Annotated in this window: 46 protein-coding genes and 2 tRNA genes (1 of these 48 only partly in view); 25 read left to right on the plus strand and 23 right to left on the minus strand. The window is 54.3% G+C overall.

Translation table 11 applies throughout. The features are described from left to right. Positions 1-151: 151 nt before the first annotated feature. Positions 152-225 (minus strand) — tRNA-Gly (locus tag Abor_RS00790). A 222-nt stretch (positions 226-447) separates the two neighbouring features. On the opposite strand from Abor_RS00790, the gene Abor_RS00795 reads away from it, so the two are divergent. The 4 genes from Abor_RS00795 (at position 448) to Abor_RS00810 (ending at position 3,290) form a co-directional block, all read left to right on the plus strand. Beyond that, positions 448-524, plus strand: a tRNA-Trp gene (locus Abor_RS00795). Between the two features lie 114 nt (positions 525-638). Further along, positions 639-833, plus strand: coding sequence for a preprotein translocase subunit SecE (gene secE, locus Abor_RS00800; RefSeq protein ID WP_048839933.1), 195 nt, complete (start codon positions 639-641; stop codon positions 831-833). 9 nt (positions 834-842) lie between these two features. After that, complete coding sequence (gene nusG / locus Abor_RS00805; RefSeq protein ID WP_048839934.1) at positions 843-1,373, plus strand: transcription termination/antitermination protein NusG; 531 nt, start codon at positions 843-845, stop codon at positions 1,371-1,373. A gap of 282 nt (positions 1,374-1,655) precedes the next feature. Further along, positions 1,656-3,290: an NAD-dependent malic enzyme gene (locus Abor_RS00810; RefSeq protein ID WP_048839989.1), complete on the plus strand. Its 1,635-nt coding sequence runs from the start codon at positions 1,656-1,658 to the stop codon at positions 3,288-3,290. A gap of 336 nt (positions 3,291-3,626) precedes the next feature. Here Abor_RS00810 and Abor_RS00815 read toward each other — a convergent pair whose 3' ends face one another. Beyond that, a complete protein-coding gene (locus Abor_RS00815; RefSeq protein WP_048839936.1) occupies positions 3,627-5,600 on the minus strand; it encodes an alpha/beta hydrolase family protein in 1,974 nt (657 codons plus the stop codon). A 331-nt stretch (positions 5,601-5,931) separates the two neighbouring features. Here Abor_RS00815 and Abor_RS00820 point away from each other — a divergent pair, with 331 nt between their 5' ends. Both Abor_RS00820 and Abor_RS00825 read left to right on the plus strand, forming a co-directional pair. Continuing rightward, the gene (locus Abor_RS00820) at positions 5,932-6,513 is read left to right on the plus strand and encodes a DedA family protein (RefSeq protein ID WP_179193360.1); all 582 of its coding nucleotides are present in this window, start codon (positions 5,932-5,934) and stop codon (positions 6,511-6,513) included. Further along, on the plus strand, positions 6,513-7,463 hold the full coding sequence (locus Abor_RS00825; protein ID WP_048839937.1) for an SDR family oxidoreductase: 951 nt from the start codon (positions 6,513-6,515) through the stop codon (positions 7,461-7,463). Before Abor_RS00820 ends, Abor_RS00825 begins: the two co-directional genes overlap by 1 nt. Positions 7,464-7,543: 80 nt before the next feature. Here Abor_RS00825 and Abor_RS00830 read toward each other — a convergent pair whose 3' ends face one another. After that, positions 7,544-9,910: a helicase-related protein gene (locus tag Abor_RS00830; RefSeq protein WP_048839938.1), complete on the minus strand. Its 2,367-nt coding sequence runs from the start codon at positions 9,908-9,910 to the stop codon at positions 7,544-7,546. A gap of 494 nt (positions 9,911-10,404) precedes the next feature. Here Abor_RS00830 and Abor_RS00835 point away from each other — a divergent pair, with 494 nt between their 5' ends. The 4 genes from Abor_RS00835 to Abor_RS00850 all read left to right on the plus strand — a co-directional run bounded on the left by Abor_RS00835 (position 10,405) and on the right by Abor_RS00850 (position 15,659). Further along, a complete protein-coding gene (locus Abor_RS00835) occupies positions 10,405-11,262 on the plus strand; it encodes a ferredoxin--NADP reductase (protein WP_086552654.1) in 858 nt (285 codons plus the stop codon). A 48-nt stretch (positions 11,263-11,310) separates the two neighbouring features. After that, positions 11,311-12,708, plus strand: coding sequence for a glutathione-disulfide reductase (gene gorA, locus Abor_RS00840; RefSeq protein WP_048839940.1), 1,398 nt, complete (start codon positions 11,311-11,313; stop codon positions 12,706-12,708). Positions 12,709-12,919: 211 nt separating this feature from the next. Then, entirely contained in the window at positions 12,920-14,290 is a 1,371-nt protein-coding gene (locus Abor_RS00845; protein ID WP_048839942.1) for a dihydroorotase, read from the plus strand. A 91-nt stretch (positions 14,291-14,381) separates the two neighbouring features. Then, positions 14,382-15,659: an Hsp70 family protein gene (locus Abor_RS00850; RefSeq protein WP_048839943.1), complete on the plus strand. Its 1,278-nt coding sequence runs from the start codon at positions 14,382-14,384 to the stop codon at positions 15,657-15,659. A 270-nt stretch (positions 15,660-15,929) separates the two neighbouring features. Here Abor_RS00850 and Abor_RS00855 read toward each other — a convergent pair whose 3' ends face one another. Genes Abor_RS00855 through Abor_RS00865 form a run of 3 tightly spaced genes read right to left on the minus strand, consistent with a single transcriptional unit; the run spans position 15,930 to position 19,543 of the window. After that, positions 15,930-16,394 (minus strand): hypothetical protein, encoded by a 465-nt coding sequence (locus Abor_RS00855; RefSeq protein ID WP_048839944.1) that lies wholly within the window; start codon positions 16,392-16,394, stop codon positions 15,930-15,932. Positions 16,395-16,409: 15 nt separating this feature from the next. Then, positions 16,410-17,546 carry a DegT/DnrJ/EryC1/StrS family aminotransferase gene (locus Abor_RS00860; protein ID WP_048839945.1) on the minus strand — a complete coding sequence of 379 codons (1,137 nt, stop codon included), beginning with the start codon at positions 17,544-17,546 and terminating at the stop codon, positions 16,410-16,412. A 50-nt stretch (positions 17,547-17,596) separates the two neighbouring features. Beyond that, complete coding sequence (locus tag Abor_RS00865; protein ID WP_048839946.1) at positions 17,597-19,543, minus strand: polysaccharide biosynthesis protein; 1,947 nt, start codon at positions 19,541-19,543, stop codon at positions 17,597-17,599. On the opposite strand from Abor_RS00865, the gene Abor_RS00870 reads away from it, so the two are divergent. After that, a complete protein-coding gene (locus tag Abor_RS00870; protein WP_048839947.1) occupies positions 19,537-20,634 on the plus strand; it encodes an MraY family glycosyltransferase in 1,098 nt (365 codons plus the stop codon). The two genes, Abor_RS00865 and Abor_RS00870, sit on opposite strands and share 7 nt — an antisense overlap. Before the next feature lie 32 nt (positions 20,635-20,666). Here the strand turns inward: Abor_RS00870 and Abor_RS00875 are convergent, their stop codons facing one another. Then, positions 20,667-21,116 (minus strand): hypothetical protein, encoded by a 450-nt coding sequence (locus Abor_RS00875; protein WP_048839948.1) that lies wholly within the window; start codon positions 21,114-21,116, stop codon positions 20,667-20,669. A gap of 35 nt (positions 21,117-21,151) precedes the next feature. Here Abor_RS00875 and Abor_RS00880 point away from each other — a divergent pair, with 35 nt between their 5' ends. After that, entirely contained in the window at positions 21,152-21,301 is a 150-nt protein-coding gene (locus Abor_RS00880) for a hypothetical protein (RefSeq protein ID WP_158319708.1), read from the plus strand. Between the two features lie 11 nt (positions 21,302-21,312). Here the strand turns inward: Abor_RS00880 and Abor_RS00885 are convergent, their stop codons facing one another. Together Abor_RS00885 and Abor_RS00890 are read right to left on the minus strand one after the other, a co-directional pair. Beyond that, the gene (locus tag Abor_RS00885) at positions 21,313-21,729 is read right to left on the minus strand and encodes a MarR family transcriptional regulator (protein ID WP_048839949.1); all 417 of its coding nucleotides are present in this window, start codon (positions 21,727-21,729) and stop codon (positions 21,313-21,315) included. Between the two features lie 162 nt (positions 21,730-21,891). Further along, on the minus strand, positions 21,892-23,322 hold the full coding sequence (locus tag Abor_RS00890) for a leucyl aminopeptidase family protein (protein ID WP_048839950.1): 1,431 nt from the start codon (positions 23,320-23,322) through the stop codon (positions 21,892-21,894). Between the two features lie 104 nt (positions 23,323-23,426). Between Abor_RS00890 and Abor_RS00895 the strand changes: the two genes are divergently transcribed. Together Abor_RS00895 and fdxA are read left to right on the plus strand one after the other, a co-directional pair. Continuing rightward, complete coding sequence (locus tag Abor_RS00895; RefSeq protein WP_048839951.1) at positions 23,427-26,021, plus strand: helicase-related protein; 2,595 nt, start codon at positions 23,427-23,429, stop codon at positions 26,019-26,021. Between the two features lie 168 nt (positions 26,022-26,189). Continuing rightward, positions 26,190-26,522, plus strand: coding sequence for a ferredoxin FdxA (gene fdxA, locus Abor_RS00900; RefSeq protein WP_048839991.1), 333 nt, complete (start codon positions 26,190-26,192; stop codon positions 26,520-26,522). Here the strand turns inward: fdxA and Abor_RS00905 are convergent. From Abor_RS00905 to Abor_RS00930, 6 genes are all read right to left on the minus strand, one after another. Continuing rightward, the gene (locus tag Abor_RS00905; RefSeq protein ID WP_158319709.1) at positions 26,519-26,662 is read right to left on the minus strand and encodes a hypothetical protein; all 144 of its coding nucleotides are present in this window, start codon (positions 26,660-26,662) and stop codon (positions 26,519-26,521) included. The two genes, fdxA and Abor_RS00905, sit on opposite strands and share 4 nt — an antisense overlap. An 84-nt stretch (positions 26,663-26,746) precedes the next feature. Continuing rightward, positions 26,747-27,079 (minus strand): cytochrome o ubiquinol oxidase subunit IV, encoded by a 333-nt coding sequence (gene cyoD / locus Abor_RS00910; protein WP_048839952.1) that lies wholly within the window; start codon positions 27,077-27,079, stop codon positions 26,747-26,749. After that, on the minus strand, positions 27,079-27,681 hold the full coding sequence (gene cyoC / locus Abor_RS00915) for a cytochrome o ubiquinol oxidase subunit III (protein WP_048839953.1): 603 nt from the start codon (positions 27,679-27,681) through the stop codon (positions 27,079-27,081). Before cyoC ends, cyoD begins: the two co-directional genes overlap by 1 nt. Next, the gene (gene cyoB, locus Abor_RS00920) at positions 27,681-29,672 is read right to left on the minus strand and encodes a cytochrome o ubiquinol oxidase subunit I (RefSeq protein ID WP_048839954.1); all 1,992 of its coding nucleotides are present in this window, start codon (positions 29,670-29,672) and stop codon (positions 27,681-27,683) included. Before cyoB ends, cyoC begins: the two co-directional genes overlap by 1 nt. 5 nt (positions 29,673-29,677) lie before the next feature. Then, positions 29,678-30,607, minus strand: coding sequence for a ubiquinol oxidase subunit II (cyoA, locus tag Abor_RS00925; protein ID WP_048839955.1), 930 nt, complete (start codon positions 30,605-30,607; stop codon positions 29,678-29,680). A 628-nt stretch (positions 30,608-31,235) separates the two neighbouring features. After that, positions 31,236-32,012 (minus strand): Bax inhibitor-1/YccA family protein, encoded by a 777-nt coding sequence (locus tag Abor_RS00930; RefSeq protein WP_048839956.1) that lies wholly within the window; start codon positions 32,010-32,012, stop codon positions 31,236-31,238. Between the two features lie 193 nt (positions 32,013-32,205). On the opposite strand from Abor_RS00930, the gene Abor_RS00935 reads away from it, so the two are divergent. The 4 genes from Abor_RS00935 to Abor_RS00950 all read left to right on the plus strand — a co-directional run bounded on the left by Abor_RS00935 (position 32,206) and on the right by Abor_RS00950 (position 37,570). Next, positions 32,206-32,760 (plus strand): 2'-5' RNA ligase family protein, encoded by a 555-nt coding sequence (locus Abor_RS00935; protein ID WP_048839957.1) that lies wholly within the window; start codon positions 32,206-32,208, stop codon positions 32,758-32,760. A gap of 225 nt (positions 32,761-32,985) precedes the next feature. Next, positions 32,986-35,214 (plus strand): PQQ-dependent dehydrogenase, methanol/ethanol family, encoded by a 2,229-nt coding sequence (locus tag Abor_RS00940; RefSeq protein ID WP_048839958.1) that lies wholly within the window; start codon positions 32,986-32,988, stop codon positions 35,212-35,214. A gap of 56 nt (positions 35,215-35,270) precedes the next feature. Further along, entirely contained in the window at positions 35,271-36,683 is a 1,413-nt protein-coding gene (locus tag Abor_RS00945; protein ID WP_048839959.1) for a c-type cytochrome, read from the plus strand. Positions 36,684-36,916: 233 nt separating this feature from the next. Beyond that, on the plus strand, positions 36,917-37,570 hold the full coding sequence (locus tag Abor_RS00950; protein ID WP_084594300.1) for a uracil-DNA glycosylase family protein: 654 nt from the start codon (positions 36,917-36,919) through the stop codon (positions 37,568-37,570). 178 nt (positions 37,571-37,748) lie between these two features. On the opposite strand, the gene Abor_RS00955 is transcribed toward Abor_RS00950, so the two are convergent. The 8 genes from Abor_RS00955 to Abor_RS00990 form a co-directional block, all read right to left on the minus strand. Next, positions 37,749-39,086: a glycerate kinase type-2 family protein gene (locus tag Abor_RS00955; protein ID WP_048839960.1), complete on the minus strand. Its 1,338-nt coding sequence runs from the start codon at positions 39,084-39,086 to the stop codon at positions 37,749-37,751. Positions 39,087-39,689: 603 nt separating this feature from the next. Continuing rightward, positions 39,690-40,547: a carboxylating nicotinate-nucleotide diphosphorylase gene (gene nadC / locus Abor_RS00960; protein WP_048839961.1), complete on the minus strand. Its 858-nt coding sequence runs from the start codon at positions 40,545-40,547 to the stop codon at positions 39,690-39,692. Positions 40,548-40,569: 22 nt separating this feature from the next. After that, complete coding sequence (gene nadA, locus Abor_RS00965) at positions 40,570-41,562, minus strand: quinolinate synthase NadA (RefSeq protein ID WP_048839962.1); 993 nt, start codon at positions 41,560-41,562, stop codon at positions 40,570-40,572. Between the two features lie 161 nt (positions 41,563-41,723). Beyond that, on the minus strand, positions 41,724-43,982 hold the full coding sequence (locus Abor_RS00970) for an FUSC family protein (RefSeq protein ID WP_052946329.1): 2,259 nt from the start codon (positions 43,980-43,982) through the stop codon (positions 41,724-41,726). Between the two features lie 139 nt (positions 43,983-44,121). Continuing rightward, positions 44,122-44,655, minus strand: coding sequence for an adenine phosphoribosyltransferase (locus tag Abor_RS00975; RefSeq protein WP_048839994.1), 534 nt, complete (start codon positions 44,653-44,655; stop codon positions 44,122-44,124). A 169-nt stretch (positions 44,656-44,824) separates the two neighbouring features. Then, positions 44,825-47,059 carry an ATP-binding protein gene (locus Abor_RS00980; RefSeq protein WP_048839963.1) on the minus strand — a complete coding sequence of 745 codons (2,235 nt, stop codon included), beginning with the start codon at positions 47,057-47,059 and terminating at the stop codon, positions 44,825-44,827. Positions 47,060-47,182: 123 nt separating this feature from the next. Next, the gene (locus Abor_RS00985; RefSeq protein WP_048839964.1) at positions 47,183-48,460 is read right to left on the minus strand and encodes a multidrug effflux MFS transporter; all 1,278 of its coding nucleotides are present in this window, start codon (positions 48,458-48,460) and stop codon (positions 47,183-47,185) included. Positions 48,461-48,593: 133 nt separating this feature from the next. Beyond that, entirely contained in the window at positions 48,594-49,388 is a 795-nt protein-coding gene (locus Abor_RS00990; RefSeq protein ID WP_126621278.1) for a TVP38/TMEM64 family protein, read from the minus strand. 28 nt (positions 49,389-49,416) lie between these two features. Here Abor_RS00990 and Abor_RS00995 point away from each other — a divergent pair, with 28 nt between their 5' ends. The 7 genes from Abor_RS00995 to rodA form a co-directional block, all read left to right on the plus strand. Then, the gene (locus Abor_RS00995; RefSeq protein WP_126621542.1) at positions 49,417-50,463 is read left to right on the plus strand and encodes a COX15/CtaA family protein; all 1,047 of its coding nucleotides are present in this window, start codon (positions 49,417-49,419) and stop codon (positions 50,461-50,463) included. Between the two features lie 322 nt (positions 50,464-50,785). Further along, positions 50,786-52,372, plus strand: coding sequence for a 2-isopropylmalate synthase (locus Abor_RS01000; RefSeq protein WP_048839966.1), 1,587 nt, complete (start codon positions 50,786-50,788; stop codon positions 52,370-52,372). Positions 52,373-52,590: 218 nt separating this feature from the next. Beyond that, a complete protein-coding gene (locus tag Abor_RS01005; RefSeq protein WP_048839967.1) occupies positions 52,591-53,637 on the plus strand; it encodes a rod shape-determining protein in 1,047 nt (348 codons plus the stop codon). Between the two features lie 170 nt (positions 53,638-53,807). Next, the gene (gene mreC, locus Abor_RS01010; RefSeq protein WP_048839968.1) at positions 53,808-54,713 is read left to right on the plus strand and encodes a rod shape-determining protein MreC; all 906 of its coding nucleotides are present in this window, start codon (positions 53,808-53,810) and stop codon (positions 54,711-54,713) included. Between the two features lie 9 nt (positions 54,714-54,722). Continuing rightward, on the plus strand, positions 54,723-55,289 hold the full coding sequence (locus Abor_RS01015) for a rod shape-determining protein MreD (RefSeq protein ID WP_232014983.1): 567 nt from the start codon (positions 54,723-54,725) through the stop codon (positions 55,287-55,289). A gap of 19 nt (positions 55,290-55,308) precedes the next feature. After that, positions 55,309-57,264: a penicillin-binding protein 2 gene (mrdA, locus tag Abor_RS01020; protein WP_048839969.1), complete on the plus strand. Its 1,956-nt coding sequence runs from the start codon at positions 55,309-55,311 to the stop codon at positions 57,262-57,264. Continuing rightward, positions 57,261-57,671, plus strand: partial view of a rod shape-determining protein RodA gene (gene rodA, locus Abor_RS01025; protein ID WP_048839970.1) — the beginning only. Its footprint extends 747 nt past the window's final position; the window shows 411 of its 1,158 coding nt (coding positions 1-411); the start codon lies at positions 57,261-57,263; its stop codon lies off the right edge, out of view. Before mrdA ends, rodA begins: the two co-directional genes overlap by 4 nt.

Consider the following 57,671-nt stretch of genomic DNA (forward strand, 5'->3'; position numbering starts at 1 on the left):
AAAACAATGCCACCCGTGCATAGTAGCCAAAGCGGATTCGGCAGCCACAGCTGAGTGACCTGCCATAGAAGTAAGACCCAGCCGAACACCACTGCACAAAGTCTGTAGGCCCATTAAGCCCACATGAAACAAACAGATTTTTTGAGGATTTTGGAGCGGACAGAGGGAATCGAACCCTCCTCGGTAGCTTGGAAGGCTACAGCATTACCACTATGCTATGCCCGCACTCCATAAGCCGCGTTTTATCTCTAAACCCGCTTTTTCTGCAAGCCCTCTTTTTTGCAGTTTTTACCCCCCATTATGTCCTTAATGCACAATAATTGTTTTCTGCCTCTTGACTTTATGCTCGCAACATATTTTCTTCCGCCTCCTGCGAGGGTCATTACACGACTAGCCAGCTAAACGGTTTTCCGATATAGGTGGTTTTCGTGACGGCAGTCGCATTGCAGGGGTGTAGCTCAATTGGCTAGAGTGTCGGTCTCCAAAACCGAAGGTTGTGGGTTCGAGACCCTCCACCCCTGCCACCTCATGCTGGCCGGAACCTGATCTGCCTTTACGCAGAAATTCCTGACAGTTTTGATAAGTTTTCACGCTGCGCCGCAGCCCGTTAGGGCCGGGCAGCACAGAGAGGATGGTTCGTGTCGGTCAGTCCCGGTAAGTTTCTGCGTGATGTACGTGCCGAGGCCGAACGGGTTACTTGGCCCACGCGTCGCGCCACCCTAATTACCACAGGTGCTGTGCTGGCTATGGCTGGCTTGGCGTCTGTTTTCTTTTTTGCCGTAGACCAGTTGATTGGTCTGGGTGTGCGTCAATTATTCGGACTGGGAGGCTGAGGAAACGACATGGCCAAACGTTGGTACGTGGTCCACGTCTATTCGGGCTTCGAAAAGAAAATTGCGCAGCACATACGCGAGCAGGCAGAACAAAAGGGCCTGTCTGACCATATTGACGAAATTTTGGTACCTTCGGAAGAAGTTATTGAAGTGCGTCGTGGGCAGAAAGTAAACGCCGAACGCAAGTTTTTCCCCGGTTATGTACTGGTGAAAATGGAAATGACGGACGAATCTTGGCATTTGGTCAAAGATACGCCCAAGGTTACGGGTTTTCTGGGTACCAGAAACCGCCCCACCCCTATTTCCGCAGCTGAAGCTGAGCGTATTATCCACCAGACAGAAGAAGGCATTCAGCACCCACGCGCTGCTGTTACCTTTGAGATTGGTGAGCAAATTCGTGTGGCTGATGGGCCGTTTACGTCCTTTAACGGCGTGATTGAAGAAATTGACGAAGAAAAAGCCCGCCTGAAAGTAAGCGTTTCTATCTTTGGGCGCTCTACACCGGTGGATCTGGAATATAATCAGGTTGAGAAACTCTGAGCATTTCCCCACTTCGGACATATGGTGCAAAAGGCGGCCTTTGGGCCGCCTTTTTTGTTACGACACCCCTAAACTACAGTGTTTATGGGGTTTGCCCCTGCGAGTTTGCACTCTCAAAAGTGGGTTATGTGCCCCCATGGCGCATAACTCGCTCTTGAAAATATCAAATTGATGTTCCTAGAAATTTGATACCTTTCGTGCGCAACCCGCTACCCTGTAGCTGTGTTGCACAGCCGGGTCTCTGACCGGTTTTTGACCTCTCACTTTAACAAAGGGATTGCCATGCCAAGCGCCTCCTCCCCCCACGCACGCGGTCTGTCGCTGCTTAATGATGCCCGACTGAATAAAGGAACGGCGTTTACAGCAGAAGAACGCCGCCAGTATGGGTTGGAAGGTTTGCTGCCCACGCATGTAGAAAGCCCAGAGCGGCAGGTAGAGCGCGTACAGCGCCACCTAGACACCAAACCCAATGACCTTGAGCGCTATATTTACCTAAGCGGCCTACGCGACCAGAACGAAACCCTGTTTTTTAGGGTTTTAATGTCTAACCCCGCCAAGTTTGTGCCCATTGTCTATGCGCCCACACTCGCAACGGTATGTAAGCAGTTTAGCCATATCTACCGCCGCCCGCGTGGCATGTATATTAGCCTAGAAATGAAGGGCCGCATTGCCGAGGTTTTGCGTAACTGGCCGGTTGAAGATGTGCGCGTTATTTGCGTTACCACTGGGGGCCGTATTTTAGGCTTGGGTGATATTGGCGTAAACGGCATGGGCATACCCATTGGCAAACTGCACCTTTACACTGCTTGCGGCGCAGTACCACCAGAGGTGTTGCTCCCTATCCAGCTTGATATTGGCACAACCAATAGCGCCCTGCGTGCAGACCCGCTCTACCTAGGCCTACGCCGCGAGCCACCAACCGAAGCCGTGCTTGATGCGTTTGTGCAGGAATTTATTGAGGCTGTACAAACTGTCTTCCCGCGCTGCGTTATCCATTTTGAAGACTGGAAAGGCACAGACGCCCTGCGTTATCTGGCACATTATAAAGACCAGATCCGGTGTTATAATGATGACATACAGGGCACGGCCGCCGTTACGTTGGCGGGGCTTATTAGCGCTCTGAAAATTAAAGGCGAATCGCTTAAAGAGCAGCGTATTTTGTTTTTAGGCGCGGGTTCTTCTGGGCTAGGCACCGCAGATATGCTGGTTTCTGCCTTTAAGCTGGAAGGGCTGAGCGAAGAAGACGCCATTGCCCGCATTATGCTGATGGACGTAAACGGCCTGCTTGAGACCTCTCGTACAGACCTTTCACCGTCTCAGCAGCATTATGCCAAAACACTTCCGGCCAGCCGTGACCTGCTCAGCATGGTTAAAACCTTTAAACCAACAGTGCTTGTGGGTGTTTCCACCGCTGGGGGGGCTTTCACGCAAGAGGTTGTGGAGGCAATGGCTGAGCTCAATGAGCGCCCCGTTATTTTTGCGCTGTCTCTGCCTGAAAAAAATAGTGAATGCACTGCCGAGCAGGCTTACCAGTGGTCTGATGGGCGAGCACTTTTTGCTGCGGGTATTCAGTTCCCTGAAGTGGAACTAAACGGCAAAACCTTCTACCCCGGTCAGGCAAATAACTTCTATATTTTCCCGGCTCTCGGGCTGGCTGTGTACGCCACTTGCCCCGACATTATTACCGATGAGATGGTGATTGAAGCCGCCAAAGCTCTAGCTGACCAAGTGAGCCCGATCTTTCAGGAGCGGGGCCGCCTTTTCCCACCGCAGAGCGATATTTTGGAAGTCTCCATCACCTCTGCCACGCGCATTGCGGAATATATTTTTGATAAAGGGGCCGCAACAGTTGAGCGCCCTCAAGATATTCGCGCATGGATTGAAAGCCTGACCTACTCACCCCGCTATATCGATTAACGAGCACGAGGCGTGCCCCCACTTTGTAAGAGAGGTGGGGCAGGCAAGCCCTTTAACGACCTAAAAGCCTTTTGGAACAGGCCGATTCGTCGATACCGAATCGGCCTGTTTTTTTAACGTGCAACACCACGCCAGTTTCAGCTTGAAAAATGCTTGTTATTCAGGCGCACAAAATGTGCTTGAGCAAAAAAATCCGAACGTCATACTCAAAAACTGACACAGCCTGCTTTACGCCCGACAGGCAGACTTCTGGCCGTAATATTCTACGAGAACCAGCGCGCCGCCGTTGGCAGCGTGAAGAAACAGGCCCACCTTTGAGCCTTCGTTTTAAACCCCCTAAGCGTTGGGGGGAGTAAAACCGAACACGCGCCCGTAAAAAGCGACTTCTTCAGACAGAGCTTTGCGCAGCGTGCTTTCTTGCCGGAAACCATGCCCCTCGCCCGCAAATTCGTGCAAGGTACAAGGAGTGCCCGCAGCTTTAAGCGCATTGGCCATGGCGTGGGCTTGGCTAGGGGGTACCACCTTATCGTCCTCACCTTGCAAAAGCAGCACGGGAGCACGAATTTTAGACGCCACAGTTAATGGGGAGCGGGCCAGATACACGGCTTCGGCTTCTGGCCACGGGCCGATAAGGCCATCTAGGTAGCGGGCCTCGAACTTATGCGTTTCAGCTGCAAGGGCGCGTAGGTCTGTCACCCCGTATAGGCTTACCCCGGCAGCAAAAAGAGACGACGTTGCCAACGCTACAAAAACGGTCATGCCGCCAGCGCTAGAACCCCGAATACCGATTCGTGCAGGGTCTACCCTACCGGTTGCAACCATATGGGCGCAGGCCGCAACACAGTCTGCCACATCCACCACGCCCCACTGGCCTTTTAGGCGCTCGCGCCAGATACGACCAAAGCCGGTTGAGCCACCGTAATTTACATCCAGCACGGCAAACCCGCGTGATGTCCACCATTGTACCTTAAACGAAAACCCCTGCTGGGCACGGGCCGTGGGGCCGCCATGCACCAACACCAGCATGGGTGGGCGCTCACCTTGTGGCACGCAGGCTTGGCTATTGGCTGGCGGGTAGAAAAACGCATGCCCAACGGCTGGCCCGCCCTCTTCTACCGGGAAACGAATTGTCTCTGGTCGGGAAATATCGCCTGAATGCAAAGTTAAGGCCGCAGCACGGCGGAGTATGTTCTGTGGCCCGCCATCAGGTGTGCCCACAACAATGGCAGGCAGGGCATCGGCTGGGGCATCGAGCCATGCAAAACGGCCATCTAACAGCGCTATGGGGCATTGGTCTGGGGCAGCATTGAAGGCCTTAGCCTGCCCCGTAGCGGCCACCACATGGCAGCGTGCGCTGCCATCTTGCACAGCCAGCACCACAGCACCGCCCTGCGGCAACAGTTGGTAGCTGCTTTGGCCAAATACCCATGCGGGTTGGCCTATTTCCCCCTCCGGCATGGGGCAGGGTGTAAGGGCAACATCACTCTGGGCTAAACTCTCTGGGGCAATGCGCCAAACTGTCCATGCGCCGTTACGGTCTGAAAGAACGTGCAGGCTACCGTCTGGGGCAAAACGTGGTTCTATGAGCGATTCGGGTTGGGTCGCCCCAGCCAGAACGTGCCGGTCTTGCAGGCTGGTAACGGCTCCATTTTTATCTCGGGCTATTGTGGCACCGCATAAGCGTGTGGCGTCCCACGGCATATTGGGGTGTTGCCACTCAACCCATGCCAGAAAGTGGCCATCAGGCGAGACCGTGGGGGCCGCCAGAAAATCTGGCCCCGTATGTAAAACAACCTCCAGCCCCGGTGCTTGGCCATTTTGCACCGTAAACGCCACAAGGGCCGCTTTAGGCTCGCCTGCAACGCGGTGGTCTTCTCGCACGGCTAAAAGCAGTGTGCCCTGCGCTACAAAACGTAGGTCTGCGTAGCGCACCCCTTCTGTATTGCTCAGGCACACAGGGGGGCTTTGAGGTGTAAGCACGACCCACAACGCACCAGAACGTTTTTCTGAAAACGCAATTTTACCCTGCTGCACAGCATAGGGCGCACCGCCATATTCGTGCACGCGGGTGCCAATATCGTACATATCTGGCAGCACGTCATGCGCTGGTGTGCCCTCTTGCCAACGGCACAAAACGGTACGGCCTTTTTCTGCAGGGCGGCGCTCCAGCCAGTAAACGGCATTGCCATCAACCCGTACCTCAGACAAAGCCAGCGCTTTGCCCGCCACCAGATCAACCGTAACGGGAGAGGGCCACGTGCCGCAGGGCATGGGCACGGCAGAAGACGCTAAGGAGGATGGAACAGACATGGCAGAGATATTTCCCGCTAAACAAAACAGACCACCTGCCCCACCTTAAAACGGCAGAGAAAGCGGCAAGACATCCGGCTTATCTTCGGGCATGATGCAACTTGTCTCAACCCTACAAAGTTATGGGTTAAAACCGTGCGTGGGGCTTTTGCCTTTCTGACCTGTGCCCGGCAGGCTTGACACCTTGCCCACTACAGGGTTCCTGCCAAACCTGTATTTAACAACACTGGATGCCCTAGTCCTGTTACACGCACTTGAATCCTTCTTCTCGCTCCAGCACCTTAACAGCCTGTTTGCGCAGTATGGCTATGCTGTTGTTGGTATTGTGGTGATGCTGGAAAGCATGGGCCTGCCTTTACCAGCAGAAAGTATTATTATTACCAGTGCCCTTTTTTGCGCCACCACCCATAAGCTGAGCATTACCGGCATTATTATTGCCGCCGTAGCTGGCGCAATTATGGGAGATAATTTTGGCTACCTGATAGGCCGCGCCCTTGGCTTAAAGCTACTGCAAAAATACGGGCCCAAAGTGGGCCTAACCCCAGAGCGCCTGCTGCTAGGCCGCTATGTCTTTTTAAAACATGGTGGCTCGGTTGTATTTTTTGGCCGCTTTATTGCCGTGCTGCGCATGTTTGTTGCTCTGTTAGCCGGAGCGAACCATATGCCGTGGCATACGTTTTTATGGCACAACGCGTTGGGTGGACTATGTTGGGCGGGAGGGTATGCCATTTGTACCTACTTGCTCGGTAACGAGGTGCTCAAACTTTCTGGCCCTGTAGGGCTTGGTTTTGGTGCCTGTGCGGCCATTGCCATTGTGGCCTCGTTCCTGTTCCTCAAACGCAACGAGAAACGCCTGACGGAGGAAGCCATGAAAGCAGCAGAAAAAGACGAAAACCTGCGGATAACACCGTAATGATAGGCCAAAACCAATGGTCTGTTACGGCCAAACAGCCAAGCCTTGCAGGGCGTACCGCCCTTGTAACAGGTGGTAATAGCGGGCTTGGGTTTGAAACCGCCTGCGGCCTAGCCACACGTGGCGCCCGCCTGCTTTTGCCCGTACGTAACCCAGAGCGTGGCCAACAGGCCGCCCAAGCCATTTTGGCACGCTGCCCCACGGCAACGCTTGAGCTATTGCCCCTAGACCTTAGCGCGTTAGCCTCTATTGCCGCTTGCGCCACAGCCGTTGCACAGCACACCGACCGGCTGGATTTTTTAATTAACAATGCGGGCGTTATGGCCCCAGCCCACAGGCAAGAAACCCAAGATGGGTTTGAGCTACAGTTTGGCACCAACCATCTGGGCCATTTTGCCCTAACCTACCACCTACGGCCCTTGCTGGAAGCCGCACCCGGTGGGGGTGTTGTTGTAACTGTAGCAAGCCTTGCGGCCTGCAAAGGCTCTATCCATTTTGATGATTTGCAGTTTCGCCACCGCTACAGCCCGTTTGGGGCGTACCAGCAAAGCAAACTGGCTAACCTGATTTTTGCGCGAGAACTTGCCCGCCGTGCAGGCGATGCAGGCTGGAACCTCCACTCCCGCGCGGCCCACCCGGGTTGGTCTTCAACTTCTATTATTGCCAATGGGCCTGCCTCTACGCTGCCTTCTGCCCTTGCTGCAACACAGCGTACCCTAGGCACAGCCGTTTTGCGCATTATGGGCCAGTCTGCCGCGCGGGGGGCTGAACCCCTGCTTTATGCCGCCCTAGCCCCCACCGCCCGCGATGGAGATTATTACGGCCCCCAAGGCAGGCATGAGCGCCGGGGCCCACCGGGGCCAGCATATGTGCCGCCTACCGCCCTTAAAGCCAGCACGGCTGAGAGACTTTGGGCTGCGTCTGAGCGGCTAACGGGGTTAGGCTGGTAAAACCAGCCGCCCCTCCGGCAGCCCCTGCCGTATGGGGCTTAAACACGGCGCAATTTGCCTAGCCGCTTTTAAACAACGCCTTATTTTTTAACGTGGCGCTCACGCCGCGAAGACGTGCGGCTGTGGCTTTGCTGGCGTAGAACGTTTTCAATCCATTCATTGAGTTTACGTGTTGTGTCTTCAGCTTCTTCACGGTCTGGGTAAAAGTCTGGAAAGCGCAGGGCCAACCACCGCCATGCCACCAAGCGTTTATGGCGCTTTTCGGCCCGCTCCAGCTCTTCACGGCTGGCGCGCTCACTCGGGGGTAAACGGCCTGTACCGGGGGGGAGCACACGGCGGCCCGCCGCGTGGTCTGCTGCCCATGCAACAAGGCGGCGTATGCCGTTGTCTCGGTCATCAACCGGGCACATGGCGTAAGACCAGCGCGTGGTAAGATCCAGCCCTTCCACCCCTTCAAGAGCCGAGGCAATATCGAACGCCTGCTCCATGTCTGCCAAGCGGTAGTTGGGGTCATCTTTACGCAGCACAGCTCTATGAATACGCGACAACACACCATACAGGCTTTGGGAGCCAATTTCGGCCGCAACAGCTTTCACAATATCTGCATCGGGCTGCACATAGGGGCGTAGGTCGTCTTGTAATTCGGTATCGGCTTCAAGTTGGCGGCGCACAAATGTGGGGCTACCCGCCCCGGCCAGTACGGCTACGGTGCCAACCTCGTGCTTGCCATAGCGGCCTGCACGCCCCCCAATCTGTTTAACCTCTTGCACGGTTAGGTCTCGGGTTTGGCGGCCATCAAACTTTTTAAGGGCCGCAAACACCACACGCTTAATAGACAGGTTAAGCCCCATGCCAATGGCATCGGTGGCGATCAGAATATCTGCGGCACCCGAGTTAAAGCGCTGGGCCTCGGCACGGCGCACTTCTGGGCTGAGCGCCCCATACACCACAGCGACCCGCTTACCATGCTGCATAAGGGCAGCACGCAAATCGAGCACCTCGCGGCGGGAGAAAGCAATTAAGGCATCACCCGTAGTCAGGTCTGCCAGTTTCACTGGGTGGGCTGCTGCCCGTAATGGGCTTTTGCGCTCAAGCGAAATTTCGTCCAGCGGGTCGCCGCACAGTTCGGCAATACGCCGCACCATAGGAATACAATCTGGCGCGCCCAGAATATACAAATGCCGGGCGGGTGCCCCCATAATGGCGGCTGTCCATGCGGCCCCGCGGTCTGTGTCAAACAGCATCTGGGCTTCATCAATCACGGCAACATCAACCGGGTTGTAGAAGGGGCACATTTCTACCGTAGCCGCCAAATGCTTGCTGCTTGGTATGGTAATACGCTCCTCACCCGTAGCCAAAGACGCCTCAACCCCACGGGCTGCCAGTGCCTCACGGAATTCGTGGGCCAGCAGGCGCAAGGGCGCCAGTGCCAGCCCGCTCTCGGCTTGGGCCAAAGCATTGAGTGCCGTGTAAGACTTACCGCTATTGGTCGGCCCGGTCACAAGGGTAATGCGCCGGTTAAGGGCGCGGGCTGTACGAAAGTGAGCCGCGTACCGGTCTAGGGCTGCTACGCGCGCAATGACAGAGTTAGCAACCTTGCGCCCCATATCGGCCTGCACGCGCGGGCTACCGGGGGGAGTGGGGCCACCTGTACCGCTGCGCCACTCGCCCAGCTTATCGCGCAGGGTAGCAAGCTCGACGGGGTCAAACTCCCACCGCTCCCGCCCGCCCGATTCGCGCACTTTACGCGCAACGGGCAGCCTGTTTTCGGCTATCCAGCGTAGCGCTTCTTTGTGCGAGCAGCGCAAAATACGCGGCACGTCTTTGAAAGAAACAAGGCTTTCTTCCCACGCGCTAAGACGTTGCTCTTCCTGCTGGCGTTTTTCTTGCGCGGTACGCTCAATGGTATGAGCGGTTTTTTGGCGCTGGGCCTCTTCCTTACGGGCCGTGTCTAAAAAGGGGTCGCCTTCTGGCAGGCCAAAGGCAACGGCAATAGCCATAAGCAAAAGGTCTGTCTGGCCCGGTGAGAGCACACGCCCGGTATCCAGCAGGTCTGCCTGTATGGCTTCAAACACTTTGCGCGGGCTTGGCGCGTAAGAGCGCAGGCGCTCCTCTGCCACGGGGGCCAGTGCACGCTCTAGGGCGGCATCATCCGCCTCGGGGTCGGTTATAGTGCCGACAGCCTGCTCAATTTCGTCGCGGTTTATCCAGATTCGGCCACTGCGGCGTGTTAGGTCTACAAGGCGCGAAATACGCTTTTTGCGGCGCACAGTGCACACAATATCGCGCAAGGTTTCATCGGGCACATCTCGCGCGCCGGGCTCTAGGGCGCGGGCAACGCGGCGCAGAACCTCCTGCTCTTCCTTGGGTTCAACAACCAGACCTGTGCGGGCCATGGCATGGACAAACGCCTCACGGGCGGGGGAGGCATAAGGTTCAGACGTCATGGTGTTATTCTTGCGCTATCAGGCGCACGGGAACAATGCCTGACCCCACGACTCTGCCCTGTTTTTGTGCGGGTGCGTGTTTTCAAACACGCCCACATAACAGCACAATAGAGAATCTACGCGGCCACACAGGGGTATGATGCCTCTAAATGCGAAAAAAACAGCCTGTTGCACGCTACAAAATAGGCCTTTATTTGCCCCTTAACCCTTTGTTTGCGCACAAAAGACATGCCACCTTTGCACAGAGATAAAGGGGGCCGTGCGCACTTTAAGCTGGCAGAACGCCGCCACAATGCTTAGAAACGCGGCCACAACTTGACCAAAGTACGCCCTGTGCCGGGGCTGTTGGGGGCGGTTTACGTCTAAAACCACACCTAACGGGCCAAATGCGCGGGGTATTCTCCTATATCTGCTGCAAGCGGAGTTTAAAGCGGCCCATGTCTGACACCACAACAGAAACGCTGACCGGAACATTTTCTGACATTCTGCCCAAAATGTCTGCCGATGAAGTGCCCACAGGCCTTGAACCCGTAGCCGGGCAAGATGGCGTTTGGCACCTTGCAGCCCCCACCAAAGAATACGGCCACCTGTACCCGGCAAAAGTGCTGACCGTACACCACTGGACAGACCGGCTCTTCAGCTTCACCACCACCCGTGACCCCGGCCTGCGCTTTGAAAACGGCCAGTTTGCCATGATCGGGATTGAAGTAAACGAAAAGCCGCTGCTGCGCGCTTATTCGCTGGCTTCTCCTAATTATGAAGATGAGCTGGAGTTTCTCTCCATTGCTGTGCCAGACGGCCCGCTTACGTCTCGCCTACGCCACGTTAAAGTGGGTGACACGGTTTTGGTTGGCCGCAAGCCAACAGGCACCCTTATTCTGGACAACCTGCGCCCTGGCCGTAACCTGTACTTCCTGTCTACAGGCACAGGTCTGGCACCGTTTATGAGCCTGATTAAAGACCCGGCCTGCTACGAAAAGTTTGACCGCGTTATTCTCAGCCATACCGTGCGCCTGTCTGGTGAGCTGGCATATTACAACCACATTCGCCACGAACTGCCAGAACACGAGTTTTTGGGTGAAGATATTGCAGCCAAACTGCTGTACTACCCCGCCGTAACCCGCGAAGAATTTGCCGTAACAGACCGCATTACCAAGCTGATCGAAAACGGCCAAATTTTCCGTGACCTCAACATTCCTGAACTCGACCCAGAACATGACCGCGTTATGATCTGTGGGTCTCCAGAAATGCTGGCAGACACAGAAGCCCTGCTTCAGGCACGCGGCTTTGATGAAGGCAACATGTCCAACCCCGGCTCTTACGTGGTGGAAAAAGCCTTCGCAGGGCGCTAAGGGTTAACACACCCTTTTACTGACCCCTTAGCTTAGGAGCCTGCCCCCATGTCCCACGAGTTCGATCTTCTTGTGATTGGTGCAGGCTCTGGCGGGGTACGCTGCGCCCGCATTGCCGCCAGCCACGGGGCCCGCGTAGCCGTGGTTGAAAGCAGCCATTGGGGCGGCACCTGCGTAAACATTGGCTGCGTACCAAAAAAACTGATGGTACAGGCCAGCGAATACGGTGATCTGATAGAAGACAGCCACGGTTTTGGCTGGTCTAGCACCCGTGGCACCCACAACTGGGCCACCTTAATTGCCGCTAAAGATAAAGAAATTAGCCGCTTAAACGGTATTTATGTGTCTATGCTTGAAAAAGCAGGCATTACGCTGTTTACCGGCCATGCCCGCTTTAAAGATGCACAAAGCGTGGTTATTGAGCCCTCCGTACTGGCACCAGACGCAACCCCTCGCACGGTTACAGCCAAGCGCATTGTTATTGCCACAGGCTCTACGCCGGTAAAGCTCGACATACCGGGTGCTGACTACGCCATTACGTCTGATGACGCGTTTTATTTAAAAGAGCGCCCCCAGCGCGTTGTGCTTATTGGGAGCGGTTATATTGGCATTGAATTTGCAGGTATTTTTGCAGGCCTCGGCTCTACGGTAGACATGGTGTACCGCCAAGACCTGCCCCTGCGCGGCTTTGATGAAGACATGCGTGCCGCCATGAAAGAGGCCATTACCGCACGCGGTATTACCCAGCACAGCCATGCCTCCCCCACTCAAATTGAGAAAAATGACACAGGCTATGCCGTAACGCTCGATAACGGGCAGGTACTGCAAACAGACTGCGTGTTTATGGCTACAGGCCGCCGCCCAAAAATCGATTCTCTGGGGTTAGAAAACGCAGGCGTACAAACCGCCAAAGGCGGGCGCATTACGGTTAATGCACAGCAAGAAACAAGCCAGGCAGGCATTTACGCTATTGGCGATGTAACAGACCGCATTAACCTAACCCCCGTTGCCATTGCTGAAGGCCACCACTTGGCCGACACGCTATACAGCAAAGAACCACCCCGCACTTGGTCTTTGGACACAACGCCTAAAGCTGTCTTTTTCTCTCCCCCCATGGCGTCTGTTGGTTTGTCTGAGGAAGAAGCCGCCAAAAATGGTGTGCTCGACATCTATTTCACGCGCTTTACCCCCATGCGCCACACCCTAAGTGGCCGCAAAGACCGTAAAACGGTCATGAAACTGGTAGTAGACCAAGCCAGCCAGAAGGTTGTGGGTGCGCATATTTTGGGTGATGACGCCGCAGAAATGCTACAAGGGGTAGCAATAGCCGTAACCGCTGGCCTGCGCAAAATCGACTTTGACCGCACTGTGGGCATTCACCCCACATCAGCCGAGGAACTGGTAACCTTACGTACCCGCACGCGTGAGACACCAAAAACCGCTTAACCGACACACGACCTACACGCTGGCACCTACTCCCCCCTTTATACGGTAGGGTGTGGGGTAGCGCCCACGTTGCACACTGGCTCGCTCTATACAGTGGGTAGCTAGTCTTGCGCCTTGCTGTGTTTTTACCTTTTGCGTTTTAACGCCTGTGTTTTGCCGCCCCTTTTCTGGCATACAGTGCGTGCTGCCATAACTCAGGGAAAAAAAGCCCATGCCCCTTTCAAGCACCCCCGCCAACGCCGCAACGGCGCATGAGAGTTACGATCTGGTTTTAAAAGGGGGCAGCGTAGTGCTGCCAGATGCCACAGTTGTAACCGATGTTTATGTACGCAACGGGCTTATTGCGGCCATTGGGGGCCAAGGCAAGGCAGAGCGCACGCTTGATTGCACCGGCCTAACCATTTTACCCGGTGTGATAGACACACAGGTGCATTTCCGTGAACCCGGCGCCACCGAATACGAAGACCTTGAAACAGGCAGCCGTGCAGCCGTACTCGGTGGCGTGACAGGCGTGTTTGAAATGCCAAACACCAAACCAACAACCTCCACGCCTGAGGCAGTGGCAGACAAACTTGCCCGCGCCAAAGACCGCATGTGGTGCGACCACGCCTTTTACGTAGGGGCCACCAGCGACAACGCAGACCATTGCGGCGAGCTTGAAAAACTACCGGGTACTGCTGGCATTAAAGTGTTCATGGGCTCATCAACCGGTAACCTTTTGGTCTCTGAAGATGATATGCTGGAGCGCGTTTTTCGCTCAGGCCGCCGCCGTGTTGCCATTCATGCAGAAGACGAAGCCCGCCTCAAAGAGCGTATGGACTACCGTGTAGAGGGTGACCCCTCATCCCACCCTGTTTGGCGCGATGATGAAACCGCCCTACGCGCCACCACCCGTGCGCTGCGCTTGGCCCGCAAAACAGGCCGCAGAGTGCATATTTTGCACATTACCACCCCGCAGGAACTAGCCCTTATTGCCCAGCACCGTGACATTGCCACCTGCGAGGTAACCCCCCAGCACTTAACCCTTGCTGGTGAAGAGGCCTACGCACGCCTTGGTACATTTGCCCAAATGAACCCCCCCATTCGCTCTGGCACACACCGTGATGGGCTGTGGCACTGGGTAAGCCAAGGCATGCCAGATGTTATTGGCTCTGACCACGCGCCCCATTCTTTAGAAAACAAGAACAAGCCTTACCCGGCCTCTCCCTCTGGTATGCCGGGGGTGCAAACACTCCTGCCCCTTATGCTTGACCATGTCGCTAATAACCGCCTAACCCTGCGCCGCCTTGTAGACCTAACATCGGCTGGCCCACAGCGCCTGTTTGGTTTAGTACGCAAAGGCCGTATTGCTGTGGGGTACGATGCCGATTTCTCAATTGTTGACCTGAAAACAACATGGACAGTTGAGCAAAGCTGGCTGGCGTCTAAATGTGGGTGGTCGCCTTTTACTGGTGCACGGCTTATGGGCCGCCCGGTTGGCACTGTTATTCGCGGGCACCAAGTTATGTGGGAAGGCACACTGGCAGACAAAGCTATTGGCCAGCCCTTAAAGTTTGATGCCACAGACCGCCCGGCAGACTAAATTTTTCGCTGTCTTGTTCTAACTTTTTTCGGCATATCCGGGCGTTTTTCGCCCGGATATTTTTTGTCTTTTATTGCCTAACGGATACCCTATGCCTACCAACACCCTGAAACTCGGGATAGATTTTGGCACCACCAACAGCGTTGTGGTGCTGGCCCACCCTGATGGTAAAACAGAAACCCTGCGTTTTACGTTTCCAGACCATGATGTTTCAGACACTTGCCGTACATTGCTCTGCTTTTGGCAAGATGAGGTGGGCAGCCGCATTATGCAGCAAGAGGCCATTGGCGCTGCCGCTATTGATGCCTACCTAGAAGACCCAGCAGACTCGCGCATGATTATGTCTATGAAATCTTACCTTGCGCAAAAGTCTTTTCGGGAAACACAGGTCTTTAGCCGCCGCCTAACCTTACAAACCCTGATAGCACGCTTTTTGTCTAATTTAATGCAAGCCGTACAGCTTGACCCTAAAGGCGTGCATGTAACCGTGGGCCGCCCCGTAGAATTTGCCGGAGACTACCCAGATGACGCCCTAGGCGAAGAACGCCTACGCGAAAGCTTTCTGGCCGCTGGTTTTTCTAACGTAGCACTTGCATGGGAACCCGAGGCCGCTGGCTGGCGCTTTGCCCAACGCCTGAGCGAACCCACCACCATTTTGGTAGGAGACTTTGGCGGCGGCACCAGCGATTTTTCGGTTATGCGCTTTGACCCCCAACGCCCCGGCCACGCTGAACCATTAGGCCATGCCGGTGTTGGCATAGCCGGAGACCAGTTTGACTACCGTATTATCAATACCGTTATTGCCCCCCTGCTCGGCCGGGACTGCACCTACCGCGTTATGGGCGGCGAACCCCTGCCCGTACCTATTGAATGGTATGCAAGCCTAGGCCGCTGGCACCGCCTTGCCCTTATGCGCACCCCCCAAACCCTACGCGCTATGGAAGACGTGGCCCGCACCGTTTCCGACCCTGCCAAATTGCGTGCGCTCATAGACCTTGTGCAAGACCAGCAGGGCCAAGCCCTCTACCGGGCCGTGGCGTCTGCCAAAACAGCGCTTTCACACGCACCAAGCACCGAACTTTGCTTTAAACACCGCAGCTTTACTGTACAACACACCATAACCCGTGCAGAATTTGAAAGCTGGATAGCCCCAGACCTCGCGCAGTTTGAAACAGCAATTGACCAAGCCCTTGCCAACGCAAACCTGCCTGCTAGCGCCATTGACCGGGTGTTTTTAACCGGTGGCACATCGTTTGTACCTGCGGTGCGCCGCCTGTTTACAAACCGCTTTGGAGAAGCACGTGTTGATATGGGGGGAGAGTTTGTCTCTGTAGCCGAAGGGCTGGCCCTTATGAACCAAGCCGCTTAAACGCCACCCAACACTAAAACCCTAGAGCCTGTTTAAAAATTTGAAATTAAAGGCAGCATTGGTGTGGCGGGAATAAACAATTTTTCCGCCACACCATAACTTTATGAACGCACAAAAGAATTGGGCTTTCTGGCTCAAAGCAGCATATCAGACCAGCTTAAACGACGTTACAACAACCGTTTAGAGTAGGTGTGCCAACCTACCCTAAAAAAACAGATAGCCACACAAACGTGGCTAATACTGGGTATTAAAGACCGACAGCGCCCCCTTTTATGGAAACGCTGTCCGGTTAAATTTATGCCGGTCTACCAATAAGCGTAGTGGGGCAAACTGTTTTTCATCAAAAGTTTCGACATGTACCTTTGAGCCATCGGGGCTTTCAACAAAAACAGTTGCGTTCCAGTCGGCAGCGCTAATACCTGTCCAGAGTGTAAGGTCGAGCACTTCTTGGCCGTTGGTATCTTTCAACGCCACGCGCGAATCACCCGATGAAGGTGGCGTGCGGCTTAATGGGCCCCAACCGCCTTTATGGTCAGTAAGCCATGTGTTGATTGTGCTCACTTCCTCTGCCGTAAGTGCGCGTTTATGGCGCATGGGGCCAACTTCAATCTCACCACTTGCAACCTGCGGAAACGTAACCGGCTTAAGGTTAGGGAGGGCAAATGTCCAAATTAATGCCGCAGTCCCTATGGTCAGCACCAGAAACCCAATAATAAAGGCTGTTTCTTTTTTCATGCCCCTTCTTTCTCCTTAACCGCGTACGGCTGCAATAACGCGGGCAACCTCGGCTTCTGTCAGTTCAGGGTGAATTGGCAGGGCTAGAATACGCTCTGCCAAATCCTCTGAAACGGGCAGTGCTGCGCCGTCATGGTGTGGTTCATACGCGGGTTGTTTGTGTAGAGGCAACGGGTAGTAAATAGCCGAGGGTACCCCGTGCTCTTTTAAGCGGGCCTGCAAGGCCTCTCGCTCGGCAGAGTTTTTTAGCAAAATAGCATAAATGGCCCATGCACTCTCACTACCCGGCACGCGGGCTGGTACCTGCACACTCTCTTTTAACCCCGCATCATACGCGCAGGCAATGGCCTCACGGCGGGCAAGCTCGTCTTTAAAATGCTCAAGTTTAGCAAGCAGCACGGCAGCCTGCAGGGTATCAAGCCGACCATTCATGCCCGTGCGTAACACTTGGTAGCGGGTTTTGCCCTCTCCATGTGTACGCAATGAGCGGTACAGGTCGGCGCGCTCTGGGTCATCTGTTAAAATGGCGCCACCATCTCCATACCCACCAAGGGGTTTAGACGGGAAAAAAGACAGCGTGGTTGCTGTGGCCTCGCGCCCCAACGGTGCGCCATTAAGGTTAGCCCCAAAAGACTGGGCGCAGTCTGCCAGCAAAAACAGGCCTTCTTCCTGCGCTATGGTGCGCAGGGCCTGCCACGGTGCGGGTTGGCCAAACAGATCAACACCTACAATAGCACGCGGGGTGAGCTTACCTGCCGCACGCACGGCCTGAATACGGGCTTTAAGGTGGGTTGGGTCTATCTGAAAGGTGTTGGGGTCTACATCAACAAAAACGGGGGTGGCCCCTAACACCAACGGCACCTCGGCGGTGGCGGTATAGGTAAAGGCTGGGAGAAAAACAGCATCACCCCGGCCAATATTTTCAGCCATCATAACAATTTGCAGCGCATCTGTGCCCGAGGAAACCCCAACACACTCTTTAGCGCCACACCATTCAGCCAGTTTGGCCTCAAGCTCAAACACTTCTGGCCCCATAACAAAGCGGCAATGCTCAAATACGGCATCTACACGCTGGCGCAGGCCTGCACCAAGGCGCTTTTGCTGCGCGGCAAGGTCTAGAAAGGCAATGGGTTTGTCTGCTGTATCGGTCATGTAGCCACCTGTTCCGTGCCGCCAGAGTTCTTTAAAGGCGAGAGTATAGCCTATGAGGGGCCAGAGCGTATCTCACCATTGGGGTTATGATTGAATTCGGGAACCAGCAACGCCAAAACGTGCAAGGCAGCCTTCACATCACCTTTGCGCGCAAAGCTGGTCATCTGGTTTACTGCCAGTGTCACCTCATCAAGGTTCACCACGCGGGGCGTTGCCATCAGCAAACCGGGGTTGTCTGTGGGTACAGGGGCCTCGCGCCCATGGAACAACTCTTCGTAGAGTTTTTCACCGGGGCGCAGGCCGGTAAATTGAATTGCCACATCCGTTTTAGGGCGTAGCCCAGCAAGGCGGATCATTTGTTTGGCGAGATCAACAATTTTAACGGGTGCGCCCATATCCAGCACAAAAATGCCGCCATCACGCAAGAGAGCATCTGTGCTGGAATCGCACACGCCGTTTGTGCCCCGTACACTAGCCTGCAACACCAGCCCGACAGCTTCTGTTACGGTCATAAAATACCGGCGCATGTCTGGGTGCGTTACCGTAAGCGGCCCGCCGCGCTCAAGCTGGCGTTTAAACAGCGGCACAACAGAACCAGTTGACCCCAACACATTACCAAACCGCACAGTAATGCACCGCATGGCCTTAGGGTTGCCCAAAGTGCGGGCCTGAATATCGAGCGCTTGGCAATACATTTCTGCCGCACGCTTGGCCGCCCCCATAAGGCTAGACGGGTTTACGGCTTTATCGGTCGAGATCACCACCATGGCTTGTGCGCCATGCCGGGTTGCCGCATCGGCCACTACGCGGGTGCCATGTATATTGGTGAGTATCCCTTCAGCCGGGTTGGCCTCAACAATAGGGACATGCTTAAGGGCTGCGGCATGAAACACCAGCGCAGGCTGGTAAGTGGCCATAATACCTTCAATGCGGGCTTCATCGCGCACATCAGCTACCAAACCAACACGGGTTACGTGTGGGGCAAGGTGGGCCAGTTCTGTCTCAATTTGCCACAGTTCAAACTCACCGTGGTCAAGCAATATCAACCGCTCAGGAGCAAGCAAGGCAATCTGGCGCACCAGTTCTGAGCCAATACTGCCCCCGGCCCCTGTTACCAGTACCGTGCGGCCTTTAATCAACCGCTCCATGCCTGCTTTATCAAGCGGCACTTGTGGGCGGTTTAACAGGTCTTCTAGCGGTATGGGGCGCAGTTCAACCCGCTCTGCTGGGGTTAGGTCTGTTAAGGCTGGGGTACGGAGCACCGCTATACTATGCAGTGCCGCCGCATTAAGCACTTGCGTAAGGCCTACCCCCCTAAAGGTGGGCTCGGTAATAACCAAAGACTGCGGCAGGCATTGTGCCCGGGCCAAGCGGGCCAAAATATCTTCTATTTCTTCCACATGGCCCAAAATAGGCACGTTATGAATACGCCGCCCGGTTTGGTTGGTGCCTAAAGCAATAAGCCCTGTTACCCGAATATCTGCCGCCGGGTTACGCTCAATGGCCCGCAAATACAGGTCTGCTACGGTGTCTACACCAATCAGCACAATTTTGTGCTGGCCTGCTTTTCGCAGGGCCTGCCGGTAAGCAAGGCGGTAGCAAATACGCAAGCCCCCCAACAACACCAGCAACACCAAAGCATAAATAAGCGGAAACGTGGTGCTAGGAAGCGGAAAGCCAAACAGACAGAGAATAAGAGAAAACAGAGCCGAACTGGCGATAGACGCACCCGCAATGCTGATAAGGTCTGAAATACCCGAAAAGCGCCAATATTGTTGGGGCATACGAAACGGCACACCGCTTACCACGAGCGTTACCGCCCCCCCCACCAAAAACCAGAGGGGGTGTAAAAGGCCGTCTTGCGGGGCTGCCAGCCACCGCGCCACGGGTGCAGCAACAGCCGCCAAAAGGCCATCCAACAAAACGTTGACAAGAATTCTGTTGAGCGGACGCAGTTTAGGGCTACGATGCAAAGGCTCTGAGCGTTGCGATACCATTACCTTGCACCTATAGCCTAGCACTTGCCATACTAGAAGCTGCACATTACGGCGATTATATGCCCATACTTCTTTCTGACCCCATTCTGGCCATTTTCTGCCTGCTTTGCGCAACTTTTTTTGCGGCAGGCCTTGTGCGCGTTATGATTAACTTGGCCGTGCTTGACCACCCCGGCCACCGTAGCGCCCACGAAACACCCGTGCCAAAAGGCGGCGGGGTTGGAGTCATGGCGTCTTTTTTTCTGTTTTTTCCCCTCGTGCAGGACATTACAGGCCATAGCGTTTTGCAGGCCGATGTTATTTTAACAGCCGTAGCCACAGCCCTGCTGGCCTGCGTGTCTTGGGCCGATGACCTGTACCAGTGGCCACCGTCTATTAAACTGGTTGCGCAATGTGCAGCGGCGGCTCTGGTTATTGCGGGGGGTACGGCTACCGCATGGCCCACACACACTTATGGCTTGGGGCTTTCGCTTTTTTGGCTGGTGTTTATTACCAACGCCGTCAATTTTATGGATGGGCTAAACGGCCTTATTTCTGGCTGCCTCATTGTCGGCAACCTATTTGTGGCCGCAACGGGGGCCTATTTTGGCCTACCAGACCTTGTTTGGCCCGCCCTTATGCTGGCAGGCTGCTTGTGTGGCTTTTTGCCCTTTAACTTTCCTAAAGCGCGCATTTTTTTAGGCGATGTCGGCAGCCAGGGGTGCGGGCTGCTTGCGGGCACAGCGGCGTTGTATATGACACGCCACACCATACAGCCCTCTGGTTGGGTGCTCGGCCCGGCCCTTCTTTTTCCGCTTATTTTTGATGTGTTGTTTACGTTGGCCCGCCGTATGGTTGCTGGCCAACCCCTCACGCAGGCCCACCGTGGCCATATTTACCAAGTTTTACACCGCAGTGGCATGAACCCGGTTTTAATAACGCTGTGTGAATGTGGGTTTGTTTTATGGGGCGGGTTTGTCGCCATTTATGTGGCCGCTCAACCCGCCATAGTGGGTGCGTGCTTGGCGCTACCCTTATTGGTAGCGCCACAGCTTGGCTGGCTGGCTTTGGCTGTAATCAGAACACGCCGCCACCCTGTAGGCCCGTGGTAAGCGGCAGGCTCTGTTAGGCAGCCAGAACAGGCTTATTTTTTAAGTTCAAACGTAAGGCCCTGTGCAGAGCTGGCAAGGCGAGCACCTTTGGTTGCGGTTTCAATTTTAATACGCACACCGTTTTTGTTTTCAAGCACGGCACCGCCAAGGCCATTACCCAGCGTGGCCTCGCCATGCAGCGCACCATAAGTGCCAGCAAAATCTTCTGCGCGGTGCAGGTTATAAATTGTGCCTTTGCCCTCAATTTTTGAGAACCCAACAGCAGCAATATTACCGCCCGTAATGTTATATTTGTAAGTGTGGCCACCAAACCTTACGGTGGCATCGCCCCATGTATAGCCCAACCCAACATCGGCTGATTTAGCAGTAAGGGTAATGGTGCCTGTGGGTTTGCCCAAAGCATCTTCGGCGTAAGCGGCCGGAGCCAGAGAAGCCGTTGCAAAGGTAAGGGCCGCAGCAGCGGCAACAGAAGTCAAGCGCATGTAACCGTTCCTTCTTTTTCTATGGCTTGTATCTTATGCGTAGTAAAACCGGTGTAGGCACCGAAAGAACTGCACATAATCACTGCCGGAAAGAACGTCTGGCTTTGGTAAAAAGTTGCCTGACCAAAGCAAAACAAGCTTACGCCGGTTTATTTTTTGGTCAGGCGGCGGTCATGTACCGCTAAAAACAGCCGTCTTAGGCTGCGGCAACACGGCGCAGGCGGCGTACTGGCTGGTCTTTCTTTTCAGCCAATGTTGCTTTTTTCGCTTCATCATCGGCGGCAGAGCCCATAATGGCGCGAATTTCTTTAAGGTAAGATGCCCCTTTGGGTGTGCGCTGTACCAGCACAGAGCGGCGGTCAAGCGGGTCAACCTTACGGCGTGCCAGATCAAGCTCACCCAAACGGTCAAGCGCACGGGTAATGGCAGGCTTAGAGACGTTTAAGCTAGAGGCCAAGCCGCGCACCGTGTGGCCGCTTTCATCGAGGTAGCAGGTTAGAAACACGGCAAGTTGGCGGGCAGACAGGTCTGGCCCATCGCCCCGTACCAAGGCCACTACGGTGTCGCGTAGGGTTTTAACCAGTTCTTCTGCGGGGGCTGTAGCATGTGCCATCGCGTTTTGTCCTTACTCTTCTGATGCCGATGGCAGCCCCGCAAGGCGCGGCATCGGTCGTGTGGGTGCCGTTTACGGCATGCTTGTAGGGCTTATATAAGCGCCAAAGCTGATATTTAAATCCTGTAACAACAAAATAGTTCCATGTATTTTACTTTTTCTTTACGACACCGCTCCGTTCTGCGAGCCAAACAGTTTTTCGAGCGTGGCAAAAATTGCTCTAACCCCCGGAGAATCCCCACCTTCTGGCTTGCCGGGTCGGCTGGAATCATTCCAGCCATAGGTGTCGATATGCGCCCACTGCTGGCCTGCCTTTACAAAACGCTCAAGAAACAGTCCGGCTGTTACTGCACCCGCCATAGGTCTAGACGAAATATTGTTGAGGTCTGCAACAGGACTCCGCAACCAACCAGCGTAACCTTGCCATAATGGTAACCGCCAAAGTGGGTCTGCCTCGGCCTCACTTACTTCAATAAGCGTTTGCGCCAAAGTATTGTCGTTACAAAATAGGGCAGGCAGGTCTGGCCCCAAGGCTACGCGGGCAGCACCTGTTAGGGTTGCCATGTCTAGCAAAAGGTCTGGGTTACTTTCGCCTGCTTCTGCCAACAGGTCGCACAACACCAAACGCCCTTCGGCATCGGTATTGCCAATTTCCACGGTCAGCCCGGCACGGCTTGTCACCACATCAAGTGGGCGCATGGCGTGGCCAGAAACACTGTTTTCAACACAGCCAAGGCGTAGCTCAAGCTGTACCGGCAGGTTTTGCGCCATAATCAAACGGGCCAACGCCAGCACAGAAGCCGCGCCACCCATGTCTTTTTTCATGCGGAGCATGCCGCCTGATGGCTTGATGTCGTAACCACCCGAATCAAAGCACACGCCTTTACCCACTAACGAAATAACAGGGGCCTTTTTACTGGCCTTGCTACTGCGCCAGCGGGCCACAACCACGCGCGGCCCCCGCTCCGAGCCATTACCCACATGCGCAAGCAAGGGGTAGGCTTTGTCCAACGCTTTGCCTTTAATAACCGTTACCTCTGCCCCAAAAGGGGTTAGGGCCTCACGTGCCGCGTGGGCCAGCTCGCTTGGCCCCAACAGGTTGGCAGGCATGTTAATAAGGTCACGCGCCAACCACAGCGAGATTGCTGTTTCTACGGCTCTGCTTTTCTTTTCGGTTTCTGTCACAACCAGACGTGGTGCATCAGGCTGCCCTACACCTGCCCCACTTTTGAGGGCAAAAGTATAAGCCCCCAAGCAAAAGCCAAGCACTACATCTTGCCGCGCAGTATCTGCGGGGGTTTTAACCTGCCAATTGCCAGCAGGTAGCCTGCGGGCCAAAGCTCCAAACTGGTAAGGGTCTCGTACACCCTGTGGGGCAAGACCAAACAACGCAACAGGTTTACCCTTGGCATCTGGCACCAGAACAAACTGGCCGGGGCTGGCTTTAAACCCCGCAGCCAACACAAAGGCAGCACCTGCTGGCCCCACAAGGGTAGGCAGTTGGTCTAATGCCTCCTCACGCAAGGCATGCACCAAACAGGCGTCTTTTTGGCGGCGCAGTACGGTTAGGCAGTCTGTGACGTGAACAGGCATATGTGGTTCCTCCCGCTTGCAAAACTGCGCCTCCTGCCTGCGTGATGCAATGCCCCTAACATCAACCGCTTGCTTTTACGCGCAACCCGGCTGACCATAGCGCCATGATGGATACCCCCCGCCGCCCGGCTAACCGCCTGCGTGCCACAAATTTTGAGCCAGACACCCCGGTACGCGCCATTCTTGGCCCCACCAATACCGGCAAAACCCATCTGGCCCTAGAGCGCATGCTGGCGCACAGTTCCGGCGTTATGGGGTTTCCGCTCAGGCTTTTAGCCCGCGAAAATTATGAGCGTATGGTTAAGCTCAAAGGGGTACGGGCCGTAGCCCTTATTACGGGGGAGGAAAAAATTATTCCCCCCGGTGCACGGTGGTTTTCCTGCACGGTGGAAGCCATGCCCATAGAACGAGCTGTAGATTTTGTAGCCGTTGATGAAATTCAACTTTGTGCAGACCCTGAGCGCGGCCATATTTTTACCGACCGCCTGCTGAATGCACGCGGCATGGCAGAAACCCTGTTTTTAGGGGCAGAAACGATTGCCCCGCTGCTCCGTACCCTTGTGCCCGGCGTAGAAATTGAAACACGGCCCCGCCTCTCTAACCTTGTGCACACCGGCTATACACGCCTAAGCCGCCTGCCCGCACGCACAGCCATTGTCGCGTTCTCTGCCGGAGATGTGTACGCCATTGCCGAGCTCATACGCCGCCGCCGTGGGGGCTGTGCGGTTGTTATGGGCCAGCTTTCACCGCGCACACGCAATGCGCAGGTTGCACTCTACCAAAACCGAGAGGTCGATTACCTGGTAGCCACCGATGCCATTGGCATGGGGCTTAACATGGATATTCACCATGTTGCCTTTGCGGGTTTGTCTAAATTTGATGGCACGCGTAGGCGGGGTTTAACCCCGGCTGAAATAGCCCAAATTGCAGGCCGCGCAGGCCGCGGCACACTCGATGGTACGTTTGGCACCACGGGAGACTGCACCCCTTTAACCGACAACGTGGTGGAGGCAGTCGAAAACCACCAGTTTGAAGCCTTGCACCATGTCTATTGGCGCAATAGCACGCTTGATTACAGCTCTCTGTCGGCTCTGCATGCCAGCCTATGCCGCAAAACACCGGCACCCGGCTTGTGGGGGGCAGACCCGTCATCAGACCTGTTAGCCCTTACCGCCCTTATGCGCGAAAGCAGCATACAGGCCCTATGCACAACCCCACAGGCTACCCGCTTGTTGTGGGAGGTGTGCCAAATACCTGATTTTCGCAAACTGGGTGAAGACAGTCATATTCGCCAATGCGCCCAAATTTTTGTAACACTGGCCCGCAAAGGCCACCTCCCCTCCAGTTGGCTAGAAACCCGGCTGGTTAACCTTGAACGAACAGAAGGGGATATTGATACCCTCATGCAGCGGCTCATGGGGGTTAGGCTTTGGGCCTACGTGGCCAACCGGGCAGACTGGGTAGAAAACCCCGAGCAATGGCGCAGCCGCACCCGCACAGTTGAAGATACCCTCTCTGACGTGCTGCACGACCGCCTTGCGGCCCGTTTTGTCGATAAACGCGCAACCAGTCTGGCCCGCAGGTTAGAAGAGGCCGACAGCAAGCCCCTCCTCTCTGCCATTACCCGCACAGGTGAGGTGAGTGTTGAAGGCCACCCAGTTGGCCACATGCACGGTTTTGCGTTTCTGCCAGACCCAGACGCTACACAGTCTGACCAACCCCTGCTGTTGCGTGCAGCCCGCCGCGCGGCCCGTAGCGAAATACCACGGCGGGTCACGCAATTTCTGCACGACCCGTTTGAGACCCTAACCCTAGACACAAGCACCGGCACCCTGCTGTGGCACAACGACCCCATTGGCCACCTACAAAAAAGCGATGACCTGCTGAAACCAGCCGTGCATGTAAGCACCGCCGAATTTCTCGATGCTGCCCACCGTGAGCGCATACGCCTGCGCCTTACCGAGTTTGTGCACCAAACTATTCACCACACTCTGGCACCGCTTTTTAAAGCGGCCGAACAGGTTGCAAGCGTACCTGTGTTACGGGGCCTCATGCACGGCCTACTAGAGCAAGGGGGGGTTATGCCCCTACCCGCGCCAGATTATTTAACACCCCGCAACGCGGCCTTTTTACGCAAGCACGGCATTGTTTCTGGCCCCACACAGTTTTTTTGCCCTGCACTGCTGCGCCCAAAACCCATGGCCCTGCGTAGCCTGCTACTGGCCGTGCATACACAAAGCAAAGCCCCAGCTTTACCACGAGCCGGGGCGGTCTCTTTTAAACCTGAAACGACCCACATAGTCTCTGAGCAAGAGGCCTCTCTTTTAGCCCGCATTGGCTGGGTTAAAGCCGGGCCGCTCTGGCTCCGACTCGACATAGCAGAAGACACCCGCCACACCCTTGGCCGCCTTGCCCAAACACAAGCAGCCCCTTTACCCCAAGGGCTGGCAAGCCGCCTTGGGGCGACCAGCGCAAGCCTGCCCGCTATTTTGCAAGGGCTGTCTATACGCCTGCAACTGCCCCCACCACCAGATAAGCAGCTTTATGGCCCGCCAGCGCCTTTGCTCTTGCGGCCTGTAAAACAGGGTTTTTCTAACAAGAAACCCACCAAACGCCCCCATACAGCCCGGCGGCCCAGCACACACCCAGACAGCCCCTTTGCTGCACTGGCAGTGTTGCAAAAACGCCGAAAAAGGTAGCCCCGCACAACAGGAAAGGGCGATAGATGGTAGAGGCGGGTTGCCATTGGCCTAAAACGCCCCCATACCATGCGCCATCCTTGGTGGTGCGGCCTCAACACGCCGTACCATTTGACCCCCCATGCGGCCAGACCATGTTCAGGCCGTCAGATAATTTCGGAGATGGCAATGACCTACGTGGTCACTGAAAACTGCATCCGCTGCAAATTCATGGACTGTGTGGAAGTCTGCCCTGTTGACTGCTTCTATGCCGGTGAAAACTTCCTGGTCATCAATCCGGATGAATGCATTGACTGTGGCGTGTGTGAGCCAGAATGCCCCGCTGAAGCAATTTTCCCTGATAGCGATGATCGTGCAACGGCATGGGCAGAACTCAACGCTTCCTACGCCAGCAAATGGCCGAACATAACCCGCAAAGGCACCCCACCGGCTGATGCAGAAGACTGGAAAGACAAGCCCGACAAAGCTGGCCTGCTCTCTCCTGAACCACACAAAGCTTAACTGGTAAGCGGCGTACCTAGCCGCACTGGTATAAAAGCCTGCTTTATGGCGCGTCTGCCCCCATGGTAGCCGCGCCATTTTTGTATGCAGCCAGCTTTACCCACTAAGGTTGCGCCAAGGCTTGCACCAACGCTGAGCATATAAACAAAAAAGCCCTGAGGTTTCCCTCAGGGCTTTTTGTATCCATCGGCCAACCCGAAGGCTGGCCGAATATCTGCGCTAAATTAGCGAGACATCATATGGATTGCCGTGTTGTTCATAACGAACAGCGTGCCAATGATGAAAATGGCAACAAAGCCCACTGTGAACACAAAGCACATGTTGTTCCAACGCTGCTCAGAACCACCGCCCATATGCAGGAAGTAGTGCAAGTGCACCAGAACCTGAACAAGAGCCAGAACAGACAGAGCCAGAATCGTACCTGAAGGAGACAGGCTATGCGTTGCAACAACTGCAAAAGCCAGAACCGTCAGGATAACAGCGAGAACAAAACCAATAACGTAGGAAGTAACGCTACCGTGGCTCTCACCGGAGGAGGATGTATGAATGTCACTCATCAGATCATGCTCGCCAGATAGACATAGGTGAAGACGCAGATCCAGACGATGTCCAGAAAGTGCCAGAACAGGCTCAAGCAGGTGAGCTTATTCATCATACGTTCTGGGATCGTGGTTGTGCCCATGAGCTGAACGATCAAGGTCACAATCCAGATCAGACCACAGGTCACGTGCAGACCGTGGGTGCCTACCAGTGTGAAGAAGGCAGACAGGAACGCGCTGCGATCCGGCCCTGCACCTTCATGGATCATGTGGGCGAACTCGTTCACTTCCAGACCCACAAAGCCAAGGCCAAGCAGGAAGGTAAGAGCAAGCCACCCAATGACTTTGCTGATCTCATTCTTATGAGCAGCAATCATGCCAAACCCATAAGTAATGGAAGAAATAAGCAGCAGGGCAGTTTCAATGCCCAGACCGCTAATTTCGAACAGTTGGTGGCCGGAAGGGCCACCGTTAAACTGGTTGCGGAGAACTGCAAACGTGGCAAACAGCGAGCCAAAGATAATGCAGTCCGTCATCAAGTAGACCCAGAACCCGAACACCACCGGAGATTCGTGGTGATGCTCGTCGTGGCCTGCGTGAACAGTTGTATCGTGCGCCATTATTCAGCTGCCTGTGCCATCAGTTTACGGGAATGCTCGTTCTCGATCCGGGCAACTTCATCAGCAGGGATGTAGTAATCGATATCTTTGTTAGCGCTACGGGCAATAACTGTCCCGATCACACCAATAAGACCGATTGCTGCAAGCCACCAAATGTACCAAACAGCAGCGAAACCGAACACCAGACTGAAACCACCCACGAGAATACCAGCAGCCGTGTTTTTAGGCATATGGATTGCTTCGTAAGGGCCACCAGCGTGGCGGGTATCAATGCCGTTTTCCTTGTCGTGCATGAAAGCATCAAGCTCGTGCACGTGCGGAACGATAGCAAAGTTGTACGGAGGGGGAGGAGAAGAGGTAGACCATTCCAGAGAACGGCCATTCCATGGATCGCCCGTTACGTCCTGATTTTCTGGCAGGTTACGGTCACGAATGGTGACGTAAAGCTGGGTCAGCTGGCAAACGATACCAAGCAGGATCAGCACTGCGCCAACTTCAGCAACCAGCAGCCAGGGGTGCCAAGCTGGGTTGTCGTAGTGGTTCAGACGACGGGTCATGCCCTGGAAACCAACAACGTACAGCGGAACGAACGCAAAGTAGAAGCCAATGAACCAGAACCAGAAAGCACGAATGCCCCAGCTTTCGTTCATTTTGAAGCCCATAACTTTGGGGAACCAGAAGTTCATACCAGCGATGTAACCGAAGTACACGCCACCGATAATCACGTTATGGAAGTGAGCAATCAGGAACAGGGAGTTGTGCAGAACGAAGTCAGCACCTGGAATTGCCATCATCACACCGGTCATACCACCGATGGTGAAGGTCACCATGAAGCCAATAACCCAGTACATGCAAGCATGGTACTGAATGCGGCCCTTATACATGGTAAACATCCAGTTAAACAGCTTCACACCCGTGGGGATAGAAATCACCATGGTTGCAATGCCGAAGAACGCATTCACGTCTGGGCCAGCGCCCATTGTGAAGAAGTGATGCACCCAAACAAGGAAGGACAGAACCATGATAGCGCAGGTTGCGTAAACCATGGTGCCGTAGCCGAACAGTGGCTTCTGAGAGAATGCCGGAACAACTTCAGAGAACACACCGAAAGCAGGGATAACAAGAATATAAACTTCAGGATGGCCCCAAGCCCAGATCAGGTTGAGGTACATCATCTGATTACCGCCACCGTCATTGGTGAAGAAGTGCATGCCGAAGTAACGGTCCAGACCCAGCAGTGCAACAGCAACTGTCAGCACGGGGAAGGAGACCATGATCAGGATGGAAGAACAGAAAGCTGTCCAGGTGAATACTGGCATTTTCATCCAGGTCATGCCCGGAGCGCGCATTTTCACGATGGTCACAAAGAAGTTCACACCGGTCAGCAGCGTACCAACACCAGAGAGCTGAATAGCCCAGATGTAGTAGTCTACACCAACGCCAGGACTGAACTGAGATTCAGACAGCGGTGGGTAAGCCAGCCAGCCGCACTGCGAGAACTCACCGATGAACAGAGAAACGTTCACCAGAATAAACGCAATAGCGGTCATCCAGAAGCTTAGGTTGTTCAGGAACGGGAAAGCAACGTCGCGGGCACCGATTTGCAGCGGCACAACGAAGTTGAACAGACCGGTCATGAACGCCATGGCCAGGAAGAAGATCATGATCGTCCCGTGAGCGGAGAAGATCTGGTCATAATGGTGTGGTGGCAGATAACCGGGGTTACCCGCGTAGGCCAAGGCTAGCTGGGTACGCATCATGATAGCGTCAGCAAAGCCACGGAACAGAGCAACCAGAGCCAGAATGATATACATTACGGCAAGGCGCTTATGGTCGACAGAGGTAAACCACTCTTTCCAGAGGTAGCCCCACTTGCCGAAGTAGGTAATCAGGCCGAGAACCGCGACGCCGATAATAGCAACGCCAGCGAATGTGCCGACGAGAATTGGCACATCAAACGGGATGGCCGATAGAGATAGTCTCCCTAACATTGATCCTATTCCTTCATATTCATGTCGGACATCGCGGACGCAGACTGCATCTGAACCTTCTGGCCAGTCTGTTTGTCCATGACCATGCCGTTGTTGTACTTGGCAACAATCGTGTTGAACATGCCCGGTTCTACGTGAGCAAAATATTCAACAGGATTAGCTTCGCTCGGAGCAGCAAGTTTAGGATAGGTCTGGCCATCCAGCTGTTCAGAGGAAGATTTTACCTTTTCAACCCAGGCATTGAACTCATCACCGCTTACAGCAAGCGTGTGGAACTTCATGTCTGAGAAGCCACGGCCACTGTAGTTGGCAGATTCACCCAAGTAGTCACCCGGCTCGCTGGCCAGCAGGTGAAGCTGGGTCTGCATGCCTGCCATTGCGTAAATCATGGAACCAAGACGCGGGATGAAGAAAGAGTTCATCACGGAATCAGAAGTGATTACGAAATCAACGGGGGTGTTAACTGGAATAGCCAGCTGGTTAACTGTTGCAATACCCTGTTCTGGGTAGATGAACAGCCATTTCCAATCCAGAGCCACAACTTCAACATGAAGCGGCTTGGTGTTGGCTTCGGCTTCCAGGGGTTTGTACGGGTCAAGAGAATGACACGTCTGATAGGTGATCACAGCAAGGAAGATGATGATCAGGGTAGGAACGCCCCAGATAATCAGCTCGATCTTGTTAGAGTGGCACCATTTGGGAAGGTATTCTGCACTCGTGTTTGACTGGCGATAATGCCAAGCAAAATACAGTGACAGAATGATGGTCGGAACGACCACAATCAGCATTGCGATTGTAGAGGTCAGGATAAGGGATTTAACCCCCTCCCCAACCGGTCCTTTCGGGTCCAGAACATCTAATTCGCACCCGGCAAGCAGCAACGCTGACGATAGGCCACCCAATCGCGCCATTCTCGCCAGTAACTTGTTTTTCATCGCACGCCTCTTGGTTCTGACATCAACTTAGCCTCACAAAGACTCTTTGCTCCTGCTGCCATAGAAGCCGGATAACAGCAAGAAACCACGTTCCATCCGCCCATGCAGCCCAAACACCATTTGACCGGCGCAAAACGCTTCACCCTTAAACGGGGGCAGCTTTTCATGCCGGAACAATGCTTCAGCTCCACAGGCGGCAGCAACGCCTTGGCCGCTACTTTATTCCTAAAGAGCAGATTCTCAATGTTAGAAAAGTGACAGCAGCTCTTCACCACACAGAGGCTCTTCCCAAAGGAATGGTTCGTCCTTGTGTTATTTCGCTGATTTTGAAGACCGACAAGGCTTCACAATTTATTTCAAAATATTACAGACAGGCCCTAAAATACGAAAAATGTTCTTTTTTATCATACGATTGGAACCGTTTTGAGAAAGTCACGAAGCCGTTACTCACCTCTTCGTGTCTAGTATAAGTCTTATTTTTATTGCATTCCAGACTAAAATAGTCCTTTTCTGTAATCGCATAGCTGCCCACACAAAAAAGCCCGACCTCCAGAGGCCGGGCTTCTCTTTTGGGCGGAGACTCCTCTGCCCGAACCCTTTTTACGGCACGCGCGCCGCGCCGCAGGGCTTAGTCGTTAGAGTTACGAACACCCATAAACTGTAGCAGAAACTGAAACAGGTTAATGAAGTTCAGATAAAGGCTAAGCGCGTCATACACGCTGCGCTTAGCAGCTTCATCTGGGCCTTCGTAAGCCGCGTATTGCGGGTAGGTCACGCGAATACGCTGGGCATCAAAAGCGCTAAACCCGGTAAACACCAACACGCCAACCGCGCTGTAAACAAAATACACAGCCGGGCTTTTAAGGAAGATGTTCACAAGCCCTGCAATCATAAGGCCGAACAGCCCCATCATAAGGAACGAGCCCATTTTGGCAAGGTTAGCCTTGGTTGTGTAACCCCATAGAGAGGTTGCAGCGAACATACAGGCGGTAATGAGAAACACTCTAACAACAGAGACGCCCGTATAAACCAGCAAAATGCTAGACAGGCTGGCACCCATGGTAGCGCAGAAGACCCAAAACAGGCCCTGTGCCGCCTGCCGGGACAAACGGTTAACCCCAAAAGACATAACCAGCACAAAAGCCAGCGGGGCAATCATGGCGGCACCACCCAACAGGGTTGGGTGCACAACCACACCACCCGCTGTTAAAACGGGCTGGAAAAACAGGTTGCGCAGGGATGTAGACGCCACCGCATAGGCAACAATACCCGTAAGCAAAAGGCCAGACGCCATCCAGTTATAGACGCGCAGCATGTAAGCGCGCAGCCCGGCATCTAGGGCACCAGCCTGTGTGTTCCAGCCAGCAGCGGCACTGGGGGAACGAAAGTCGTGACCAAACGACATACTATTACTTCTCCTTGTCCGGCATGGCCGGCTTTGCTTAATACTTGTGGCTGCCCTGCCACTACGTCAAGGGTCAGGCGTATTTCTATGGCCATTCCTTCTATTGGCACGGCCCTTGGTGGTCACGCCTTGCGGGTATGGCTTTTTGTATCTCAGCCCATTTTGGCAGAACTCAGGCAAAAGAGCATTTTTTATGAATCTTGTTGTCGGCATTACCCCCTCGGAAAGCCTGCGCGTGGCCCTGTTAGACTTACAGAGCCAGTTCTGGACAAGCGATTGGGACCCCTACTCTTACCTGATGCTGCCACTGTGCAGCTTGGGTGAGGTAACACACCCCCTTGTGCTGGAAGAACTCGACCACGCTCTTATGGCGTTACGCACCCCACACCCCATTACACTGGAGCCTGTGGGTTTTGATGTGTTCACGCGCCGTGACCGAATCACGCTGGAACTCAAATTTCAGGCACCCGCGCTGGATCACCTTTCCGTGAAAATAGGAACGATCGCCAAACGAGCAGGCGTGAAGAAACCGCAAGTTCGCGCACCACTTACGCTGCCACTTGCCACCATCACGACAGTCGCCCCAGACGATGTAAGCGCATGGCTACAATTGCACCCAGCTACAGCTTTCGAACCCGAAGTGATTTCGGAAATTACCCTTTTCAGAACTTGGAAAAATTCTGAAACAACTTTTTTTATACCTGAAACAGACTATCTCCTCACGGAGTATTCTTTACCAATATCATAATTGTTATAACACTGGTAACGGACAGGCATATTTGCCCCCATTAGGCCGCAACATGCCCCTTACCTATGCGCAAGCTGTCTCAAAAACGCGACAAGTATGGAGGCAGCCATTCCCTAGGCGTGATTGACAGGCGCAGGGCGCGTTGGCTGAGTATTTCCTAAACCGGCTACTCCGGCTTTTATTGTCTTTTTTCCTCACCTTAATACCAGTCGAGGACACTAACCCATGACCCGCCCCGCCTCCACCAAGAGACGTTCGCTGCTAGGAATTCTCGCGGCTGGAACGATTTGCTCTGCCTTCCTGCCTTTGGCAGCTCTCCCCGCCCATGCTGATGGGCTGGGTGATACCGGGCAAGCGATCATTCACGCTGACGACCACCCAGAAAACTGGATGAGCTACGGCCGTACCTATACCGAACAGCGCTACAGCCCGTTGGAAGATATTAACAAATCCAACGTCGGCAATCTCAAGCTGGCTTGGTATTTCGACCTCGACACCAACCGCGGCCAAGAAGGCACGCCTTTGGTGGTTGATGGGGTGATGTACGCCACTACCAACTGGTCCAAAATGAAAGCGCTGGACGCAGCAACCGGTAAACTGCTGTGGCAGTACGACCCCCGCGTACCAGGCAATATTGCTGATAAAGGCTGCTGTGACACGGTAAACCGTGGCGCAGGCTACTGGAACGGCAAAGTTTTCTTTGGCACTTTTGATGGCCGCCTTGTAGCGCTAGACGCCAAGACCGGCAAAAAAGTGTGGGAAAAGAACACTATCCCCAAAGAAGCCTCTCTTGGCCAGCAGCGCTCTTACACGGTTGACGGCGCAGTACGCGTTGTTAAGGGCCTTGTGCTTATCGGCAACGGTGGGTCTGAATTTGGTGCCCGTGGCTTTGTTTCCGCATACGATGCAGAAACAGGCGCCCTGAAATGGCGCTTCTACACAGTGCCTAACAACAAGAACCAGCCTGACCACGCTGCATCAGACGAAGCGCTGATGAAAAAGGCCTATAAAACATGGAGCCCCACCGGCGCATGGACGCAGCAAGGCGGCGGCGGCACGGTTTGGGATTCTATCGCCTACGACCCCGTAGCAGACCTTGTTTACCTTGCAGTTGGTAACGGTTCACCCTGGAACTACAAATACCGCTCTGACGGTATTGGCGATAACCTCTTCCTTGGTAGCATTGTAGCCGTTAAGCCGGAAACCGGCGAATATGTGTGGCACTTCCAAGAAACCCCAATGGACCAGTGGGACTACACATCGGTTCAGCAGATCATGACGCTGGATATGCCAATCAATGGCGAAACCCGCCGCGTGATTGTGCATGCGCCTAAAAATGGTTTCTTCTACATTCTGGACGCCAAAACGGGTGAATTCCTGTCTGGCAAAAACTACGTGTACCAGAACTGGGCACAGGGTCTTGACCCCGTAACCGGCCGCCCAATTTACAACCCAGACGCTCTTTACACACTGAACGGTAAAGAATGGTACGGCATTCCGGGTGACCTTGGTGGCCATAACTTTGCTGCCATGGCTTACAGCCCCAAAACCGGTCTGGTTTACATTCCGGCCCAGCAGGTGCCCTTCCTGTATAAAAATCAGGTTGGTGGCTTTAAAGCCCACCCAGATTCTTGGAACCTTGGTCTGGACATGAACAAGGCTGGCTTGCCTGACACCCCAGAAGCCCGCACTGCTTTCATGAAAGACCTTAAAGGCTGGATCGTGGCTTGGGACCCCAAGACACAAAAAGCTGCGTGGACTGTTGACCACAAAGGCCCCTGGAACGGTGGTATTCTGGCAACCGGCGGCGACCTCCTCTTCCAAGGTCTGGCCAATGGGGAATTCCATGCCTATGACGCCACAAATGGTGCAGACCTGTACCACTTTGATGCGCAGAGCGGCATTATTGCACCGCCCATTACCTATAAAGCGCACGGCAAACAGTATGTGGCTGTAGAAGTGGGTTGGGGCGGTATTTATCCGTTCTTCTTGGGTGGTCTGGCCCGTACATCTGGCTGGACAGTCAACCACTCCCGCGTTGTTGCCTTCTCGCTTGATGGGAAAGCCGAACTGCCTCCGCAGAACGACAAAGGCTTCCTGCCTGTAAAACCCCCAGCACAGTACGACACGAAAGTAACCGATAACGGCTATTTCTTGTTCCAGACCTATTGCGCTGCCTGCCACGGCGACAACGCAGAAGGCGCTGGCGTGCTGCCAGACCTGCGCTGGTCTGGCTCTATCCGCCACCAAGACGCGTTCTATAACGTAGTGGGTCGCGGTGCGCTGACGGCCTACGGCATGGATCGCTTTGACACCAGCATGAAGCCTGACGAAATCGAAAGCATCCGTCAGTTCATCATCAAGCGTGCCAACGATACATACCAGCGTGAAGTCGATGCTCGTAAGAATGACAAGGGCATCCCTGAAAACGCTACCCTCGGCATTGCGCCGTAAGGGGCTGGCACAGTCACGACGTCATTCGGCACACAAGCGACATAGTGGTAAAAACGATGATCAAAGGACTTAAAGCCGCTCTGGGAGCGGTCACCGTCGGGCTTCTGGCAGGCACCTCACTGGCACATGCTCAGAGCGCAGACGATGAACTGGTCAAAAAAGGCGCGTATGTTGCGCGCCTGGGTGACTGCGTAGCCTGCCATACGGCACTGCACGGTCAGGTGTATGCGGGCGGTCTGTCTATTCAGACCCCCATCGGCACCATTTACTCAACCAACATTACACCAGACCCCACCCACGGGATTGGCACCTACACGCTGCAAGAGTTTGATGCAGCCGTGCGCCACGGTGTACGCAAAGACGGCAGCACGCTGTACCCAGCCATGCCTTACCCGTCTTTTGCCCGTATGTCTGATGAAGACATTAAGGCGCTGTACGCCTACTTCATGCATGGCGTGAAGCCGGTCGCGCAGCCTAACAAAGCTGTCGATATTTCTTGGCCGCTGTCTATGCGTTGGCCGCTGGCACTTTGGCGCTCTGTTTTTGCACCAACCCCCAAAGCCTACACACCGGCTCCGGGCACGGATGCAGACATTGCCCGTGGTGAATACCTGGTAACAGGCGCAGGCCATTGCGGCGCGTGCCATACACCACGCGGCTTTGGCATGCAGGAAAAAGCACTTGATGCCTCTGGCGGTGCAGACTTCCTTGCTGGCGGCGCACCTATTGATAACTGGATTGCCCCAAGCCTGCGCAACGACCCAGTTCTGGGTATTGGCCGCTGGTCTGAAGACGACCTGTACCAGTTCCTGAAATCTGGCCGTATCGACCATTCTGCCGTGTTTGGTGGCATGGCTGACGTGGTGGGCTGGAGCACGCAGTACTTTACTGATGCCGACCTGCACGCCATGGCAAAATACCTCAAGTCTCTGCCACCGGTACCCCCGGCCCGTGGTGACTACACGTATGATGCCTCTACCGCACAAGCTCTGGACTCTGGCAACACCTCAGCACCTGGTGCCAGCGTGTATGTTGACCAGTGCGCTATCTGCCACCGTAACGATGGCGGCGGTGTAGGCCGTATGTTCCCACCGCTGGCAGGCAACCCAGTTGTTGTGTCTGAAGACCCAACCTCTGTGGCCCATATCATTGTTGATGGTGCGGTTCTGCCACCAACAAACTGGGCACCGTCTGCTGTGGCAATGCCAGGTTACAAACATCACCTGTCTGACCAGCAGATTGCAGATGTGGTTAACTTCATCCGTACCTCTTGGGGTAACAAAGCACCGGCTAACGTAACAGCCTCTGATATTCAGAAGCTGCGCGTTGACCATGCGCCTATCTCTGCCTCTTCTTGGGGCTTTGGTGGCAGCGACACCGCAACCTGGGGTGTGTTCCATCCGCAGCCTTACGGCTCTGGCTGGACATTTGCACCACAGACCCACACCGGTGAAGACGCCGCACAATAAGCGCACTTACCACCAGCTCTTTCCCCTTGTTTTGAGGGGAAAGACTGAAAAAGCACCATGGTGGCCTCCATCATGGTGCTTTTTTTATGGGCTTTCCTACACCCCCCTTATAAGCAAGCCATGGCCTACCCGGCCCTTGCTGGCCCGATACGCCATACCCATATGCAATAAGGTAAAATATTAGCCCCGCACCCTTTAGGCTGGAGACACATGTGTTCCAGAGTTTTTAGGCCATGACAGACCTTTTTAGCCAAGCACGTAAGCAAACCACTGGCACTGGCACTGGCACTGGCACTGGCACTTTAGAACAAGACACCAGAGCTTTTTTGCAAGAGGTAAGAAGCTGCCAAGCCTGCCGCCATAAGCTCCCCTTTGCGCCACGACCCGTAATCAATTTTGCACCGACAGCCCGCTTAATTATTGCCGGGCAAGCACCGGGTACACGCGTGCATGAAACGGGTATTCCTTTTAATGATGCCTCGGGCGAACGGCTGCGTGCATGGCTTAATATGGGTAAAGACGTTTTTTACGACACAACAAAAATTGCCATTATACCCATGGCCTTTTGCTACCCCGGCGTTTTACCAAAAGGGGGCGATAAACCCCCACCACCAGAATGCACAACGCTTTGGCGTGAGCGTTTGTTAAACCTTTTACCCAATATCCAGCTTACCTTACTGGTGGGGTCATATTCCCAAAACTATGCTTTAGGTAAGGGAAAAGTTTATGAACGCACATTAGATTTTAGAAAATATCTACCAAATTACTTCCCACTCCCGCACCCTTCATGGCGCACAGGAGCATGGGAACGTAGTACACCCGCATTTACACAAGACGTGTTGCCAGCCTTACGGGCTGAAGTGCAACAGGCCTTATATGGAAAGTGAGTTTTAAAATAAAAATTTTAGGATAATAAAAAATTATAAACTATGCGGCCAAGTGCCTATGGGTAAAACCTCTCTTTATAAAAGACCTAAAAACACACAAGGGTGCACATTTCACAGATCAGTTTAATCGAGATAATTCCTTGATACACACTTAATCTATAAAAATTAAAAGACCCTCTTATTGCTGTACAAAAAGAATACGAAGATCATTCACATTCACCAATGTTGGCCCAGTTATCACGAGATCTCCAATTTCTTTAAAATAGCTATAGCTATCATGATTTTTTAAGAATATTTCTGCACTAAGCGTGCGTTCTTTAGCCCGCACAAGTGTATCTGGGGTTACAATGGCACCGGCGGCATCTTCTGTGCCATCAATGCCATCACTATCTCCTGCAAGGGCCCATATTCCTGCCTCACCTTGTAACGTTTGTGCACAAGACAATAAAAATTCTGTATTACGCCCCCCTCGGCCTGCATTTTCACCCTTACGAATTGTTACTGTGGCCTCTCCACCACTTAACAACACGGCAGGGCCTTTAACTGGCACGTTATGGCGTTTAGCAGAGTGTGCAATACCGCTTAGAGCCACCCCGACAGACCGGCTTTCGCCCTCAAGGGCATCACCTAAAATAAGGGGAGTAACCCCATAGTAGGCTGCACACGTTGCAATAGCCTGTAACGCCATAAAAGGGGTTGCAATCATATGCAGGCTGTTTTCAGGGTTTATTTTTTCTTCCTTAGTTTCTGTCTCCTTGTTGTGTTGCTTTAGAAAATTATAAGCGCTTTCTGGTAATGTAATGTCGTATTTTTCAACAATGCGTAGTGCATCTTGCGCTGTTGTAGGAGAGACCACCGTAGGGCCGCTGGCAATAACGGCAGGGTCATCGCCCGGTACATCACTCATAACAAACGTTGCTACACGCGCAGGGTAAGCCGCTTGTGCCAAACGCCCCCCTTTAATGGCAGAAAGGTGCCTGCGCACGGTGTTCATTTCTGTAATGGTGGCACCTGAATGTAAAAGGTCTTTGCCTATTTGGCTTTTTTCTTCCAGCGTCATGCCATCTACTGGTAACGCTAAAAGAGAAGAGCCACCGCCAGAAATAAGAGCTACCACCAAGTCATCTGGCCCTAGGCCTTCAACGGCTTTAAGCAGAGCACGGCCTGCCTGCGCACTACGCGCATCTGGCACGGGGTGAGAGGCTTCTAGTATTGTTATGTGTTGTGTTGGCACAGCATGCCCGTCTCGGGTTACCACAACGCCTTCTAGCGGCACATCTGGCCATGCAGCCTCGAGCGCTGCGGCCATAGCAGCAGATGCCTTACCCGCCCCCACAACAATACACCGGCCTTTAGGCTTAACAGGCAAATACTGTGCCAAAACCTGTGCAGGCTGTGCACTGGCCACCCCTTCGTTAAACAAATGCCGGAGAAAAGCCCTTACCTGCTGGTCTGACCATGCTTGGGGGGCTGTACCCGCAAAAAGAGCTGTTAGGGACTGGTGTGTAGCAGACATAAGGCAGCACTCTTGTTATTTTTAAAAGCAGCCTTTTAGCTTTGCATAAATAATGCTGATTTGTCTTTACAAAGAGTTTTGAACAGCATGAATTTTTTATAAGGCAACCTTAGCAGAGTGTTGCAGAAAACCGCTTAAGCAGTTTGAAACGCAGCTTACATGTAAAGGAATTGTCTTCTTGGCCTAATGGAAGAGTATTTTGGTTACTAAGCCCCAACCCTGTCACGAACACTACAACAATCGCGGTTTCTATATTTTGGACTAATCTTTAGAAATATCTCATGCTGCATCTGTCTGCATGTCTGTAAAATATCACTTATAAGAAAGAATATTTTACGAAAGCAGTACAGACGCCAACATTCATAAACTGTATTACTGAGAAAATAGACCTAGAAGCCACCTCAAAATATCAAAAATGAGGGCTGTCTACGTATTTTGTAATTCACTACGCAGCTTTTAGCCACGATGTTGCTGTATTGGGGGCAGAAATAGTGCTTGCAGACCCAAGCCAGCGTATTAGACCGTACCCAAGAGGCTTTTAAAACAGCCTCTTGGGTAGGCATAAAAGACTCACCCTAATTCAACAGGCTGTTTATCAATTTTTTAAAGTGCTTTCTCAAAGTCCAAACCAAAATCAAGTGCTTTTACAGAGTGGGTTAACCACCCCAAAGAAAGCAAATCAACCCCGGTTTGGGCAATAGCCGGAGCCGTTTGGGGGGTAATACCGCCCGAAGCCTCGGTAAGCATTTTGCCTTGTACCATAGCAACACACTGCCGCAGGGTTTGGGGGGGCATATTGTCGAGCAGCACTGCATCAACCCCATTAACACTTAACAGTTCTTGCAATTGCTCTGGGGTATCAACCTCTACTTCTATTTTGGTCATATGCCCGGCATAGGCCCGGGCACGCTCTACGGCATTTTGAATACTACCAGCCAAGGCAATATGGTTGTCTTTAATAAGAATAGCATCATCTAGCCCCATTCTATGGCTAATTCCGCCACCCGCCCTTACGGCGTATTTTTGAATGGCCCTAAAACCGGGTAATGTTTTGCGCGTACAACAAATTTGCGCCTTAGTGCCGTGCACACTCCGTACAATTTCTGCTGTAGCTGTCGCAATACCGCTTAAATGCGACACAAAATTTAAGCCGACACGCTCCCCCGTAAGGACAGAGCGGGCAGAACCTTCTACAACTGCCACAACATCTTGCGGGGCAATACTGGCCCCCTCTGCTGCACATCTTTCAAACCGCAAGCTTGGGTCTATTAAATGAAAAGACAGTCTTACAAGGTCTAGCCCGGCCAGTACCCCAGCCACACGGCTACGCACCACAACCCGCACTTTATCGTCCGGGCCTATAAGGGCATTGGTGGTAACATCTGCCCCGCGCCCAAGGTCTTCTAACAAGCCTGCCCGCACAAGTGGCTCAAGCATTATATCAGGCAAAGAAGCCAGCATGCTATAAACTCCTAAAAACCCGTTAAACAGCCAGCATGCGTTCAATAGCAAGGCGTGCACGGTCTGCCACGGCAGCATCAACCTCTACCTTACCAGAAAGCTGTTCTAGCGTTTGCCTAATAGCCGGCAGGGTAATACGCTTCATGTGGGGGCACAGGTTACACGGGCGCACAAATTCAACCTCGGGGTGGTCTGCTGCTAGGTTGTCGCTCATGGAGCACTCGGTAACAAGCAACACCCGTGCCGCCTTACCAGAGGCCACATAGTCTGACATACCGGCAGTAGAGCCTGCAAAGTCTGCCTCAGCCACAACGTCTGGCGGGCATTCAGGGTGGGCCAGAACCACAAGGTCTGGAAAAGCCTTACGCCACTCACGTATTTCTTGCGGGGTAAAGCGCTCATGCACCTCGCAATGGCCTTTCCATGTAATCATTTTAACACCCGTTTCATTGGCCACATTCTGAGCCAGAAATTCGTCGGGTATCATAATCACTTCATCTACCTTCAGGCTTTCAATAACCTGCTTGGCATTGCCTGACGTACAGCACACATCGCTCTCGGCTTTTACATCAGCCGATGTATTAACGTACGTTACCACCGGCACACCGGGGTATTTTTGGCGCATAAGCCGTACGTCGGCTGCCGTAATAGACTCCGCCAAAGAACACCCGGCCTCCTGCGAGGGGAGCAGAACCGTTTTGGACGGGTTCAGTAACTTTGCGGTTTCAGCCATAAACTCTACGCCGGCCATAACCATAATATCGGCCTCAACCTCTTGCGCTTTGCGTGCAAGAGCCAAAGAGTCTCCGGTAATGTCTGCCACACAATGGAAAATTTCTGGCGTTTGGTAGTTATGCGCCAAAATAACAGCGTTATGTTTTTCCTTTAGCTCAAGAATGGCAGCAATATCGTCTACAAAGGTAGCCCACTCCATAGCGGGCACCACATGTTTTACACGGTCATACAGAGCGTTGGCCTGTGCGCGGTAAGGAGACACCTGAGAAACCTGGCTCATAAGCTTTTTTTTCCAGCCATATCGGTCAAAGTCCAAGAAAGTTTTATTACGGCACCATGACAGCAGACACCACCTTACAAACCCTAAATGGTGAGATTTTAATTAGGGGGTGAAAAACACGCCACCCAAAAATAAAATTAACGCATTGATATATATAATTTTTATTGTAATTTCTGTGCAGGTTGTACCGTAGGAAAAGCCTGATCAAGATACGGTGTCGCAGCATCAAAAAAGGGCTGATTTTGCTCAAGCTGTGTTTCTATTACCCTTAAACTGGCAAGGGCACGCAGCATTTCAACCCGCACAGACAGGTTAATTTCTGTTTGTTCACATTGCACCAGATACTCAACCGCCAAGCGGGTTGCCCGCGCAGTACGGCCATATTGCCCGCCATACCGGCCAGAAAAACGCTGCATGCGGTTCATCATATCTTGCGTGGCGCGGTGCGCCCCGGCAGGCAATACACCGCGCGCCAAAATGTCGCGCAGGCGTAGCACATTAAGCCCAATGGTCATGCTGGCCAAAACACCACCCAAATAGCGCTCAAGCACAAAAGGCGCGGTATCCCCCGCCATAGAAGACAGCCTTACAAAGCTATCAACCCCACGGCCAACCACTTCAACCGGGGCAGGGGGTTTACGCCGTGCGGCCAACTGGCGCAGGCCACGCAAAATAGCCATACGCATGTCCCACCGTAGGCCATCTGGGTCGAAGGGCGGAAAAACCCGGTACATCCACATTGCAAACACCATAGCCAGCACAAGCGGCAGGGCGGTGTTGAAATACATAATTTCGTCCATACGGCCTTGGTTAAGCGGGCCAATAAGTATGGGTAAAAAGAGATTATACGCCACAGCCCCAAGTATAAGGGGCAAATAGGCAAAGGCTAAGCCCCCCACTAGCATGGGTACTGCCAGACAGAGTGCCAGCATTTCGTAGGTGGTGGGTTGGGCTATTACCCATAAATCCAGCAGTGCGCTCATGCCAACAGCGCAAATAGTGCCGTGCAAAAAAGCCTTGGTTGCTAAAGCAGGTTGCTCCAACGTAGAAAAAAGCGCGCACACGATAGACACAAACATCATAAATGTAAGGCCATCGGGCCATGCGGTGGTAACCCATACCAAGCCTGAGCAGAAAATAGTAACCGAAGCCCGCAAGCTATTGGTAAAAGCCATGCGCCAGTCACGGTATGTGCGCATACCGTAGTGAAAATGGTCATGGGGTTGTGGGTTGCGGCTCATCTCAAACTGTTCAAGCGAGAGAGCCATTTCATCAAGTATTTCGCTTAATTTATGTAAAATCTGGCCCTCGCGGGACAAAGCGCGCTCTAGGGGCAGGTCTACTGGGGGGTGGGTGGCCGCCACCATTTCTTCTTCTAGGCAGGTACTGGCCAACTCGCGGCAGGTGGCGCGTAAAAGCGCTAGGTCTGCCAACACAGGCTGTATGGGTTGCTCACCCGCAAGGCGGGTGGGGAGTGTTTGCAAAAAGGTGGTGGCCTGCGCTGCTGTTGCTTGGTAGCGGCTGCCTTGGCTGTTAGGCACAGCCAGCAATGCCCCCAACTCTAACCCCCGCGACATTAAAATGGTCATGGCGGCCAAGGCAGCGCGGGCGTGGTCGCCCTCATGCTGGTGGCGGCCCATTTCAATTTCGGCAAATTCGACTTGGTCACTCAGGGTTAAAATGGTGCCAAAAACATCTGTCGAGTGGGCAATGGCCTGCCGGTCTCCGCCCAGTAGGCGTACCAAAGAGCGCGTGGCCCCGCCAAGCGCTTGTAGAAAATTGGTTGCCAAGCGGTTTCTGGCCCGATTTTCTAGGCGATATTGAAACAGAGACGAAACAGTAGTCTCAATAACAATACCCAGCGTAATATAGGTGGCGCGGGCCATGGCAATTTCAAAAATATGGTCTGGGGCTAAAACGCCATCTAACGCAATAATGGCGTAGGTAAAGCCCGAGGCCCGCATGCCATGAATACGGTAATTGGTCATGGCTGCTGGGCCGGGCAGCAAGGTGCCAATAAAGCAAAAGGCCCCAATACCCAGTGCCAAGCTCAACACATAAAGCAAGGGGGCTTGGGGCATACACGCCACCAGCACCACAGCGCAAATGGTGCCTACCACCATGCCAAACATGTGCCAGCGTGCTTTGGCAATAGACTTACCACGCGTACCTTGCGCCACCATCCATACCGTTAAGGCCGCCCATTGTGGGCTACCAAGCTCCCACCACAGGGCAATACCCAGCGCTATAAGAGAGGAGAGCGTAGTACGCAGCGCATACCCAAAAGACAAAATATCTGGTGCAACCAGCCAGCGTAAATGGTCAAGTTTACGGGGCGGCCCCTCACCCAGCATGGTCTGGCGCAACAATGCAGCCAAAGCCTGATAAAGCTGGCCAGCAGAGAGCGCAGCGCGCCTCATGCAAGCTGCCTTGTGCTGTTAGGGGCAAACGCATCTTTCATGGGGTTTACATACCCCATGCAGCGCAAAAACTGTATTCACACCTCGTATGTGCTTTATGCCTAGATAACGCCCAAACGAGGTGCCGTAAAAAACAGTATTAGTCTTCGTAAGACAGAAGGCTTTTGACTGGAATATCGAGCTTATCACGGCCACCAAGGCCCGTAAGCTCAACCAGCAAAGACGCCCCAACCACATTGGCCCCGGCTTTGCGCAGCAGCGCAACAGAGGCAGCCAGTGTGCCCCCTGTAGCCAGCAGGTCGTCCATCACCACAACGCGCTGGCCGGGTTTAATGGCATCAGCCTGAATCTGGAGTGTGTCGCTACCGTATTCGAGGTCGTAGGTGTGGGCAATGGTCGCACCGGGCAGTTTGCCGGGTTTACGCATCATCAACAGGCCGCAACCCAGACGGTCTGCCAGTGGGGCGGCAGTTAAGAAGCCACGCGATTCGACAGCCGCCAGCATATCTGGCTCCCACGGTGCTACTTGGCGGGCAAGGCGAGCCATAGCAATCTGCCATGCATCGGCATCACGCAGCAGGGTGGAAATATCGTAAAACAGGATACCGGGTTTAGGAAAATCCGGAATGTTCCGAATATAACGCTTAAGATCAATCTCTTCGCGCTTCGTCATTTTCCGTTCTCTTCCTTCCTGTTTACTGGCACGCGCTAAAGGGCTGGCAAGCAGCGCCATGTGCCATGTTATATGTAAATAACGCCGCACTGCACCCGCACGCGGCGTAAGACCGGCACACGCTCTAGCCCGTAGCAGCCCCTTTGGGCAAGAGAAACACAGCCCCCTGCTAAACGCGGGTGCGGGCGTTAAGGGCGGTGGTTACGGCCTGCATCAAGCCATCTCGGCGGAAAGGCTTTGCCAAAAGCCGCCCCCCTTCTACCGCACCGGGCAGGCTTGTTGTTTCTGGTGTTAGGTCTCCGGACATATAAACAATGGCCAGCTCTGGGTAACGGTCTGCCAAAACCCGAGACAGGGTTATGCCATCAAGCGGGCCGGGCAGGTGTACGTCTGTTACCAGCAGGTCAAGCTGGCCTTCAGCTGAGGCAGCAACATCAAACGCCTGCTCACCATCTGCCGCGTCCAGCACGCGGTGGCCCGCCATGCCTAAAATGGTCACCACAATATCGCGAATAGCAGCGTCATCTTCCACAACAAGCACCTGCAACTGCCGCGATTCGGCTTTAACCTGGGGTAGTTGTGGCGCAGGCAACACCGTTTCTTGCAAGGTGGTGGTAGCACGGGGCAACCAAAGCGAGACCGCCGTACCCTGCCCCATACCGGTTGCCACCATAACCCGGCCTTTTACCTGCTGCGAAAACGCAAGCACCATGGCCATGCCCAAGCCTGTGCCCGCGCCCTCCGCCTTGGTGGTAAAGAAGGGTTCAAACAAATGGTGCAGCACGTCATCTGTCATGCCGCTACCGCTATCAATAACGTCTAGGCGCACCCAGTCGCCCGCAGGGAGGGGCATGGGGTCAGATACAATACGGCGGTTGCGCCCTTCTTCTACTGGTAGGCTCATAAGGTCTGCATTGACCGAGAACGTGACGTTACGCGCCTCTATACGCAAACGCCCGCCTTGGGGCATGGCATCTCGCGCGTTAATGGCAAGGTTAAGCACGGCACTTTCTAGCTGGGCGGCATCGGCGCGCACTGTCCAGACAGCGGTAGTGTCGTGGCATTCCACCACAATGCGGGTGCCAATAATACGCCCTAACAAACCGCCCAGAAACGAGAACAGGTCGGACAGCGAGAGCGAATCTGGCGTACCACCTTGCCTACGCATAAAGGAGAGGAGCTGGCCAGTTAATGCCTCAGACCGCCTACCAGCATGGGTAGCGGCAGAAAGATATTCCTGCCGTTGCTCAACATGCTCAGGCAGGTCGTGGTCTGCTGCCAGTTCCAGATTGCCCAAAATAACCGTGAGCAGATTTTTAAAGTCGTGTGCAATACCGGCGGTAAGCTGCCCGAGGGCACGCAGCTTTTGCGCCTCACCCAAAGCGCGCTCACTGCGCAAACGCAAGCTGATATCGGCTGCGGTAAGCACAAAACCCCGGCGCGTGGCACCACCATCTGGGGCAAAAAACAAGGTTCGGCACAGTTCTAGGTCTGCGCCGTTGGGGCCTTTACACTCTGCCACCACTGGGGGCACGGGCTTGCCTAGCGCAAGGCTTGCCTCAATATGCTCAAAGGGTTCCAGCAAGGGCACGCCACCTACAACCAGCACGCCACTCAAGGCCTCATAGGGTAAGCCAAATTGCAGGAAGTCTTTTTCTAGCCCCAGCACTGTGCCCAGTTGCTCGTTCCAGTGCCAAAGGCGGCCATCGGCCCCAAACACAGCCACACCAAGGCTTAGACTATCAAGCGTTGCGCGTAGCCTAAGGGCCAGATCTCGCGAGCCTGCCTCGGCCTGTGCCGCTGCGAGAGAGGAGCGGTCTAACACCCAACCCGCAGAGATAAGGCTGAGGACACCAGTTAAAATACCCAAAAGGGCCAACCTGCGCTGCCAGCTTGTATTACGCAGCATGTTGGCGACACGATCTGCTTGGTCAAGCGTGCTTACGCGGCTGAGCACCGACAGATTCTCATCCAACGTGGCCAAAACGTCCTCCCCACCCTTGGGCACGGACAGAACGGATTTAGGCCAGAGCGCAATTTGCGCAAGGCTGTGTTCAATGGCGTTTAGCGGCTCTGCGCGGTTACTGCCTTCACGCTGGTGCAGGAGCTTAAATTCGGTATAGCCGGGCAGAGCGTTTTCAAGTTGGCCAATGGCGTTGGTATAACAGGTTGAATCTGCCGGTTTTTTATTAGCAAGCCACGCATAATAGCAAATACGGGCATCGCTGGTGGCGTGGTGTAGGGTACGCAAATACGTGCCTGCGGCTGTGCTCTGGCGGTCTAGGTCTCCGTGCCGGGCCATTTCATTGCCCAGCTCAATACCCATTGTGCCAAAGGTTACAATCAACAAACCCGCACCAATAAGTGCCAGAATGTGCGCTCTTCTTGCTGGGTGCCGTGCCATACGTTTTTACAAGCTCCCTTAACCACCACGCAGAAAGCAGGACTGTGCAGCCCCGCCGCAATTCGTCAAGCCTTACTGCTGCATGGCCCCTTGCCAGAACGGCACAAGGCAGCTTACCCCCGCTTATACCGTGGGGTGGGCACTGCTGGTTTTGGGCCTGAAAGCACACATCAGTAACATCATAAGTGTGCCAAAAAACATGCAGGCTGCCATGGGCAAGGCAGACGTGGTGGAAAACTGGCCCAAAGCCACACCAGCCAAGGCGCCGAGCACATATTGCATTGTGCCCGCCAAAGCCGCAGCCGCCCCTGCAAGGCTTGGGTGGTCTGCCAAAGCGCCCATCATAGCATTGGGAAAAATTATGCCTGTAGGGGCCAAAGCCAGCAGCATAGCCGCAATAATAAACCAGACCTGATAGCGCTGCCATGTTGGGCCAGCATACCACTGCCCCCATACCACCAGCGCAAGCAGCACCGCCCCACCCAGTACAGAAACGCACACAGCGCTCTGTAACAGTTTGCTGGAGTCGATACGCCCCACCAGCAGGCCGTTAACCTGTGAAGCGCCAATCATGAAGACAGAAAACACACCAAACAGCATGGAAAAATGCAAAGGCGAAAAGCCAAACATTTTAATAAACACAAACGATGCCGCCGTAAGGTAACTAAACTGCATAAAGGTTGAAAAGCCCGTAACCAGAGCATGAGAGCTAAAGCCCCGGTCGCTTAAGAGTGTTAAATACCGTGTCACCAAGGTCATGGGGGAGAGGGCAACCCGTTTTTCAAACGGCAGCGTTTCGGGCAAAAGCCACAGCACCAGCAGCACACAAATGGCCCCGTACGCAGCGGACGCCCAAAAAATGACCCGCCACGAGGTCATGGCAACAACAAGCCCACCCAGCATAGGGGCCAAAATAGGCACCACCCCCATAACCATAACCAAACGCGAGAGCATTTTTGCCCCGGCGTTACGGTCTGGCACAAGGTCACGTACACAGGCCGTGGGCACCACCAAACTGGCCGATGCCCCAACAGATGCCACAAAGCGCGCAATAGAAAACGTAACAATATCGGGTGCAAACGCACACACGGCAGAGGCTATGGCGTAAATAAAATTACCCACCAGCATAGGGCCGCGCCGCCCAAAGCGGTCAGACAAAGGCCCAACAGACAACTGCCCCAAAGCCAGCCCAACAAACCAGATGGAAAGGGTCATTTGCACATTGCCCGCATCGGTCTGGAACGTCTGCTCCATAGCGGGAAAAGCTGGCAGATAAATATCCGTTGAAATCGGGCCAACGGCTGTCAGAAACCCCAAAAGCAACGGCACCCAGCCGGGCACACCATTTTCAAACGGGTTTTTACGAACAGCAGGCTCACGAGAGACGGAGGCAAAAGCCATACAGCACTCCACAATGGGCAAAAGAAAAAAATTGAGCGGTAAGTGGCAGGAGTAAAGGCCCGAGGCATAAACGATAAGGCCTACTATTCAAGAATATTATGCTTCTGGCTGCTCTTTCTTTTACACAGCACCCCTATTGCTCCGGCGGTGCAGTGGCAGACATAAGCGCCCCCAACCGAGAACGCCGCCACAGCCACACACCCAAAAGGGCAGAGGCCACAAACAGCCCAACGCCTAAGGCACTTTGCCACCACGCCCCAAGCTGTACGCCAGAGCCTAACAGCACAGCCACACCATTTTGGGGCAAACCACCCAGCAAGGTGGCGGCGGCAAAAGGCAGCAACCGTATGCCAGAAATACCGCCCAGAATATTAAGCAGCAGAGCAGACCCAACCGGCAGTAACCGCAGAGTAAGAATACTCAAAAAAGGTTGGCGGGTAAGCATGGCATCCATACGGGCAAAGCGGGTGCCCAGTTTGGCCCGCGCCCATGCCTGCCCGCCCCAACGCGCCCAGTAAAACCCGGCAATACAGCCCAAGGTTGAGGCCAGCGTTATAAGCACCGTGCCCTCTGCCACCCCATAAGCCAGCCCTGCCGTAAAAGCCGCCACCTGCCTAGGCAGGCCAAAGGCACACCAGACTGTAGCCCCCAACACAAAAAGGCACCGCCCTACAACGCCTGCGCGCAATAACGCGGTGCTTTGCATACTATGCCCAAGCCCCCCAACGTGGCGCAGCACAACAGCGCCAACAACAAGTAACCCCAGCATAATGGCAGGCCGTAAAACCTGCATAACAGACGCAAAAGCTGTTTTTTTGGCGGGAGGCAAAGCTGGTTCCATCCTCTCGGCGCTAGCATCTTCTTGCCGCGGGCCGCAAGCAGGGTTTAAAGCGTTCACAACTGATGTAACACGCGCAAAGGTGGCCATGTCCTCCCCTTCCTCACGCCATGTTGACATGGCACCCCACCACCGCCGGTTGATCTCGAACTGGCTGTTTGTTCTGTGCTTCATGATTTTGGGCATGATAGCCATTGGCGGCGTAACCCGCCTGACCGGCTCTGGCCTGTCTATTATGGATTGGCAGCCGGTAAGTGGGTTTATACCCCCCTTGAGCCATGCCGAGTGGGAACGCCTTTTCGCGCTGTACCAAACTATTCCGCAATATCATTTGCAACATGAAGGATTCGGGCTGGAAGGGTTCCAGAGAATTTTCTGGGCAGAGTGGATTCACCGTTTCTGGGGCCGCTTGATGGGCCTTGTGCTCATTGTGCCGCTTATCTGGTTCAGCATACGCGGTATGATAACGCGCGCACTGGCCATTCGGTTGTTTATTTTCTTTGTTTTAGGTGGCCTGCAAGGCGGTATTGGCTGGTTTATGGTGGCCTCTGGCTTTAGGGCAGACAGTACGGCGGTAGAGCCTGTACGCTTGGTGCTGCACCTTAGTGCAGCCCTTATTTTGTATGTTGCCATTCTTTGGACAGCCCTGAGCATTCGCTGGCCAGAGCCACAGGCCAGTGTGGCCTCTGCGGGCATGCGCTTGACCAAAAAGCTGGTGTGGTGCGGGCTAGCCCTTATTTGCATTACCATTGTTGCAGGTGGCTTTACCGCAGGCACGCATGCAGGCTTTGTCTATAACACCTTCCCGTTGATGGACGGGCACCTGATCCCTACAGAATACGCCCGCCTTACCCCGTTCTGGCTTAACTTGGTCGATAACAAGGCGGCTATTCAGTTTGACCACCGCCTGCTTGCCACCCTAACGGTGCTAACCATTGGCGGCATTTTGCTGGTGGGCCTAAAAGCCTTTGCACCGGGTAGCCGTGCACATAACGCCCTTATGCTGCTGGGCTGGGCCGTGCTTATTCAATACGCGCTTGGCATTACCACTTTGCTGCTGGTTGTACCGGTATGGGCTGGCACTGTGCACCAAACTTTTGCCGCTGTGTTGCTGGGGGTTATGCTTTTTGTGCTGCATGGCCTGCGCGGTGTTGCAAGCCGTTAACCCCAAAGCCGCGTGTGTGCTTAGCGCATGCGCACCGTTTTATGTGGTTGATTTTGGTTTTTAAGCCTGTATTGTGTGGGCCATGAATTCTGTCCTGTTCACGTCCGACTCTCTGCGGTGTGCCAAATTGGCGCAAGCGGGCGGCGTGGCCCTGCGTCTGGATCTTCTCCTTCGACTAATCTGCCCCTGAGCGATCCGGGCGGCCTTGTGCTGTCGCGCTTAGGGGTAACGAAAAGAGATTTTTCCGTATCTTTACGGAAACAGGCTTAGCGCATAAGCGCGTTAAAACCAGACCAAAGATAGAATTTAAGGACACACTCTCATGTCAGCCTCCCCCACCATTACCCACCCTTCTTTCGGCACGATTGACGCAAACCGCGTTATCATTTTTGACACCACCCTGCGCGATGGTGAGCAATCTCCGGGTTTTTCAATGAACCTGGCCGAAAAACTGCGCATGGCCGAAGCTCTGGCCGCACTGGGTGTAGACGTGATTGAGGCGGGTTTTCCTGTGGCCTCAAAAGGCGACTTCGAGTCCGTTAACCAGATTGCGCGTAATACTAAGGGCGCTGTCATTTGTGCGTTGGCCCGTACAGGTGGCCCAAAAGATATTATTGCAGCAGGCGAGGCTCTGGCCCCTGCCGAGCGCAAGCGTATTCACAACTTTATTTCCACCTCTCCACTGCACATGAAATACAAGCTGCGCATGGAGCCAGAAACCGTGCTGGAACTGATTACCACCGGCAACACAGCCGCACGTAACCTGACCGATGACGTAGAATGGTCTGCCGAAGATGGCTCCCGCACCGAGCCAGACTTTCTGTGCCGCTGCGTAGAAGCCGCCATTAAGGCGGGTGCCAACACCATTAACATTCCCGACACTGTTGGCTACGCAACCCCTGAAGATATGGAACGTATTTTCACCATGCTGCGTGAGCGCGTACCGGGGGCTGACCGAGTTATTTTCTCTGCGCATAACCATAACGACCTGGGCTTGGGTGTGGCAAACACGCTGGCCTCTGTACGCGGTGGTGCGCGCCAGATTGAATGCACAATTAATGGTATTGGCGAGCGCGCAGGCAATGCGGCTCTTGAAGAAATTGTCATGGCCATTCGCACCCGCAATGACCAGTACCCCTACACAACCGGTATCCATACCCAAAGCCTGCTGAAGGTGTCGCGCATGCTGGCCACCATCACCAGCTTTGATGTGCAACCCAACAAAGCCATTGTTGGGCGCAACGCCTTTGCCCACGAAAGTGGTATTCACCAAGATGGTGTGCTGAAAAACGCTGCTACTTACGAAATTATGACCCCAGAAAGTGTTGGCTGGAGCCGCTCTTCTCTGGTTATGGGCAAACATTCTGGCCGTGCAGCCTTCCGCGATAAAATTAAGGCGCTGGGCTATGGCGAATTGGAAGACGCCAAGCTGAACGACGCTTTCTCACGCTTTAAAGACCTGGCTGACCGTAAAAAGGTTGTTTACGACGAAGATATTGTGGCGCTGGTTGATGATGAAGTACGCGACCACGACCGTATTCGTTTTGAAAGCCTGAGCCTGTCTTCTCTCTCTGGCAAACCGTCCAGCGCTGAACTGGCGTTGCAAATAGATGGTGAAAGTGTTGTGGCGCAGGCCGAAGGCAATGGCCCAGTTGACGCTGCCTTTAATGCCCTGCGCAGCGCTTTCCCGCATGAGGCCCGCTTGGCGCTGTTCTCTGTCGGGGCCGTAACCGAAGGAACCGATGCACAGGCCCGTACCACCGTGCGTTTGGAAGAAGACGGAAAGCTGGTTGATGGCCAAGGCGCTGATGCCGACACCGTTGTTTCTGCCGTGCGGGCATACGTGCATGCCCTCAACAAACTGCTGGTCAAACGCGACCGCGCAGAACCCGAAGCCCTGCAAGCCTAAAGTTTAGCCTGCCATAAGCCCCCCGTTTGGGGGTGCTTATGGGGTTAAAGAGACAACATGCCATCTTTCCGCCCTGTTTCTTGCGGAAAGGTCTTGTGCCGCAGGTTGTGCATCGGTAATCCCTGCCCCACATACTCAACGCGATCTTTCAGGGCTATTCCGTGTGGCCTAAGCTACCAAGATCGTTTGGTGCCGTCCCTTCAAGCCAGGAGCCCTGGATGTTTTCTCGTCTGCTCGGTCTTATGTCTGCCGACATGGCTATCGATCTGGGTACTGCCAACACCCTTGTCTATGTCAAAGGTCGCGGCATTGTTCTCAATGAGCCATCTGTTGTGGCCATTGCCGAGGTGCGGGGCAAAAAACAACTTTTAGCTGTAGGCGAAGAAGCCAAGCAGATGGTTGGCCGCACGCCGGGCAACATTACCGCTATTCGCCCCATGCGCGATGGTGTTATTGCCGACTTTGACGTGGCGGAAGAAATGATCAAACATTTCATTCGCAAGGTGCATAACCGCCGCGCCTTTACCAGCCCGCAAATTATTGTATGCGTGCCCTCCGGCTCGACCGCTGTTGAACGCCGCGCCATTCAAGAAAGTGCCGAAAGTGCCGGTGCCCGCCGCGTTTTCTTGATTGAGGAACCAATGGCTGCTGCCATTGGTGCTGGCCTGCCAGTAACAGAACCGTCTGGCAGCATGATTGTGGATATTGGCGGCGGCACAACCGAGGTTGCCGTTATCTCTCTTGGGGGCATTGTCTATGCGCGCTCTGTGCGTGTGGGCGGCGACAAGATGGATGAAGCAATTATTTCCTATATTCGCCGCACCCATAACCTGTTGATTGGCGAAAGCTCTGCCGAGCGCATTAAAATTAAGCTCGGCGCCGCCATGATGCCAGACGAATCCGAAGGGCATGGCCCGTGGCTGGAAGTAAAGGGCCGCGACCTGATTAACGGTGTCCCGCGTGAGGTACAGGTCTCTCAGGCTCAGATTGCTGAAAGCCTGATTGAACCCGTAACCCAGATTGTAGACGCTGTAACCACAGCCCTTGAAAACACACCACCCGAGTTGGCTGCCGATATTGTGGATAAAGGCATTGTGCTAACCGGCGGTGGTGCGTTGCTGTACCGCCTAAGCGATGTGCTGCGCCTTGCCACCGGCCTGCCCGTAACAGTGGGGGAAGACCCCCTTTCTTGCGTAGCACTGGGCACAGGCCGCGCATTGGAAGAAATGAAGCGCCTGCGCAACGTACTGACAACGATGTATTAAGAGACTACGGTTAAATAGGCTCACTGAATACAGCAGGGAAAGGCACAACACTATCCCGCCAGCCTGACTAGGCAAAATAAGGATCAATCACGCGTTATGTGGGGTAAAACCAGACATACCCTGACCCAAAAAGCCACGGCCCCGTTGGGGCCGCAGGGGGTACTGCACGCGTGATTCCGGTTTCTATTCAAATTAGGCAAGCACTGGGTAAGTTGGTTTTACCCCTGCTGCTGCTGCTCTCTATTGGTATTATTATTGTTGGCCAAGCAGACCGTAAGCTGGCAGACCGTGTGCGTATGGTGGTGGCAGACGGGCTTTCACCATTTTGGACGTTAGTGAGCACCACTCAAGAGCGCACTGTGGCCATTGCCACCAACCTGCGGGAAGCCGGTAGGCTGGCCCGCGAAAACGCCCGCCTAAAAACCGAAAACGAAAACCTGCGCCGCTGGTACGACGTAGCTGTCTCCCTCACGCGGGAAAACGACTCGCTTAAAACCGCACTCCACTGGATACCCGAACCCGCACCCGCTTTTGTGACAGGCCGGGTTGTAGCCGATACAGGGGGCATTTACGCCCGTGCAGTACTACTGGTTGCAGGCACAGAAAGCGGTGTAGAGGTAGGCAATATTGCGCTCGCCTCTAACGGGTTGGCAGGCCGTGTAACCGAAACCGGCGCACATTCAGCACGTATTTTGCTTATAACCGACATAGCCAGCCGCCTGCCGGTTATGCTTGAAGGCAGCCACGCCCCCGCTATTATGGTGGGTGATAATTCCCCCATGCCGCGCCTAATGTATTACGCACAAGACACCCGCCCCGTTGAAGGCGAACGCGTGGTGACAAGTGACCAAGCTGGGGCTTTCCCGGCTGGGTTGCCTATTGGCACCGTGCATTATGTGTCTGAGGGGCGGCCTGTTGTGGCCCCCTTTGCCCAGCTTGACCACCTTAACCTTTTGCGAGTGTTCAATTTTGGCCACTCACAGGTAGAACCACCCGATGCACCGGGGCATGTGCCTTTGGCCCCGCCCCACAAAGCGCAGGATCTGCCGTTTAAAAACCTGCTTGGACAAGGGTAGAAAAAGGCCATGATGCCTGACCCCTCAATGCGGGCATGGGAGCCTGAAATCCAGCCCCGGCAAACCCTAAGCCACCGGTTGGAGCATGGTGCACGCCACCTGTTGCCCAGCCTGTTTTGCATGCTGGTTATTATTCTGTTTTCTGCCCCGCTACCGTTGCCCGGCATTGCTGAATTAATGCCCGCTATTGTTATGGCTACGGTGTTTTTCTGGTCGTTCTGGCGGCCAAGCGGCATGCCCAGTTTAGCCGTTTTTTTTCTGGGCTTATTTATGGACTTAGTGGGCTTTACCCCACTGGGCGTAAGCGCCTTTATTTTGTTGCTGGTGCATGGTGTGGGCCTGTATGCGCGCTTTGGCCTTATGCGTATGCATTTTTTGCTGGCATGGGGCGTTTTTGCGCTGGTAGCCCTTGGGGCCTGCCTGCTGCAATGGGGGCTGGCATGCCTGTTTAGGCTGCATATGCTAGACTTGCCGCCCACCTTGTTTGAAGCCTTTTTAAGTATTGGGGCCTACCCCCCTCTTTCGGCTCTGTTCTCGTGGTTGCTCCACCGTCTGGACGGCAAGGAACAGGACTGATGGAAGGAGCACGCAGGCTATGCGGCTAAAGCGGCGCAAGCGCGAAAACCAGCGCCTTATGCCCATTAAAAACCTTAAAGACCCCGGCCGTGGTGTTTTCACGCGCCGGGCTTTACTGGTTATGGCCGTACAAACTGGTGCCTTGGGTGTTTTGGCGAACAAGCTTTACAAACTACAAGTCCAAGACGGTGACCGCTACGCCCGCATGGCCGCCAGCAACCGGGTAAGCAAGCGCTATTTGGCCCCCCCGCGTGGCCGCATTGTAGACCGCTACGGCATAGCCCTTGCTAACAACAAGGAAAACTGGCGCGCATTGTTAATGCCAGAAGAAACAACCGATGTTGCTGGCACCATTGAGCGCTTTTCAAGCATTATCCCACTTGATGAGCGTGACCGCGCCCGTATTGCGCGCGAAATGCGCCACCAGCGGCGGTTTGTGCCCGTTATGCTCCGCGACTTTCTCTCGTGGGATGAAATGGCGCGCATTGAGCTTAACGCGCCATCTCTCCCCGGTGTGTTGATTGATGTGGGTACCCGCCGTGTCTACCCAGAGGGCGAATTGCTGGCTCATATTGTCGGCTATGTGGCCCCACCAAACGAAAAAGACGTAGCGCGCTCTGCCCTACTGGCCTTACCCGGCATGCGCGTGGGCCGTGCCGGTATTGAGCAAAGCCAAGACGACAAATTATGCGGCACCGCAGGCTCGGTCGAGATGGAGGTAAACGCCGTTGGGCGCGTTATGTCCGAACTCAACCGGGAAGAAGGGGCCGCAGGCGCAGAAATTGGCCTGACCATAGACCGTGGTCTGCAACAAAAGGTGCTCAACCGCATAGCAGACCAAACCGCCTCTGCCGTAGTGATGGACTGCCGCAATGGCGAGGTACTGGCTATGGTCAGCACCCCCTCGTTTGACCCCTCTTTGTTTGATAGTGGCGTAAGCCACGCGCAATGGATTGAATGGACAAACAACGAGCGTACCCCCCTTATTAACAAAACGGTGGCCGGTGTTTACCCGCCCGGCTCTACCTTTAAGCCTGCCGTGGCTATGGCAGGCTTACAGTCCGGCCTGTTTTCCCCCTCTGACCGGGTGTTCTGCCCCGGCCATCTTGATGTGGGGGGTACGCGCTTTCACTGCTGGTCTCGGTGGGGGCATGGGTCAATAGACCTGCACCAAGCCCTTAAATTCTCCTGCGATGTGTATTTTTATGAAATGGCCCGCCGCGTAGGCATGGACAAAATAGCCGAGGTTGCCCACCAGTTTGGCCTTGGCACCCCGTTAGATATTGAGCTGCCGCACACCCGCACCGGGCTTATTCCCACCCCAGCATGGCGGCAGGCCCACCACCACCACTGGAACGGTGGGGATACGATAGTGAGCGGTATTGGGCAGGGGTTTGTGCAGGTCACACCCTTGCAACTGGCAACTTATACCTCGCGCTTGGCAACGGGGCGGGCTGTGCAACCCCATTTGGTGCGCGCCCTTAACCGCACGGTTGGCCCACAAGCCACGCCAGAGCACTGGCCCGCCCTAGACATGCCCCCAAAATACCTAGAAGCCCTGCGCTCGGGCATGTTTGCTGTGGTAAACGAGCAGCACGGCACGGCCCCCAAAGCCAAGCTAGACATACCGGGGGTAACACTGGCGGGCAAAACTGGCTCGGCACAGGTGCGCCGCGTGTCGCGGGCGTTGCGTGAAAGCGGGCATTTTAACTCTGCCAACCTACCGTGGGAATATCGGCCACACGCCTTGTTTATATGCTTTGCGCCCTACGAAAACCCGCAATATGCTGTGTCTGTGGTGATTGAGCACGGTAACGCAGGCGCTGATGCCGCCGCCCCACTGGCACGCGATATTATGACAGACACGCTATTACGTGACCCGTCTAACCACACCACGGCCCCACCAGAACCTGTGGCTGAGCCAGCCCCGGCAGCAGCAGAGGCTCCGCCACCCAAAACCGATACCACGCCATGAAGTTTCATAAACGCCTGTTACGGGCCGAACCAAGCTTTAGGCTTCTTGCAAAATTGTGGCGCATAAGCTGGCTGTATGTGCTGCTTATTTGCACCCTTGCGGGTGTTGGGTACGTAACCTTGTATTCTGCCGCGGGTGGAGCACCCTACCCTTTTGCAGCCCCCCAAGCCGCACGCTTTGCCGTAGGGCTGGTGCTTATGGTGTGTGTTGCCATGCTCCCCCCCAAAATACTGGTACGCATTGCATGGCCGCTTTATGCGCTGTCTTTGGTGCTGTTGGTTGCCGTGCTGCATATGGGCCATGTTGGCAAAGGCGCTGAGCGTTGGCTCATGATAGGCGGCTTGCAGGTGCAGCCGTCTGAATACGCCAAAGTGGCTTTAGTACTGGCCTTAGCCACATGGTTTTAC

It is taken from the genome of Acetobacter orientalis (assembly GCF_000963965.1).
GTDB classification, from domain to species: Bacteria; Pseudomonadota; Alphaproteobacteria; order Acetobacterales; family Acetobacteraceae; genus Acetobacter; species Acetobacter orientalis.

Excerpts from the sequence above, each read along its gene's own strand:
- Abor_RS00990 (WP_126621278.1), bottom strand. The coding sequence starts at position 49,388 with ATGGCCACCTTTGCGCGTGTTACATCAGTTGTGAACGCTTTAAACCCT.
- Abor_RS01015 (WP_232014983.1), top strand. The coding sequence starts at position 54,723 with ATGATGCCTGACCCCTCAATGCGGGCATGGGAGCCTGAAATCCAGCCC.
- Abor_RS00845 (WP_048839942.1), top strand. The coding sequence starts at position 12,920 with ATGCCCCTTTCAAGCACCCCCGCCAACGCCGCAACGGCGCATGAGAGT.
- Abor_RS00835 (WP_086552654.1), top strand. The coding sequence starts at position 10,405 with ATGTCTGCCGATGAAGTGCCCACAGGCCTTGAACCCGTAGCCGGGCAA.
- Abor_RS00860 (WP_048839945.1), bottom strand. The coding sequence starts at position 17,546 with ATGACCGATACAGCAGACAAACCCATTGCCTTTCTAGACCTTGCCGCG.
- Abor_RS00905 (WP_158319709.1), bottom strand. The coding sequence starts at position 26,662 with ATGCTCAGCGTTGGTGCAAGCCTTGGCGCAACCTTAGTGGGTAAAGCT.
- Abor_RS00950 (WP_084594300.1), top strand. The coding sequence starts at position 36,917 with ATGACAGACCTTTTTAGCCAAGCACGTAAGCAAACCACTGGCACTGGC.
- Abor_RS00970 (WP_052946329.1), bottom strand. The coding sequence starts at position 43,982 with ATGAGGCGCGCTGCGCTCTCTGCTGGCCAGCTTTATCAGGCTTTGGCT.
- Abor_RS00885 (WP_048839949.1), bottom strand. The coding sequence starts at position 21,729 with ATGGCACATGCTACAGCCCCCGCAGAAGAACTGGTTAAAACCCTACGC.
- fdxA (WP_048839991.1), top strand. The coding sequence starts at position 26,190 with ATGACCTACGTGGTCACTGAAAACTGCATCCGCTGCAAATTCATGGAC.
- cyoD (WP_048839952.1), bottom strand. The coding sequence starts at position 27,079 with ATGAGTGACATTCATACATCCTCCTCCGGTGAGAGCCACGGTAGCGTT.
- nadA (WP_048839962.1), bottom strand. The coding sequence starts at position 41,562 with ATGAGCCAGGTTTCTCAGGTGTCTCCTTACCGCGCACAGGCCAACGCT.
- Abor_RS00890 (WP_048839950.1), bottom strand. The coding sequence starts at position 23,322 with ATGCCTGTTCACGTCACAGACTGCCTAACCGTACTGCGCCGCCAAAAA.
- Abor_RS00875 (WP_048839948.1), bottom strand. The coding sequence starts at position 21,116 with ATGCGCTTGACTTCTGTTGCCGCTGCTGCGGCCCTTACCTTTGCAACG.
- Abor_RS00930 (WP_048839956.1), bottom strand. The coding sequence starts at position 32,012 with ATGTCGTTTGGTCACGACTTTCGTTCCCCCAGTGCCGCTGCTGGCTGG.
- Abor_RS00945 (WP_048839959.1), top strand. The coding sequence starts at position 35,271 with ATGATCAAAGGACTTAAAGCCGCTCTGGGAGCGGTCACCGTCGGGCTT.
- Abor_RS00995 (WP_126621542.1), top strand. The coding sequence starts at position 49,417 with ATGGCACCCCACCACCGCCGGTTGATCTCGAACTGGCTGTTTGTTCTG.
- Abor_RS00815 (WP_048839936.1), bottom strand. The coding sequence starts at position 5,600 with ATGTCTGTTCCATCCTCCTTAGCGTCTTCTGCCGTGCCCATGCCCTGC.
- Abor_RS00985 (WP_048839964.1), bottom strand. The coding sequence starts at position 48,460 with ATGGCTTTTGCCTCCGTCTCTCGTGAGCCTGCTGTTCGTAAAAACCCG.
- Abor_RS01000 (WP_048839966.1), top strand. The coding sequence starts at position 50,786 with ATGTCAGCCTCCCCCACCATTACCCACCCTTCTTTCGGCACGATTGAC.
- cyoC (WP_048839953.1), bottom strand. The coding sequence starts at position 27,681 with ATGGCGCACGATACAACTGTTCACGCAGGCCACGACGAGCATCACCAC.
- Abor_RS01005 (WP_048839967.1), top strand. The coding sequence starts at position 52,591 with ATGTTTTCTCGTCTGCTCGGTCTTATGTCTGCCGACATGGCTATCGAT.
- cyoA (WP_048839955.1), bottom strand. The coding sequence starts at position 30,607 with ATGAAAAACAAGTTACTGGCGAGAATGGCGCGATTGGGTGGCCTATCG.
- Abor_RS00980 (WP_048839963.1), bottom strand. The coding sequence starts at position 47,059 with ATGGCACGGCACCCAGCAAGAAGAGCGCACATTCTGGCACTTATTGGT.
- Abor_RS00820 (WP_179193360.1), top strand. The coding sequence starts at position 5,932 with ATGCTGGAAAGCATGGGCCTGCCTTTACCAGCAGAAAGTATTATTATT.
- gorA (WP_048839940.1), top strand. The coding sequence starts at position 11,311 with ATGTCCCACGAGTTCGATCTTCTTGTGATTGGTGCAGGCTCTGGCGGG.
- Abor_RS00855 (WP_048839944.1), bottom strand. The coding sequence starts at position 16,394 with ATGAAAAAAGAAACAGCCTTTATTATTGGGTTTCTGGTGCTGACCATA.
- Abor_RS00865 (WP_048839946.1), bottom strand. The coding sequence starts at position 19,543 with ATGGTATCGCAACGCTCAGAGCCTTTGCATCGTAGCCCTAAACTGCGT.
- nusG (WP_048839934.1), top strand. The coding sequence starts at position 843 with ATGGCCAAACGTTGGTACGTGGTCCACGTCTATTCGGGCTTCGAAAAG.
- Abor_RS00880 (WP_158319708.1), top strand. The coding sequence starts at position 21,152 with ATGCGTAGTAAAACCGGTGTAGGCACCGAAAGAACTGCACATAATCAC.
- mrdA (WP_048839969.1), top strand. The coding sequence starts at position 55,309 with ATGCGGCTAAAGCGGCGCAAGCGCGAAAACCAGCGCCTTATGCCCATT.
- nadC (WP_048839961.1), bottom strand. The coding sequence starts at position 40,547 with ATGCTGGCTTCTTTGCCTGATATAATGCTTGAGCCACTTGTGCGGGCA.
- Abor_RS00955 (WP_048839960.1), bottom strand. The coding sequence starts at position 39,086 with ATGTCTGCTACACACCAGTCCCTAACAGCTCTTTTTGCGGGTACAGCC.
- cyoB (WP_048839954.1), bottom strand. The coding sequence starts at position 29,672 with ATGTTAGGGAGACTATCTCTATCGGCCATCCCGTTTGATGTGCCAATT.
- Abor_RS00825 (WP_048839937.1), top strand. The coding sequence starts at position 6,513 with ATGATAGGCCAAAACCAATGGTCTGTTACGGCCAAACAGCCAAGCCTT.
- Abor_RS00810 (WP_048839989.1), top strand. The coding sequence starts at position 1,656 with ATGCCAAGCGCCTCCTCCCCCCACGCACGCGGTCTGTCGCTGCTTAAT.
- Abor_RS00975 (WP_048839994.1), bottom strand. The coding sequence starts at position 44,655 with ATGACGAAGCGCGAAGAGATTGATCTTAAGCGTTATATTCGGAACATT.
- Abor_RS00940 (WP_048839958.1), top strand. The coding sequence starts at position 32,986 with ATGACCCGCCCCGCCTCCACCAAGAGACGTTCGCTGCTAGGAATTCTC.
- Abor_RS00850 (WP_048839943.1), top strand. The coding sequence starts at position 14,382 with ATGCCTACCAACACCCTGAAACTCGGGATAGATTTTGGCACCACCAAC.
- Abor_RS00895 (WP_048839951.1), top strand. The coding sequence starts at position 23,427 with ATGATGGATACCCCCCGCCGCCCGGCTAACCGCCTGCGTGCCACAAAT.
- Abor_RS00830 (WP_048839938.1), bottom strand. The coding sequence starts at position 9,910 with ATGACGTCTGAACCTTATGCCTCCCCCGCCCGTGAGGCGTTTGTCCAT.
- Abor_RS00935 (WP_048839957.1), top strand. The coding sequence starts at position 32,206 with ATGAATCTTGTTGTCGGCATTACCCCCTCGGAAAGCCTGCGCGTGGCC.